We start from the raw sequence: 56799 nt of genomic DNA, 5'->3' as shown, positions 1-56799 counted from the left end.
CATCGCCAGTTCCCCCATCACGGTCGTGGTCGGGTCGTCGGGATTGACGTTGCTTACGCCCATAAAGCCCGACATCGACGCCTGCCCTTCGGGCGCAGTCGCGGTCATGGTCGGGCCGCCGATCCGATCCTGATAATCAGTATAGGTTGCATCGACGTTTTGGGCCTCTGCCGAGGTTAAGGCCCCGGAAGACCCGTTGCTGCTGTTGCAGGCAGCCAGCGCAAGACAGGCGGCTGACGCCGCGAGAGCGAGTTTGAATGTCATGAGAATACCCCGATTTTTTGGTGTTTTGTCACGGCCCAAGCACACGAACCGATCACGCGCATTTCATGTCACGGCACCGAAAGCTCGCAACCTATGAGAACTTATAGGATTCTGCGAAATTGGCGCCCGAGCGCCCTCCGCAGTCCCGAAATCACGAAAACGTGCAAACCTGCGTAAACCTTGGTTTCTCGGAGATGAAGGAACGGGACGGCGCGGCGTTTCGAGACATTCGACCATGTCCGGCATCGCCCGGAACAAACTGCGCACAGCGCACGGGACGGATCGGAGCGCATTGCAAAGAACGCAACGGGCCATCGGCGAAAGGCGCGCTTCGAATGCACCGACAATGGCTGGCCAGGAAAAACGTCATCGGCTCCGTCCCGACCGCTGAATCAAGTCCCGCCAACTGGATCAGCAGAACTGCAGCGCCTTCTGCAGCGAAGCGTTCACCACAAACATCGTCCCGCCCGTCCATGACGCGCGAGTCGACGCTGGCCCCCGCGACGCGAGAGATCGGGCTCCCGCGGCGCAGCGTAAACTGCGGCGCAAAGCCTCGCTAGGCGCTTGAAAACATGGGCTTGAAAGGGGGTAATGGCGGAGCGGAAGGGATTCGAACCCTCGAGACGGTTTCCCGCCTACACACTTTCCAGGCGTGCGCCTTCGACCACTCGGCCACCGCTCCGCCGGCGGGTTTATCCGCAAATCCGGGAGGGATGCAAGAGCCGATCCGGAATAATGCGAAGGACATTAAAAAGCCCTGAAAACACGCAGGTTCGGCGCTTGCGCGCCTGCCCGGTGGCTCCTAGCATAAGAAAATCAGGTTACGCCCCCGTCAGGGGCAGGCACAGGAAGATGATGAAGATGAAGGACACTCCCGATGAGGGCCGCCCCGCCCTGATCGATGGGCGCGCATTCGAGCCGCGCGCGCTCACCAACGTGCTTCTAGGCATCATCGCCTTCGCGCTGGCGCTGTTCCTGATGGTGCAGGCGAAATTCATCCTGATCTCTCTGGCCATCGCGATCATCCTGTTCTCGCTGACCTCCGAGGCGATCAATGCGGTCGGGCGGCTCCGGATCGGGCCGGTCTCGATCCCGCCGCGTCTGGCGTCGCTGGTGGCACTGGCGCTGATCGCGGGCGGGCTGCTCACGCTGAGCGCGGTGCTGATCTCGCAGGTGAACACCGTCGTGACGATGGTGCTGAACTATGCGGGCCCCGCGCAGCAGGCGATCGCGCAACTCTTCGGCTGGATGGGCCCCGAGGTTGAGCAATCGGTGCTGGAATCGATGCAGAGCATTCAGGTCGCAGGGTATCTGACCACCCTGGCGGGTCAGGCCTCGAACCTGCTTTCGGCCACGATCCTGATCATTCTGTTCGTGGGCTTCCTGTTCGCCGAGCGGATCTGGTTCGACGCGAAGCTGAACTCGCTGATGGGGGATCGCGCCAGCGCAGAGCGGATCGCGCGAATGGTCGGCACGATCATGCGCCGGGTGAACCACTATCTGCTGGTCAAAGCCATCGTCAGCGCCGTCACGGCGATTGCGGTCTACGGCGTCTTCACCGTGGGCGGCTTTGACTTGGCGCTCCCGGTCGCGATCATCACCTTCGCACTGAACTTCATCCCCTCGATCGGCTCGATCATCGCGACGGTTATCGCGACGCTCGCGGTCTATGTGCTGACCCAGAACCCCTACACGGCGGGCACGGTGCTCGTCGCGGTCGGCATCCTGCAATTCGTGATCGGCAACGTGATCGACCCGATGCTGATGGGCCATGCGCTGCGGCTGTCGAGCTTCGGGATCATCATCTCGCTCGCCTTCTGGGGCGCGGTCTGGGGGCTTCCGGGGATGTTCCTCGCCGTGCCGATCATGGTGGCGCTGATGATCATCTGTTCGCAAAGCCCGCGTCTGCGTCCGCTCGCGGTGCTGCTGTCGCGCGAAGGTCTGCCGGACATGGAACATTGAAGGCGCTGATAGCCAACGGGGATTGGATTGGAGGGCGCAAGGCTTAGATAGGGAGGTAAGGAGACGCCATGACCATTCCCTTCGACAACAGCTATGCCCGCCTGCCCGACACGTTCTTCGAGCGTCAGCCGCCCCAACCGGTGAAAGCGCCGGAACTGGTGCTGCTGAACCGCGACCTTGCCGACCGTCTGGGCCTGGATGCCGATTGGCTGGAGGGCCCCCAAGGGCTCGAGATGCTGGCCGGCAACACGATGCCCGAGGGCGCGGAGCCGATCGCGCAGGCCTATGCGGGGCACCAGTTCGGTGGCTTCGTGCCGCGTCTGGGCGATGGGCGCGCTGTGCTGCTGGGTGAAGTGGTCGCGCCCGATGGCGTGCGCTTCGATCTGCAACTGAAAGGCGCCGGGCGCACCGCGTTTTCCCGTGGCCGCTCCGACGGGCGGGCGTGGCTCGGTCCGGTATTGCGCGAATATGTCCTGAGCGAAGCGATGGCGAAGCTTGGCGTGCCGACGACGCGCGCGCTCGCCGCCGTGCGCACGGGCGAAACCGTTGTGCGCGATGCCTCGGGGCGTCCCGGGGCGATCCTGACCCGCGTCGCGCGCAGCCATATCCGCGTCGGCACTTTCCAATATTTCGCGGCGCGCAATGATCGCGATGGATTAAGAACGCTTCTCAACACGCTGATAGTTCGCCATTATCCTGAATGTGAGACACCGCTCGAAGTCCTGCGTGCGGTAGCGGCGAAGCAGGGCGAGCTCGTCGCGAAATGGATGGCGCTCGGCTTCATTCATGGCGTGATGAACACCGATAACATGGCGCTGTCGGGCGAGACGATCGACTATGGCCCCTGCGCCTTCATGGACCATTACCATCCGGGGCGGGTCTTCTCCTCCATCGACCAACAGGGCCGCTACGCCTATGCGCGCCAGCCGCAAGTGGCGGTCTGGAACCTTGCGCAATTCGCGACCTGCCTGATGCCGCTGATCGGCGACGACGATGCGGCGATCGAACGGGCGAGTGCCGCCGTCGACAGCTTCATCGGCGTCTATCAGGGCGAATGGCTGCGGCTGATGGGCCGCAAGATCGGCCTCGCTGAGGCGACCGAGGAAGACCTGCCGCTCATCGAGGACCTGTTGAACCGCATGGCGACCGAGAAATCCGATTTCACGCGTGTCTTCAGCGCGTTGCGGCGCGATCCTAAGACGGCGGGTCAAGAGTTCACAGAGCCGATGGCATTCGATCTCTGGCGCGAGGGATGGGAGAAGCGGATCGCGAGCGAAGACGATCCGCGCGCCGTCATGGAGATGGCGAACCCGCTGCGCATTCCGCGCAACCACCGGGTCGAGGAGATGATCGCGGCCGCGATCGATGGTGATGACGGTCCGCTCCACAGGCTTATGGAGGCGCTGGCGGACCCCTATGCGGAAGATCCGCGTTACGCCCCGTATGAAGACGCCCCGAAGCCCGACGAACGGGTCTTCCGGACCTTCTGCGGGACATGAAGATCACCCTGTAAGGCACTCAGAAAATGACACTTCGGATCGCTTCCTACAATCTGCACAAATGCGTGGGGACCGATCGCAAGCATGACCCGGCGCGGATAGTGAACGTCATCAATGCGCTGCACGCCGATGTGATCGCCTTGCAGGAAGTCGACAAGCGCATGGGTGAGCGCCCCGCCGCACTGCCGCAAAAGCTGATCGAGGAAGAGACCGATTTCATCCGCCACGACATGCCCCGCACCACAGCCGCCTCGCTGGGCTGGCATGGGCAGGTCGTGCTGGTCCGGCGTGGCTCCCGGGTGCTGGGGATCGAGCCGGTTACCCTGCCCGGTCTCGAGCCGCGCGGCGCCATCGCGGTGAACATCGCCCCCGACAGCGGCGCGCCCTTCCTGCTCATTGCAGCGCATCTTGGGCTGCGGCGGAGCGACCGGCGCGCACAATGGACCCGGATCGCCGAGATCATGGCCGGGGTGAAGCCGCATCCGGCACTCGCCATCGGCGATTTCAACGAATGGCGCGAACGCCACGGCTTTGAAGCGCTGACCGGCTTTCACATCCATGCGCCGGGCGCGACCTACCCCTCGCGCGCCCCGATCGGCCGGCTCGACCGGATCGTGACCTCGCCGGGAATCCGCGTGGTGCGCAAGGGTGTGCTGGATACGCCACTGGCGCGCGTGGCCTCGGATCACCTGCCGATCTGGGCCGATATCGGCGGTATCGTCACCCGTGCGCATCCCCGCGCCTGACACCCTGCTTGAAGGCCGATCACAGGCGCGCTAGGTGGGCCTTGACCATCCGGTCAGGAGCGCCCCATGACACCCGAACCCACCGAGAACGACAATCTGCGCGGCTCGATGCTGATGATCCTCGCGATGGCGGGGTTCGCGCTCGAGGATATGTTCATCAAGATGCTCGCGGGCGACTGGCCGGTGGGGCAAATTCTCGCCGCCGTGGGGCTTGGCGGCGCGACGATCTTCGCGGTGCTCGCCAAGCTGAAGGGCGAGCGCATCTTCACCCGCTCGCTGCTTTCCTCTGCGCTCTGGCTGCGCAACGCCGGCGAGATCGTCGGCACCGGGTTTTTCGTCTCCGCCGTGGCTTTCACGCCGCTCGCCCAAGCCACCGCGATCCATCAGGCGACGCCGCTTGCGACCACGCTCGGCGCCGCGATCTTTCTGAAGGAACGGGTCGGCTGGCGCAGGCTTTCGGCGATCCTGATCGGGTTTCTCGGCGTGATGATCGTGATCCGGCCCGGCACGGACGAATTCTCGATGCTCTCACTTCTCGCGGTCGGCGCGGTCATCGGCCTGTCGATGCGCGATGTCACCACGCGGCGCGTGCCGCGCGACGTGACCTCGCTGCAGGTGGCGACACTCGGCTTCTTCTGCGTGTTGCCGCTGGGGCTCCTGCTGCTGGCCGTGCTGCCAGAGCCGGTCGTCACACCCGCACCGATGGATTGGCTTTACCTGCTCGGCGCGCTCGCGATCGGGCCGGTGGGCTATTACGCCCTGATCGCCTCGGTGCGGCTGGGCGAAATCGCGGTGATCATGCCGTTTCGCTATTCGCGTCTCGCCTTCGCCGTCGTGATTTCGACCGTCGTCTTCGCCGAGCCCCCGGATCGCTGGACGCTGATCGGCGGGGCGGTGATTGTGGGCTCGGGCCTCTATGCGCTGTGGCGGCAGGCGAAACTGCGCAGGGAAGGTCGCCGTTAGCGGTAACATTTCCTCCAGAAATTGCCCTTACGGCCTTTTCGCAGGCGCAGCACGGGTGTATGCACCTAGCCAAGCATCAACCGGAGCCCGAGGAGAGCGCCCCCATGAGCACCATCATCGACATCCACGCCCGCGAGATTCTCGACAGCCGTGGCAACCCCACCGTCGAAGTCGACGTCATCCTCGAAGACGGAACGATGGGCCGTGCGGCCGTGCCGTCGGGCGCCTCCACCGGCGCGCATGAGGCGGTCGAGCGCCGCGACGGCGACAAGGCCCGCTACATGGGCAAAGGCGTTCTGGAAGCGGTAATGGCCGTGAACGGCGAGATCGCGGAGAACCTCGTCGGCGAGGACGTCACCGAGCAGGTCGAGATCGACCGCGCGATGATCGAACTCGACGGCACCGAGAACAAGGGCCGCCTCGGCGCCAACGCGATCCTCGGCGTCTCGCTCGCCTGCGCGAAAGCCGCCGCCGATTTCTCGACCCTGCCGCTTTACCGTTATGTCGGCGGCACCTCGGCCCGCGTCCTGCCGGTGCCGATGATGAACATCATCAATGGCGGCGAGCATGCCGACAACCCGATCGACATCCAGGAATTCATGATCATGCCGGTCTCGGCGGGCAATATCCGCGACGCGGTGCGCATGGGCTCGGAAGTATTCCACACTCTGAAGAAAGAGCTCTCGGCCAGCGGCATGTCCACGGGTCTGGGCGATGAGGGCGGGTTTGCTCCGGAACTCAGCTCGACCACGGCCGCGCTCGACATCATTCTCAAGTCGATCGAGAAAGCGGGCTACAAGCCGGGCGAGGACATCTACCTCGCGATGGATTGCGCCTCGACCGAATATTACAAGAACGGCAAATACGAGATGAAGGGCGAAGGCCTGTCGCTGACCTCGGAAGAGAATGTCGACTATCTCGAGAAGCTGCTGGGGGCCTATCCGATCATCTCGATCGAAGACGGCATGGCCGAGGACGATTGGGAAGGCTGGAAGCTCCTGACCGAGCGTCTGGGCGACAAGGTGCAGCTGGTGGGCGACGATCTCTTCGTGACCAATCCGACGCGTCTGGCCGATGGCATCAAGCAGGGCGTCGCGAATTCGATGCTGGTGAAGGTCAACCAGATCGGCACCCTTACCGAGACCCTGCAGGCCGTCGATATGGCGCACCGCGCAGGCTACACCAACGTGATGAGCCACCGTTCGGGCGAGACCGAGGACGCGACCATCGCCGATCTCGCGGTCGCCACCAACTGCGGTCAGATCAAGACCGGCTCGCTGGCGCGTTCGGACCGGCTCGCGAAATACAACCAGCTGATCCGCATCGAGGAATCGCTGGGCGAGACCGCGGAATATGCGGGCCGTTCGATCCTGCGCTAAGCGCGTCTTGACGTGAGACACCCAGGCCCCCGGCGGAGCACGCGCTTCGCCGGGGGTTTTCGTTTCGCCTTCGGCGAGGATATTTGGGCCAAGCCGAAGGGGCGATTGCGTTGCGCCCTGATCCGCGTCACTGTCGGGCCATGATCAAGGCTCTGATTTTCGATGTGTTCGGCACCTGTGTCGATTGGAGGAACTCCGTCGCGCATGAGGTGGAAACTGCCTTTCCCGGGATCGATTCCCTTGCTTTCGCCGATGCGTGGCGTGGCGAATACGATCCTGCGATGCGGCGCATTCGCGACGGCGGGCGCGGCTATGTGGCGCTCGACGATCTGCATCGCGAGAACCTGCACCGGGTAGCCAAGCGCTTCGCGGTCTCGGCACCCGATAGCCTGTCGCATGTCTGGGAGCGGCTGAACCCGTGGCCCGACGTGGTCAGCGGCCTTCACGCGCTGAGGCGCCATGCGATCATCGCGCCATGTTCCAACGGGTCCATCGCGCTGATGACGCGGCTTGCGCGCCACGCGGGGCTGCCGTGGGATTGCATCCTCGGCGCGGATATCGCCCGCGACTACAAGCCGAAGCCGGAGGTCTATCTGGCCTCCTGCGCCGCGCTGCGTCTGCCGCCCGAAGAGGTGATGATGGTGGCCGCGCATAATGATGATCTCTCGGCAGCCCGGGCGCTGGGGCTAAAGACCGCTTTCGTACCGCGCCCGACCGAATACGGGCCTGCTCAGGACAAGGACCTTGTGCCGAGCGAGGAATGGGACGCGATCGCGCCCGATTTCGAGACGCTCGCCAAGGAGCTCTTCGCATGAACGAGGCCGACGCGATCATCGAAGCCCTTGGCCTCGTGCCGCATCCCGAAGGCGGGCATTACCGCCAAACCTGGGAGGCCGAAGCCGCAGACGGCGCGCGTCCTTCGGGCACCTGCATCTATTTCCTGCTCAAGGCGGGCGAGCGCAGCCACTGGCACCGGGTGGACGCGACCGAAATCTGGCATTTCCACGCAGGCGCGCCGGTGCAGCTCGATATCGCGCCGCAGGAGGCGGGACCGGTGCTGGAATTGCTGTTGGGCCCCGACGTGATCGGCGGCGATCAACCGCAGGGGATCGTGCCCGCGGGCCAGTGGCAATCCGCGCGCTCGACCGGGGCGTGGAGCCTTGTCAGCTGCACCGTCTCGCCGGGCTTTCGCTTCGAGGGGTTCGAACTGGCCCCGCCCGGTTTCGACATCCCCCGTTGATCACCAGAGACCGATGCTCGCCCAACGCGAAAGTTGATCGAGCCAGCTGACAGGCGGCCACCAGAGCAGCGTCAGCACGATCACCGCGGCCACGAGCCCCACCGCCAGCGCCAATTCGCGCCTGTGACACAGCGTTTGCGCCGCCGCGGACCACAGCAGGTTGCGGATCACCGGCCAGTGTAGCTTGATGTGCCAGACCCCGGCGAAGACGAAGAGCACCCCCATCGCGAGGTGCAAAAGCTCCCAGTCGGCGCGGTCGAGCGCGAGGAGCGACCAGTCGATATCCCGCGCAACCCGGCCCGAGGGCGCAATGCTGACGACGAGGCCGGAGATGACCATGACGACGAAGCTGAGCCCCGCAAGGAAGACCGCGGCGGCCCGGTTCGAGAACGGGGCCTGCTTGCGCGCCTGCGGCGTCGGACAGGGATCGGTTGGAGTTTCAGACATCGGACTACCCTCTTCAATGAGGCCGATCCTAGCGCCGTCCGCCGCGGCGCGGCATGATCAGCGTCAAGTGATGCGAATTTAGCCGGGGCGCGAGACCTTGCCGCCGCCGAGCAGCGCCGACACCCCGGTCGTCGAGGGCCCAGAGGTTGCCATGCCACGCGCCACCCGCACCGCGAGATAGGCGAAGGCCTGCGCCTCCAGCATGTCGCCATCGAGCCCGATATCCTCGATCGGCTGCACTGGCACGTTCATGCGCCGCTGCAAAGCCACCATCAGCGCGGTGTTGAGCCGCCCGCCGCCGCATACATAGATCGCCGAGGGCGCGGTCGGGTAATGCTCCCCCGCCCGCGCGACGGAGGCTGCCGCACAGGCGGTAAGCGTGGCTGCCGCATCCGCGTCTTCCAGCGCGGCCACACGGGACAGGACGTCATGGAAATCGTTCCGGTCGAGCGACTTCGGCGGCATCTTCAGGAAATAGGGATGCGTCAGGAAGGCCTCGACCACTGCCTCGTCAACGCGGCCCGTCAGCGCCAGCTCTCCGCCCGCATCGAACTCCGCCTTGCGCCTGAGCCGCATCAGATCGTTGATCGGTGCGTTGGCGGGGCCGGTGTCAAAGGCCAGAACCGCGCCCGGCACCTCTGCCGAGGGTTGGCGCGGATCGACCCAGGTCACATTGCCGACGCCGCCGAGGTTCAGAAACACCGCCGGCGCATCGAGCTTGGCGTATTTCGCGCAGGCAAAGTGGAAGAAGGGCGCGAGCGGCGCGCCCTGCCCGCCCATCTCGACATCGGTGGAGCGGAAATCCCAGACCACCGGGCGCGACAGCACCTCGGCCAGGACCGAGCCGTCGCCGGCCTGATGGGTGCGGCGCGGGCCCTGCATCCCATAGGGATCGTGGGCGAGCGTCTGGCCGTGAAACCCCACGAGCTGCGCCTCTCCGAAGCCGCTGAGCAGTTCGGCATGGGCGGTTTCGACCACCTCGCAGGCCTCCTCCACCCCGGCCTCGCCGGGCCAGCGCCCGAGGGCTGCATGGAGCGTCGCGCGCTCGGCCTCGGTATAGGGGCGGTAGTCGCTGCGGCCGAAATCGAGAATGCGGGTTCCGTCGGTCAACACGAGCGCCGCGTCCACCCCGTCCAAAGACGTGCCCGACATGGCGCCAACCGCCCAGACCGGCCCGGATTTCAACATGGCTTCCCTCTCGTCGCCTGCCCCGATATACGCACGCTCAGACGAAAGGAACAAGCACGATGACCTACCATCCGAAATCAGACTTCATGCGCGTGATGATCGAGCGGGGCTTTCTGGCCGACTGCACGGATTATCAGGGGCTGGACGAGGCTTTGGCGAAAGGCACCGTGCCGGGTTATATCGGCTTCGACGCGACGGCGAAGTCGCTGCATGTCGGCTCGCTGATCCAGATCATGATGCTGCGCTGGCTACAAAAGACCGGCCACCAGCCGATCACCCTGATGGGCGGCGGCACGACGAAGGTGGGCGACCCCTCCTTCCGCGCCGATGAGCGCCCGCTGCTGACGCCCGACCAGATCGACGACAATATCGCGGGCATCAAGCAGGTGTTTGCGAAATACCTCGATTACGAGGCCGAGACGCCGGCTCTGATGCTCAACAATGCGGAATGGCTCGATGGGCTGAACTACCTCGATTTCCTGCGCGATATCGGGCGGCATTTCTCGGTGAACCGGATGCTGTCGTTCGAGAGCGTGAAATCGCGGCTGGATCGCGAGCAGAGCCTCAGCTTCCTCGAATTCAACTACATGATCCTGCAGGCCTATGACTTCCTCGAGCTGAACCGCCGCTACGGTTGCCTGCTGCAGATGGGCGGCTCGGATCAATGGGGGAATATCGTCAACGGGATCGACCTGACGCGCCGCGTGCTCGATCAGGAGATCTTCGGACTGACCTCGCCGCTTCTGACAACCTCGGACGGCAAGAAGATGGGCAAATCGGCCTCGGGCGCAATCTGGCTGAACTCGGACATGCTGAGCCCTTACGAGTTCTGGCAGTTCTGGCGCAACACGACAGACGCCGATGTTGGCCGCTTCCTTAAGCTTTATACCGAGCTTCCGGTCGAGGAATGCGAGCGTCTGGGCGCGTTGGAAGGCTCCGAGATCAACGCGGCGAAGGTGCGGCTGGCCAACGAGGTCACCGCGCTCTGCCACGGCTGGGAGGCCGCGCATGCTGCCGAGGCGACCGCGCGCGAAGTCTTCGAGAAGGGCGGCGTGGGCGACGACCTGCCAACGCTTACGCTGACGGTCGAGGAACTGGGCGACGGGATCAGCCTCGCGCAGCTCGTGGTGCGCTCGGGCCTCGCGAAATCGGGTAAGGACGGCAAGCGGCTGATCGCGGAAGGCGCGCTAAAGGTCGATGACGAGCCCTGCGCCGATCCGGGCCGCATGTTCACCGCCGCCGATCTGGAGACCCCGGTGAAGCTGAGCGCGGGCAAGAAGCGTCACGCGCTGGTCGAAGTCGAGTAACTCTATCGGGCGCGCCTCATGCGGGCGCGCCCAAGCCCCTTTTCCGATACGATCGGCTGTGGCACTCTTTGCTCATGAGCAAGGTCACCAATCTCAACCAGTTCCGCAAACAGCAGGCGCGCGTGAAGAAGCGCGAGCAAGGCTCTGTGAATGCTGAGAAATTCGGTCGCAGCAAGGCCGAGAAAACGCTACAGGAAAGCCGCGCCACGAAAGAGCGGCGCGATCTCGACGGCCATCAGCGCGAGCACGACGAATGAGCCGACCGAAGAAACGCTCCCTGACGCTGGGCGGGCACCGCACCTCGGTCACGCTGGAGGATGAATTCTGGCGTGCCTTCCGCGATATCGCCCATGAGAAATCATTAGGCCTCAACGAGTTGGCAGCCGAAATTGATGTGGATCGCGGCACCGAGACGGGCCTTGCCACGGCAATCCGCCTCTACGTGCTGGCCTATTACCGGGCGCGTGCGATCTCGTAAGGCAAGCCGCGACGCACGGCGCTTTCCGCAGCCCATGCAAGCTCCTTGCGCGAGCGATAGTCGGAAACCGAGAGCGGCGCGTGGAACACCACTTCGACCGCGCCCTGCCGCGCCTGTGCCAGCACCTTGATCAGATGCGGCCCGAACTCCATATCGCCCCACCAGCCATAGAACCGCACGTCCTCGCCCGCGGGGGGCGTGTAGACCACGGTGACCGGCTGGATCTGCATCACGCGCTCCAGCCCATGGCTGTAGAAGGCCTGAAACAGCGTCGGCTTGAAGGGCAGCACCCGGCGCGCATCGGTCGAGGTGCCCTCGGGGAAGAACAGCAGGTGATGGCCCGCCCGGATGCGATCCTCGAACAGCCCCTGCTGCGTCTTTGCCTCACGCGGATCGCGCTTGATGAAAACCGTGCCCGTGGCCCGCGCGAGCCAGCCGACGAAAGGCCATTTGGCGACCTCGGCCTTGGAGACGAAATAGACCCGCTGGCAGGCGTTGAGCGCAAAGATATCGAGCCACGATCCGTGATTTGCGACCACCGCCCCGATCTTGGTCATCGGACGCCCCGTGACGCGATAGGAGATCCCGAGGATCGGGAAGCTCATCCGGCAGACCGCTTGCGTGATCCACGGCGTCCAGGGCCGCGCCAGCCCGTGAACCGGGCGCTCCACCAGACGCACCAGCAGCAGCACTACAAGCCCGATCAGCAGCATCAGCCCCCAGATCAGACCGCGCAGCCCCGCCCGCATCCAATCGAGCGCGCCGAGCTGCTTTGGATCGGGCTCGTCTTCGATCCAGCTCACGCGCGGCCCTCGAAACGACGGGTGTAGAAGCTGCGATGCTTGTCGCTCATCGCCTTGGTATCCATGAGCAGGAGAACGTCGGTCGTGTTGAACGGATAGTCGATGAAAGCCCCCTCGCCCACGAAGCCGCCGAGCCGCAGATAGGCCTTAATCAGATTGGGCATTTCGGCCAGCGCCGCACGCCGATCCAGCGCCGCCTCAGGCACGAGGTCCATTGACTGGAACGCCTCTGGCCGCGCGCGCGGACGCATGTGCGCGGGCGCTAGGTGATGGTGATGCAACCACGACAGCGGCGCTTTCAGCTTCTCGGCATCGGTGCCGTGGAAGGACGCAACGCCGAAGAGAATCTCGATGTCATGGGCAAGGACGTAATCGGCCAGCGCATTCCACAAAAGCAGCATTGCCGCCCCGCCCCGATAGTCCGGATCGACGCAGGAGCGCCCAAGCTCCAGCAACTTGCGCCCGGTGCCGACCAGCGGCGAGAGGTCGTATTCGCTATCGCAATAGAATTGCCCTGCCCGCTCCAGCCGATCCGAAGGTAGCAGCCGGTAGGCGCCCACCACATGCTCGCCTTCAGCGCGCGCGGGATCGACCAGCAGAAGATGATCGTAGATCGCGTCGAGCCGATCGCTTTCCAGACGATTTTGGTGATCGACCGTCTCGCCGCCGCCGCCGAGTTCTTCGACGAAAACGCGGTAGCGAAGCCGCTGCGACGCCACGAGATCGGCGGCATCGCGGGCCAGCCGGATTTCGAATGCGGCGCTGTCGATCACGGGCGTCCTCCTGCCGATATTCGCTGGCCCGGTTTAGAAAGCCGCGCCCGGATTGGCAATATCGCACGGCGCGGAGCGTGTCATGGACGCATCACGACGGGGGGCGATGCGCCACATCCTCCGGTTGACGGAATTTCTCGCGTGACCTCACGCGCCTGTTAACGTTTCATCAACTTTGTTCAGAGAAAACCAATTCCAACGCGACCCGCCGACCGTCCAGGACAAGCTTGCCTTCATGTTCAAAATTGACCGTCACCTTTTCGCCGATACGCGATTGCACCTGGCCAGTGCCCCAGTCGGGCTGGGCGGGATTCCTGACCAGCATGCCGGGTTCTAGAATTTCATAGATCACATTTCACCTTCTGGAGAGTTTGATGCCATTCGAGACCGCGAATGCGGGTGCGGAGGACGCTGATTTGATCGAACTTGTCGCGTCGCGCCTGTGCCATGACCTTATCAGCCCGATCGGGGCCATCGGCAATGGGGTAGAATTGCTCACCATGACAAGCGAAGCGCCCGGCCCGGAGGTGGAGCTCATTTCGCAAAGCGTGGCGGCGGCGAATGCGCGCGTCAAGTTCTTCCGGCTGGCCTTTGGACGCGCCGGACCCGATCAGCAGTTGAGCGAAGCGGAAATCACCGGGTTGCTGGGCGAAGTCTCCGCTCAGAGCCGCGTGGAATACGATTGGCGGGCGCCGGGAGAGACGCCGCGCGCCGAGGTGAAACTGGCGCTTCTCGCGATGCTTTGCCTCGAAACCGCGCTGCCCTTCGGCGGCGATATCCGCGCGATGCCCTGCGGCGACGGTTGGATGATCACGGCGCGCGCCGAGAAAGCGCGACCCGATTGTGCGGCCTTCGCGGCGCTCGATGGGGAGCCGCTGGACCTGACGCCCGCGCGGGTGCAATTCGCGCTCCTGCCGCGCGAGGCGGCGCGTCAGGGTCGCAGACTCGATTGGTCGGTCGATTCCGAAGGCGGCACGATCGCCTTCTGACAGCGACCGCGTCAGGCTAAAATCGGAGGGTACGGTGCGCTCAGGGACGCACCGTGCCGTGGCCGGTCACCAGGTACTTGAACGAGGTGAGCTGCTCGGCGCCCACCGGCCCGCGCGCATGCATCTTGCCGGTCGCGATACCGATCTCTGCGCCCATGCCGAACTCGCCGCCATCGGCGAATTGGGTGGAGGCGTTGCGCATCAGGATCGCGCTGTCGAGCCGCTCGAAGAAGCGGTCGGCGGCGGCGTCATTCTCGGTCAGGATCGATTCAGTGTGCTGGCTGCCATAGCGGCGGATATGTTCGATCGCGCCATCCACGCCATCGACGATCTTCGCCGCGCAGATCATATCGAGGAATTCGCGCCCGAAATCTTCCGCACTTGCCTCGGTGACACCCTCTATTTTCAGCAAATCGCCCGTGCCGCGCACCTCGACGCCTGCTTTGAGCAGGTCTTCGATCAGCACGCCACCATGTTTCTCCCAGAAGGCGCGGTCGATCAGCAGGCACTCCATCGCGCCGCAAATCCCGGTGCGCCGGGTCTTGGCGTTCACCACGACGGCCCGCGCCTGTTCCAGATCGGCTGCCCCGTCGGCATAGATATGGCAGATGCCCTCGAGATGGGCGAAGACCGGAACACGCGCCTCGGCCTGCACCAGACCGACGAGCCCCTTGCCCCCGCGCGGCACGATCACGTCGATGAATTCGGTCGCGCGCAGCATCTCGGCCACAGCGGCGCGGTCGCGGGTCGGCACGAGCTGGACCGCCGCCTCGGGCAGCCCCACCGCACGCAGCCCTTCGAGCAGGCAGGCATGGATCGCACGGCTGGAATGGAAGCTCTCCGAGCCGCCGCGCAGGATCACCGCATTGCCCGATTTCAGGCACAGCGCGCCGGCGTCCGCCGTCACGTTGGGCCGCGATTCATAGATCACCCCGATCACGCCCAGAGGCGTGCGCACGCGCTTGATATGCAGCCCCGAGGGCATGTCCCATTCCGCGATCGTGTCGCCCACCGGATCGCGTTGCGCTGCCACCGCCCGCAATCCCTTGCCGATCGCCTCGATCCGCGCATCGTCCAGCATCAGCCGGTCCATCATCGCGGGGCTCAGCCCCTTTTCGGCCCCGTAGGCCATGTCCTCGCCATTTGCGGTGATGATGTCATCTTTACGCGCGAGCACCGCATCGGCCGCCACTTCCAGCGCCTTCTGCTTTACCTCGGCGCTGGCGAAGGCCAGTTCCGCCGCGGCCGCCCGCGCGGCAGCGCCCATCGTCTCGATCAGCCCTTTAGCGTCCATGTCGTCTTTCATTACGCCCCCCTACCGGATTTCCCGGTCTGTCCGGTTTTCACCCATTGCGCCAGCTTCACCGCCAGCACGACCCACGGGAGCCCGTGCATCACCAGATCGAACCAATCGACCGTACGCACCAGCGTGCCCGCCGCCAACATCTTCAGCTTTTCCCAAATATGTGGCTCTGGGGTGAATGGCGCGAGACCCAGCAGACCCGCGAACAGGACTGCTTGCAGCAGGGTGATGTGGTCGAAAAACTGCTTGATCCAGCGCATGCGCTCCTCCCGAAACTTCGCCCGGATATAAGCGACAGATGCGCGTTTCACAAACGCAACTTTACCGTAAAAGGGGGGAAAGTGGCGCGGTTGACGGGGCTCGAACCCGCGACCCCCGGCGTGACAGGCCGGTACTCTAACCAACTGAGCTACAACCGCTCGCATCATCTGCCCGGATCGCCGTCCGAGCGTGGGGAGGGTATTACGCGGGCGACCTGCCCCCGTCAAGCGGCCTGAGAGCAAAAATCCGACGAATTTTCACCTGCCGTTCGGGCAAGCAAATCGCGGGCCCTCAGTGCGCATCCGCGGCCCTTATTTATCGCGCCCGCACGCGCCCCGATGAGATGCGCTTTCTGCTTCCCCTTGGCAGAAATATCCCGGGGGAGACCGAAGGTCGGGGGCGGAGCCCCCTCTTCTTTTAGTTTTGTCGCCGTCCGGCGACGGGGGCAGCGCCCCCTTTCTCGGCGGATGCAATCAACGTTCCGGCGCGGGAATGAACTCCGCATCATCCGCGGGCGGCAGTTGGAATCGGCCATGTGCCCAGTCGCCCGCGCGCCATGCCTCTTTGGCCGCGTCGATCTTGTCGCGCGAGGAGGCCACGAAATTCCACCAGATATAGCGCGGACCGGCCATGGTCGCGCCGCCCAGAACGATCAGCCGGGCGCCCTGCCCGCCCGCCTTGAGCGACACCCGGTCGCCGGGGCGGAAAACGAGCATCCGACCTTCCTCGTAGGTTTCGCCCGCGACGGTGACGGAGCCTTGCAGCACATAAACCCCGCGATCCTCGTGATTGTCAGGCAGCGGGATCTGCGCGCCCGGATCGAGCTTCGCATCGGCGTAGAACATCTCGGAGGGCAGATCGATCGGGGCATGCGCGCCCCAGGCATCGCCCAGCACCAGCCGCACGGTCTTGCCCTCGGCCTGCAATTCGGGAAGCGCTTCGGCACCCACATGTTTGAACGCCGCCTGCCCCTCTTCCTGATCCTCCGGCAGCGCAACCCATGTCTGGATACCCGCGAGATGCTGGCCGCTGTCGCGGACCTTGCCGTCAGTGCGCTCGGAATGGGTGATGCCGTAGCCCGCACTCATCCAGTTCACCGCGCCTGGCGTGATCCATTGATCGGTGCCCAGCGAATCGCGGTGATGCAGGCGGCCTTGCAGCAGGTAGGTCACAGTCGCGAGCCCGATATGCGGGTGCGGGCGAATGTCGATACCGCGCTGGCCGGAGAGGAACTCCACCGGGCCGATCTGGTCGAAGAAGATGAACGGGCCGATCATCTGGCGTGCAGCCGAGGGCAAGGCGCGGCGCACCTCGAATCCACCAAGGTCGCGCGCTCGGGGCGCGATAACGGTTTCAATGGCGTCGACGGCATCGCCGATCGGAATTTCGGGGTCGAGGGCGGGGTTCCAGCTCATCGGAGCGCTCCTTTCCTGTGGTTGAGGGAAAGGTAGCATCGCGGCGCGCATATCATAGAGCCATGCGCGAACAGAGTCTGAGCGCGGTCGCGCAACGACACGCAAGCCGTTGATATCCGTACTATTCATGGGGAATGGTGGGCGGTGAGGGACTCGAACCCCCGACATTCTCGGTGTAAACGAGACGCTCTACCAACTGAGCTAACCGCCCCCGACCCCTCCTCTAGCTCCGCCTTGCGCGGGGATCAAGGGCTCAGATGCCTTCGCGCATCCGCGCCTTGCGGGTCGAGGAGAGTTTCATCCCCGGCGCGGACAGCCGCGCTTCCGGCCCGACCCAGGCATAGGCGAGCAGGCAGGGATCGAGATCGGCCGTGGTGATGCGGTGTTCGTGATCGGGTCGGTTCAGGATCAGCGACCCCGGCGCATGCACCGCAGTGTCATTTTCCGACCACGGGCCCGCGACCGAGATATAGCTCTCCTCGATCTCCTTATGGCTGTGCTGCGGATAGGTCGTGCGCGGCGCGAACAGGACGAATCCCAGCACCAGCCGATCCGAGGCCACCGGACCGCGCGGACCCAGCACCTCGCAATAGGCATATTTGCGTGCCAGCGCCTTCGGCACTTTCTCGTAGCCATATTCCCATGTCAGCTGGCTCGCGACACGCGACAGCGCCCGCGCCATGCCCGCCACCGCACCGCGCTCGCCCAGATCGAGTGCCCGCGACAGATGCGCGGTCACCGGTTTCGGCTGCGGCTGGCGCGGCGTCACTGGGGGATTGGTGTCGATGATCTGCGAGAGCGTGTCGCGCACCCGTTTGCGGTGGCTGCGGATGAGGCGACTGCCGCCCGCCGAGCCATGACGGTAGAGCGTGTCGAATTCCCGCAGCAGATAGAGCCAGTCCGGACAATCGGAGACGCGCAGCCCCTCGTCGGGGGACGTTTCGTTCATCGGCATCGTGTCGGTCATCGCATCCTCCGCGTCTCGCGCCTCGGGCGCTTCTCTGGCGTGCTGTCTGGCCCATAATCTGACGCCGCGGGGCGCAGAAAACTAACCGGAAAACGACGAAGGCGCGTCTGTTCAAGACGCGCCTTCGTAGGAAAATGGTGGGCGATGAGGGATTTGAACCCCCGACATCATCGATGTGAACGATGCGCTCTACCGCTGAGCTAATCGCCCTCCGTGGCGGGCTTTTAGCGTCCCGCTTCTGGCTCCGCAAGAGGGTTTTCGACGAAATCTCAGCCCCGGTTTTCGACCTCGCTTTCCAAGGCGTCGTCCTCGGCCTGCGCGGCGCCATCCGCCTCTGCCGCGACGGCCTCGAGCATGCCCGAAGGGCGGCGCAGCTTGACCACGAGGATCTCGTCGCCGTTCTTCTCGAACTGGCGGTTGATCTTCAGCTTGCCGAGCGGCGGGATGCTGAGTTCCTCGCCTTCCGAGAGCGCCTCGCCCAGAACTTTCAGCACGGCCTCCGACATTGCTTTCGCCTCGCCGCGCTTCACGCCAGCCTCGACCATCACCCGATCCACGAAGCTTCGCTTGCGCACGAGCGCCTTCGCCTCGCCCCCCGGATCAGGAGCTGCCGGCGTGAGCGTCGCGGCGGAGGCCGGAGGTGTCGCGGGCGTCGCGACGGGGGGCTTGCGGGTCGATTTCGGCTTCTGGCTCTTGGCCATGGCGGCTCCTTTTTTGACCGGAATAAAAGGAGGTTACGTGCAAATGCCTTCAGATGCAAAAACGCCCGCCGCGATATGCGACGGGCGTTTTCGTTTTCAATCCAAAGCCGATCAGTGCGCGGTTGCGCCCTGTGCGTCCGATTTGGCCGCGGCTGCGGCGGCGGCTGCCGCCTCTTCGGCCTCTTCGTCCCAATCGACCGGCTCGGGCTGACGCACCAGCGCTCGAGCGAGGACTTCGCGAACGTGAGTGACCGGCACGATTTCCAGCCCCTCCTTCACGTTGTCGGGGATATCCGCGAGGTCTTTTTCATTCTCCTCGGGGATGAACACCGTCTTGATCCCACCGCGCAGTGCCGCGAGCAGTTTCTCTTTCAAGCCACCGATCGGCATCGCGTTGCCACGCAAGCTGACCTCGCCGGTCATGGCGATATCCTTGCGCACCGGGATTCCGGTCAACACCGAGACGATGGAGGTCACCATCGCCAGACCCGCAGAGGGCCCGTCTTTCGGCGTCGCGCCATCCGGCACGTGGACGTGGATGTCCCACTTCTCGAAGCGCGGCGGCTTGATGCCGAATTGCGGCGCGACCGAGCGGACGTAACTGGATGCCGCGTCGATCGATTCCTTCATCACGTCGCCCAGCTTACCGGTGGTCTTCATCCGGCCTTTACCCGGCAGGCGCAGAGCTTCGATCTGCAGCAAGTCGCCGCCCACGGAGGTCCAGGCGAGGCCGGTCACGACGCCCACCTGATCTTCCTTCTCGGCCAGACCGTAGCGGTGCTTTTTGACGCCCAGATATTCGCCCACCTTCGCCTCATCGACGGTGATGTGCTTGATCTGACCCTTCGACTTGATGATCTCGGTCACCGCTTTCCGGGCGAGCTTCGCGATATCGCGTTCGAGGTTCCGCACGCCCGCCTCGCGGGTGTAGTAGCGGATCACGTCGGTCAGCGCGCCATCGGTCAGTTCGAACTCGTTCTTCTTGAGCCCGTGACCCTTGATCTGCTTCGGGATCAAGTGCTGCTTGGCGATCTCGGCCTTCTCGTCCTCGGTGTAGCCGGCGAGCGGGATGATCTCCATCCGGTCCAGAAGCGGGCCCGGCATGTTGTAGGAGTTCGCCGTCGTCAGAAACATCACGTTCGAGAGGTCGTATTCCACTTCGAGATAGTGGTCCACGAAGGTCGCGTTCTGCTCGGGGTCGAGCACTTCAAGCATGGCCGAAGCCGGGTCGCCACGGAAGTCCTGACCCATCTTGTCGATCTCGTCGAGCAGGATCAGCGGGTTCGTGGTTTTCGCCTTCTTCAGCGCCTGAATGATCTTACCGGGCATCGAGCCGATATAGGTCCGACGGTGGCCGCGGATCTCGGATTCGTCGCGCACGCCGCCGAGCGAGATGCGGATGAATTCGCGCCCCGTTGCCTTGGCGACAGACCGGCCGAGCGAGGTCTTACCCACGCCGGGGGGACCCACGAGGCACATGATCGGGCCTTTCAGCTTGGCCGAGCGCGCCTGCACGGCGAGATACTCAACGATGCGTTCCTTGACCTTCTCGAGCCCGTAGTGATCGGCATCAAGCACGGCCTCCGCCTTGCTGAGGTCTTTCTTTACGCGGGATTTGGTGCCCCACGGGATCGAAAGCATCCAGTCGAGATAGTTGCGCACGACGGTGGCTTCCGCCGACATCGGCGACATCGACTTGAGCTTCTTGAGCTCGGCCTCGGCCTTTTCCTTGGCCTCTTTGGAAAGCTTCGTGTTCTCGATGCGCTCTTCCAGCTCGAGGATCTCGTTCTGGCCGTCTTCGCCATCGCCGAGTTCCTTCTGAATGGCCTTCATCTGCTCATTCAGGTAGTACTCGCGCTGGGTCTTCTCCATCTGCGTTTTCACACGGGACTTGATCTTCTTCTCCACCTGGAGAACCGAGACCTCACCCTGCATGAGCCCGTAGACCCGCTCCAGCCGCTCGGAGACGTCGAGCGTTTCCAGAAGCTCCTGCTTCTGGGCCACTTCCAGCCCCAGATGGCCCGAGACGAGATCGGCCAGCTTGTCCGCTTCGGTCGCGTCGGCCACGGCCGAGAGCGCCTCTTCGGGGATGTTCTTCTTGATCTTCGCGTAGCGCTCGAATTCCTCGGCGACCGAACGCAGCAGCGCGCGGATCGTCTCCACGTCGCCCTCGGTTTCGATCAGCGGCTCGGCATTCGCTTCAAAGTAGTCGTCATTCTCGACGAACTCGCTGATGCGCACGCGGCTCTTGCCCTCGACCAGAACCTTCACGGTGCCATCGGGCAGTTTCAGCAGTTGCAGCACGTTGGCGAGCACGCCAACGCGGAAAATCCCGTCTGTGTCGGGGTCGTCTTGCGACGGGTCGATCTGGCTCGCGAGCAAGATCTGACGGTCATCCGCCATCACCTCTTCGAGTGCGCGCACGGATTTCTCGCGCCCGACGAAGAGCGGCACGATCATGTGGGGGAAAACCACGATATCGCGCAACGGCAGGACCGGATGGGTGACAGAGCTAAATTCGGTCATCGGCGTTCCTCTCTTGGCAGGAGGGTCCGGCCCCGTTTTCGGCGACCACGTCCCTCCCCTGTTCGACCCAATATCTAGGAGCCGCGAAGCGTCCATTCAACTAGGCCATGTCACTCATCCGTCACAATGCGTGGCCCCGGGACAGGCCGCAAGAGGCGATCTCGCTGCCGTGAGCGGTTCGTGCGCGCGCGTGATCGAACGTGTAGCCGCTCACCGCGGCAGGATCATCTCGGCCATCAAGCCGCCAAGCCGTTCGGATCGCCCGAGTTTCAGCGATCCGCCATGGCGCCGCAGGATGTCAGCGGTGATCGAGAGGCCAAGGCCCACCCCCTGCCCGCGATCCTGATTGCGCGCCGGATCGAGCCGCGTGAAGGGCAGGATCGCCTCTTCGCGGCGTTCGGGCGGGATGCCAGGGCCGTCGTCATGCACCGCGATTCGCCATCCCGTGCGCGCGATCGAGACGGTAATCTCGGCGCGGGTGCCGTAGCGGACCGCATTGCCGATCAGGTTTGCCAGCGCGCGTTTGAGCGCATCGGGACGGAAAGTCGCCTCCTCCTCCGTGTCGCAATCGACGAGCGTCACGTCGCGGCCCATCCGCCGCATGTCTTCCACCACGCCTTCGACGAAGCCGCAGATCGGCAGCGTCTCCGGCTCGCCATGCGAGGCGCCGTCGCGCGAAAAATCGAGGAAGGCATCGACAAGGCGACCCATCTCGTCGACGTCGCGCTCCATTGCGCGGACCTCGTCCGTCTCCTCCATCATCGACAGCCCGAGCCGCAGACGCGTGAGCGGTGTGCGCAGATCGTGGCTGACACCCGAGAGCATCAGCGTGCGCTGCTCGATCTGCCGCTCGATCCGGTTGCGCATGTCGAGAAAGGCGCGGCCCGCGGCGCGCACCTCCGTCGCCCCCGAGACGCGGTAATTCAGGTTGCGCCCCTTGCCGAATTCCTCCGCCGCATGGCTCAGCCTGCGGATCGGGCGCAGCTGATTGCGCAGGAAGATATAGGCGATCAGCGTCATCAGAATGGAAACAAAGACCATCAGAACGAGCAATTGGTGCGGATTCGACGCCGATACCCGACTGCGCGCGAAGGTCACCGCCAGCGGCCCGTTCGGCGTCTCCTGCACCACCCGCACGGAGTTGGTGGTGTTGTCGAGAACGATCGAGCGAATCTGCGACAGATTGGTGCGCAGGGTCGAGATCACCACGATCCCGGTGAGATCGAAGAAGTTGCGCGTATCGCCCCGCTGCGACGCAATATCCGTCGGCGCCGGGAATTGCGAGGTGAAGTTCAGTGTCTTGTCGAGCACGTCGAGCCGTTCGCGCGCAACCTCTGCCGTCGGCGCATTGGTCGCGACCTGATCGAGCAGCGCGATCTCGCGCACCATCCCTTCGGTCATCTGCTGCGTGACACGTTCGAAATGGCGCTGGATGAAGACGACGGATACCACCAGCTGGATCGTGACCACCGGCAGAATCAGGATCAACGCGGCCCGCCCATAAAGCCCGCGCGGCATCATCTGTTTCAGCCAGCGAAAATTCATGCCAGAACCCTAGCGATGGCCGTGACGGAGGGAAAGATGGAAGAATTGCAGCCCGGCTTGCGTCGGATCGTGGCTCCGAATCCGTCCCCCATGACTTATACCGGCACCTGCACCTATGTCATTGGCACAGGCGAGGTCGCGGTGGTCGATCCCGGCCCCGCCGATCCTGCCCATCTTCAGGCGCTGCTCGACGCGCTCGCCTCCGGAGAGCGCGTCAGCCATATCCTCGTGACCCATGCGCATCTCGACCATTCCCCCGGCGCGCGGCTCTTGGCCGAGGCCACGGGCGCGCCGATCCTCGCCTTCGGCCCGCCCGAGGCCGGGCGCGCGCCTGTGATGGCGGAACTCGCAGCGCGTGGACATGCGGGCGGCGGTGAAGGAGTCGATCACGCGTTCGACCCCGACATCCTTGTCGAGGATGGCGAGACGCTGAGCCATGGCGACTGGTCGCTCACGGCGCTGCATACGCCCGGCCATTTCTGCAACCATCTGAGCTTCGCGATGGGCGATGCGCTTCTGACCGGCGATGTGGTTATGGGCTGGTCCTCGACGCTGATCTCACCGCCCGACGGAGATCTGGGCGACTACTATCGCTCCCTCGCGCGCATCGAGGCACTCCGACCGCGCATTCTCTATCCCGGCCATGGCGAGCCGGTGACCGATCCGCAAACGCTGATCGCGAGTCAGCGCACACATCGCGACGCCCGCACCGCGCAGATCCGAAGCGCCTTGGCAGAGCGCCCCGCCACCCCGCAGACGCTCACCCGCGCGATATACACTGACGTGCCCGCAGCCCTCCTGCCAGCCGCCGAACGGAATGTCTTCGCCCATCTCGTTGAAATGTCGGTACAAAACGAAGTCATCGCCGCGCCCGACCTGCGTCCGGAGGCGCTATTTTCGCTGACGTGACGAAAGCCTGAATTTTTTCGCCAGAACCCTCTGGACATCCCAATTCGAGATTCATATACACCCTCACATGTTCCGGCGTAGCTCAGCGGTAGAGCAGTTGACTGTTAATCAATTGGTCGTAGGTTCGATCCCTACCGCCGGAGCCAAATCTCTCGCAAGAGACTGATTTCAAAGAGAAAAGCCCAGAGTTCGCTCTGGGCTTTCTTTTTTCCGGCGTCCCGAAGGCACAAACGCGGCACGCTCCGAGGCACATTTGGGGCACGGACCGACGGAGCCGCGCCCGGGAGACGGAGCGATGAGCAGACGGAGCGGCATTCCATATCTCGAATATCGAAGCGGGGGATTCTTCTGGCGAAGGCGCGTCCCGAGCGCCTGCTACAGGTTTGACCTAACTTTCATACTTCGATTTTCCATGCATACACATGACCCAGCTATCGCGAGACCGCTGGCCCTGCTCATCACACGGCTGACGGATCTCGCATTCGAATTCGCGAGGGTCAGTCCGATGCTTCACACGGACATGGAACAGGTGGTCACGGAGATCGTGCAGTGGAAACTGCGCGACGAAGACCGGCGCCGTGCAATCGGCTTGCCGCGCAGCCCCGCGGATGCGGCGCGCGAGCAACGCGAACTCGCCGCGGCAACGGAGACGCTGCGTGAAGCAATCTTGCTCCGCAATTACGACGTCGTGCGCGACCCGATCCAGCATATGCTCGGGAAGCTTGGCATCGAGGTCCAGGAAGGGACCGAAGCCTGGCAAGAGCTCGCCCACGAGACCACCCGCGCATTGATGGACACCACCGAGGAAATTGCGCGACGCGATCGCGGCGAGTTCAACACACCTTCGATGTTCTTCCGATCCGCCGTGCGGGGCGCCGATGAATCCCCGCACGTCGATCACTCTCCCGAACATTCAGCCGCCCTCGAAAGGCTCCTTGCAGTCCAGCCGAGCGATGGCACCAGCAATCGCATCACGACAGCCGGGCGTGCCGCGAACCCTACCGTCTCAAGCGGTCGGGATACCCAAGACAGAACGGACGAGCCCATGAGCTCAACACCCTCAGTCGAGGAAAAATCCGCTGAGCCGGCAACCACCACCGCGGACAAGGCTTCATCCACCTCAACAGACGCCCGATCGCAAGCGCCGAGCCCGCAGGATAGCTCTGAGAGCCGTCGCGAGCCGCCTTCATCGCGCGACAAGGCGAAGGCCTCCAGAGGCAACTCAGAGAGCAAGCCAGACGACCTCAGCCCCGACCTTTCGGCAACGCAAATCGCAGATCTGTTTCTCGAGCATCGTCAGGCCGGCAAGAGCTTGAACAGACGACGCGATGTTAAGATGAAAAAGGAAGAACGGACTCCGCAGCAGATGGAGAACGAGACCTCCACGGCTCGCCTTTTTTCTGCGTATTTCGGAGAGCGGAAGATTTCGGACATTGATGAGGATGCCTGTATCGACCTCTTCAATCTCGTTGTTCGCCTACCCTCAACATATGGAAAATCGAGCAAACACAAGACAATGCACCCTGTGGAGGTTGCAGAGGATTTCGAGCGAAAGGAAGAAAAGAAGCTTGCACCGCAACGCCGCAAGCTTGAAGCGGAAGGCAAGAATGCGATGCAGATCGAGTTCTACCTGCGGGGGAAACGCGCACGAACTATGTCGGCCAACACTGTCTACCGAAAAATGCAGGAAGTTCAGCGGATATTCGAATTCGCGAGACTCTTTTGCGCGGTCTCCACGAACCCGATGACCGAAGTTATTTGGTCAGCGGAGGAGCACAAATCCGCCGTGCAAAACGACGGCGATCGCACCCGGAAAATCTGGGGGCAGCATCTCCCCGAACTCTTTCGCACGCCGCATTTCCAGAATTTCATCGATCATCCGGAAGATCCGCTAATCTGGGCCTGCTTGATCGGCGTCTTCTCCGGTGCACGACTCGAGGAAATTCTTCAACTCAAAGTCGAAGACTTCTCGAACCGCAACGGCCAACACCTCTTTGCAGTCAACAATGGCGATCAACAGAGCACGAAGACCGCGTCCTCGAAGCGAGAGGTGCCTATCCATGACCGCCTGATCGAACTCGGTCTTATTGACCTCTTGGCAAGACGCCGGGATGCAGGCGCGACATGGCTTTTCGAAGGACTCGAAAGAAGCAGAAGTCGCAACAAGTTCTCTGGCGTATTCACGAAGATGTTCACGGATTTCAGGAAAGAAAACGGGCTCTACAGGGAGCTTATGGACTTCCATTCGTTTCGGAAAGGCTTCAACCAAGCGATGGTCGACGAGGATTTCTCGGGCGAGAAGAGGTGCGCGATCCTCGGGCATGTGAACAATGGCATCAACATGCGCCACTACAGCGACGGTTTCTCCTTGTCCGCCAAAGCAGCTGCCGTCAATTCCGTCGACTTTGATACCAGCATGCTGAGAAATCCGTTTCTGGACGCAAAGAACGCGAAAGTCAGCAATTTGACTGCGGAGCGTCAGAGACGCGAATTCGAAGCCCGTGGATGAAATCGACAAACATCGCACCAACGACCAGTCGCGATACAATTTTGCTCAAACGCAAATCTGGGGCCCATAGAAGAGAAGGCCCTCTACCAATTCGCCCATCGAAACCGTAATGCAAAGACCGATCGGATCACCGCGAACGTTGGAGACGCAAAAAACTTGCTCTGACGCCAACCTTCGGTAGGCTGCTGCCAAACTGTTTTGAGTTGGTTGAGCCGATTTTGCTTTCCGAAAGAGATATTTGCAGCAAGTTCATCACACCCGCTTTGCAGCGGGCCGGATGGGACCTTCAGAGCCAGATCTTCGAAGAGAAAACGCTGACGGCTGGGCGCATCATTGTGCGCGGCAAGGTCGTCGGACGACGTAAAGGAAAACGGGCCGATTACGTTCTCTACTTGAAGCCCAATATCCCGATCGCAGTTGTCGAAGCAAAGGACAACAGCCATGCGCTCGGCGACGGAATGCAGCAGGCCCTGACCTATGCGCAGCTGCTGAACGTGCCGTTTGCGTTTTCCTCGAATGGCGATGGCTTCGTGTTCCACGACATGACGGGCCAAGCCGCGCAAGTCGAGACCAACCTGACGCTCGATGAATTCCCTTCGCCAGGAGAACTCGAAAAGAAATACCGGCTTTGGAAAGGTCTGAGCGACGTCGCAGCCGAGATCGCGTTTCAGGGGTATTTCGACGACGGCAAGACGCCACGCTACTATCAGATGACCGCCGTGAATGCTGCGGTCGAAGCAATCGCCAAAGGTCAGGACCGCGTTCTTCTTGTCATGGCCACGGGGACCGGAAAGGCCTTCACGGCCTTCCAGATCATCTGGCGTCTTTGGAAATCGGGCGCGAAGAAACGCATTCTGTTCCTCGCAGATCGCAACGTGTTGGTCGATCAGACCATGGTCAACGATTTCCGACCCTTCGGCGGGGCGATGGCCAAGCTCTCGGCAAACTCGAAAACGATCGAACGCGCAGATGGGAGCGAGATCGACCTTCCGCTGGCGATGGATCGCAAGCGCCGGATCAACACGGCCTACGAGATCTATCTTGGCCTTTACCAATCGCTGACGGGCCCGGAAGAGCATCAGAAGATCTATCGCGAGCTATCACCCGACTTCTTCGACCTGATCATCATTGATGAATGTCATCGAGGCAGCGCGGCCGATGACTCCGCGTGGCGCGAAATCCTGGAGTATTTCTCGGGCGCCACGCAGATCGGCCTGACCGCGACCCCGAAGGAGACTGAATACGTCTCCAACATCAACTACTTCGGCGAGCCTGTTTACACCTACTCGCTCAAGCAGGGCATCGATGACGGGTTCCTCGCCCCCTACAAGGTGATCAAAGCACATATCGACCGCGACATCGAAGGCTACCGCCCCGAAAAAGGGCAACTGGACCGGGACGGCAATGAGGTCGAGGACCGGATCTACAACACGAAGGATTTCGACCGAAACCTCGTGCTCGACGATCGCACCAAAATCGTCGCGAAACGCCTCACCGAGTTCCTCAAGGAGAGTGGCGATCGGATGCAAAAGACGATCGTGTTCTGCGTCGATCAGGAACATGCCGCCCGCATGCGCCAGGCGCTGATCAACGAGAACCAGGATCTTGTGCAGAAAAACGCGAAATACGTCATGCGCATCACGGGCGGAGACAAGGAAGGCTTGGCGGAGCTGAGCAACTTCATCGACCCCGAGGCGGACTATCCGGTCATCGTCACGACCTCGCGCCTTCTCAGCACAGGCGTCGACGCCCAGACTTGCCGCCTCATCGTGCTCGATCGCGAGGTTGGATCGATGACCGAGTTCAAACAGATCGTCGGCCGTGGCACGCGGGTCCATCAGGACACTGGCAAGCTGTATTTCACGTTGATGGATTTCCGGGGCGCGACCAATCACTTCGCGGATCCCGATTTCGATGGCGATCCGGTGCAGATCTACGAACCTGGCGCCGACGAGCCGATCACCCCTCCCGAGGAGGACAGCGCTCCCGAAGACACTCCCGCGGAAGATGGAAGCAGGGAAGAGATCGAAATTCTGATCGAGCGGCCAGGGTGCGACGATCCCGCCGGCCCAGAGGGCGGCGATGGTCCGAAGGGACCACAAAAGAAAATCTATGTGGATGGGGTTAGCGCCGCGATCGTGAAAGAGCGCGTCGAATATCTCGATGCTGACGGCAAGCTGATCACGGAAAGCCTGCGCGATTTCACCCGCAAGCATCTAACCCGCCGTTATGCACGGCTCGACGACTTCCTGCGTCGATGGAATGCGGAAGAGCGCAAACAAGTCATTCTCGACGAATTGGCCGAAGAGGGCCTTGATCTGTCACTTATCGGCGCAGAGCTTGACCGGGACCTCGATCCGTTCGACCTGGTCCTTCATATTGCTTTCGATGCCAAGCCCCTCACCCGCAAAGAGCGCGCGGACAACGTGCGCAAACGCGACCTTTTCAACCGCTTCGGAGATCAGGCACGCGCCGTCCTCGAGGCGCTCCTCGACAAATACGCCGATGAGGGCGTGATGAACTTCGACGACTCTAATATTCTTCAGATCAACCCGTTTTCCCACATGGGGACCCCGGTTGAACTCATGCGCGCCTTTGGCAAGAAAACCGACTACTTGCGGGCAGTTCATGATCTGCAAAACGAACTCTACAGGGACAGTGCCTGAACATGCCAATTTTAGTCCACGACGGCAGCCTCAGTTTGGTAAAGCTCGAGCTTCAGCCCCAAGAAATCCCCGCGCTATTGCAGGCTCATCGAACGAAGTGGGAGCCCCCTCAGCGCCTCGAGGCACGCGGAGAAGCGTTGATTGCCGCGGACTTCCCATCTGACGAGGCCGTGCAGTTCGCCTACGACGTCATTCGCTGGGGCAAAGGCCATCGGTTTGTCGATCGTTTCAAGACGCAGAACAGCCCGGCCTCCGTAGCGCGAGCGCTGCGTCAGTCCGTCAAGCTCGCCGACAGCGGCAATGTGCCCGAGGGCGTCGAAGAGATCCGGAAGTTAAACCGGATCGGCCAGTCCTTCGCATCAAAGATCGTTCGCTTCCTGAGGCCAAACGCAGCCGTCATTCTCGACAGCATAATCCGCAACGCCTTGGGCTACGCGGAGACGAAGGACGGTTACAACGCCTTCCTTCGCGATTGCGAAGAGATGCTTGCGGCAGTAGCAGACGACTATCCGCAACTCCGAGTGTGCGATATCGAGGCCGCGATTTTCGCCAAGCTGCAAGGTTACTGACTTCATGTCCACGAGAAACGTCGTAAAATCCATTCAGGACATCATGCGCAAGGACGTCGGCGTCGACGGCGACGCGCAGCGCCTGTCGCAGCTGGTCTGGACGTTCTTCCTCAAGATCATCGACGACCAGGACGAGGCGCTCGAATTTACCCGCGACGACTACGCCTCGCCGATCCCGGAACAGCTCCAGTGGCGTTCCTGGGCTGCCGACCCAGAGGGCATCACCGGCGATGCGCTCCTCGACTTCGTCAACACCGAGCTCTTCCCGGCGCTCAAAGAGCTTCCCGCGACTACGCCGCGCGCCAAGGTGATCCGGTCGGTCTTCGAGGACGCCTACAACTACATGAAATCCGGCCACCTGATGCGCCAGGTGATCAACAAGATCAACGAGGTCGATTTCAACTCCCTGACCGAGCGGCAGCATTTCGGCGACATATACGAACAGCTCCTGAACGACCTGCAGAACGCTGGCAATGCGGGGGAATACTACACCCCCCGCGCCGTCACTGCCTTCATGGTCCAACAGATCGACCCGCATCCGGGCGAAATCCTGATGGATCCGGCCTGCGGCACCGGCGGTTTTCTGACCTGCGCAATGCGTCACATGCGCGAGCGCTACGTCAAGCGCCCCGAAGACGAGGCTTCCATGCAAGCCTCGCTGCGCGCAGTCGAGAAGAAGCCCCTGCCCCACATGCTCTGCACGACCAATATGCTCCTGCACAATGTCGAGGAGCCGTCCTGGGTGAAGCATGACAATACCCTCGCCCGCCCGCTCATCAGCTGGAGCAAGGACGAGCGTGTCGACATCATCCTCACCAACCCGCCCTTCGGCGGCAAGGAAGAGGACGGGATCGAGAACAACTTCCCCGCCTTCAAGACGCGCGAGACGGCGGATCTCTTCCTCGCCCTCATCATTCGCCTGCTCAAGGACAAGGGCCGCGCGGCCGTGGTGTTGCCCGATGGCTCGCTCTTTGGCGAAGGCGTCAAGACACGCCTCAAGGAGCATCTGCTGACCGAGTGCAACCTGCACACCATCGTGCGGCTGCCCAACTCGGTCTTCAAACCCTATGCCTCGATCGGCACCAACCTGCTTTTCTTCGAGAAAGGCACGCCCACTCAGGACATCTGGTATTGGGAACACCGCGTGCCCGAGACGCAGAAGGCCTATTCCATGACCAAACCGATCCGGCTGGAGCATCTGGACGACTGCGCCGCATGGTGGGGCGGCGAAAGCCGCGAAGGGCGCAAGGAACGCGATCGCGCCTGGAAGGTGTCGATCAACGAGATCCGCGAACGCGGCTTCAACCTCGACATCAAGAACCCGCATGTGGAGGAAGAGGACTGGGGCGACCCAGAGACCCTACTCAACGACCTGACGAAGGCAGAAGCCTCGGTCGAAAGCCTGCGGGCCGAGCTGAAGGCCATCCTGACCGAGGCGCTGGCCCGATGAACGCACAACGGTTGCTGGACGTTTACGAGCAGATCAGCGAGGCGCCGGATGCCATCGCGCGGCTGCGGCGGTTCGTGCTGGATTTGGCGGTGCGCGGGAAGCTGGTAAAGCAGGAGTTATCCGACGAGCCGGCGTCGGACTTATTGAAGAGGATTGCAGAGCATAAGGAACGTCTGACCAACGCAGGGGAGATCAGGAAATCGAAAAAACCTCGCCCACTTTCCGACGATGACAGATGCATCTCGATTCCGTTTTCTTGGGATTGGGCACAGCTTGGCCAGCTTGTCACAAAGTTGACTGACGGATCGCACAATCCGCCACAGAACGCGGGCGAAGGCTTTCCCATGCTGAGCAGCAAGAACGTCTCAGATGGCCGAATTGATTTCGATAACCCGACCCGTTTTGTGAGCTCTGACCAGTTTGACGAGGAAGATCGCCGAACCAAAGCGCGACCGGGTGACGTTCTCTTGACGATAGTTGGCACAATCGGGCGTAGCGCCGTCGTCCCGGCAGGCGCTCCTAAATTCGCACTTCAACGCAGCGTCGCAGTGATGGCACCGGCAATCGACGCAGGCTATCTCGCGGTGTTCTTGCGCAGCCCTTTGGCGCATGATTACTTCGCGGAGCACGGCAAGGGCACCGCACAGAAGGGCATATATCTCGCCAAACTGGGAAATCTGCCATTCCCTCTCCCCCCTCTCGCCGAGCAACACCGGATCCTCGCCAAGGTCGATGAACTTATGGCGCTTTGTGATCGGCTGGAGGAGGCCCGAAAGACGCGGGAGAAGGTGCGAGACAAGCTCACCGCCGCCAGCCTCGCCCGCCTGACCGCACCCGACACGACCTCGGAGGACTTTCCCACCCACGCCGCCTTCGCCCTCGAGGCGCTCCCCGCCCTCACCACGCGCCCCGACCAGATCAAGACCCTCCGCCAAACCATCCTCAACCTCGCCGTCCGTGGCAAACTGGTGGAACAGGACCCGGCGGATGAACCGGCGTCGGAATTGCTGGCAGCCATAGCGGTGGAACAGAAAGAACTGGCAAAGGCCGGAAAGATCAAAAGGCCGAAGCCGCTTCCAGCTGTAGATACGACATTGGCACCTTTCGATCTGCCATTAGGTTGGTCGTGGGCCAGATTTCCCGAGCTTGGGACTTTCGGTCGTGGCAAATCCAAACATAGGCCACGAAATGACCCTGCACTTTACCGGGATGGAAAGGTTCCATTCATTCAAACCGGAGACGTCGCAAGGTCAGGTGGTCGGATCACGTCCAATACTGGCTTTTACAACGAAGTCGGCCTGGCCCAGAGCATGCTCTGGCCGCGTGGCACCATGTGTATCACGATTGCTGCGAATATCGCCGACAGTGGGATTCTGGACTTCGATGCCTGTTTCCCCGACAGTGTGGTTGGCCTCGTTCCGGCATCGATGTTCGATAGCGCTCGCTACTTCGAATATTTCATCAGGACCGCTAAGGCGAACCTTTTGGAGTTTGCGCCAGCAACGGCACAGAAGAACATCAATTTGGGTATACTTGAGACGGTCTTAATCCCCCTGCCACCCCTCACCGAACAACACCGCATCGTGGCCAAGGTCGACGCTCTCATGGCCCTCTGCGACCGGCTGGAGACCGCCCTGGCCGAGGCCGACACCACCCGCACCCGCCTCCTCGAAGCCCTTCTCCACGAGGCGCTTGAGCCAGCCACCCAAACGCTGGAGGCCGCGCAGTGAGCGAGGATGTGGACTGGACGGAGGTCGCGCTTCATCTCGATGATCTCTACACCGCATCGGACGCATTGGAGCGCCTCTTCCCAAGACGAAAATTCACGCTCGACGGTCATCTCGTCGGAAGCATAGGCGAAGTCGCCGCGGCCTACATCTTCGGCCTCGACCTGAACCCGGCCTCCACGATGGGCCATGACGCCAAAGCGCCGGACGGCCGGAATGTCGAGATCAAGCTTACCCAAGGTCGAAGCGTCGCCATCCGTCATGAGCCCGACCATCTGATCGTTCTGCACCGCCCGATGGGTGGGCCGATCCGAGTGGTGTTCAACGGCCCCGGGACGATCGCTTGGGAAGCTGCGGGCAAGATGCAGAAGAACGGTCAGCGCCCAATCTCGCTCCCTCGTCTTACGGCCCTATCGAACGGCGTTGCCGAAGGTGACCGCCTCCCCGCATTGCGAGAGGCGCCAGTCTGATACCGGTGGACAAGGATAACTTCACGTGTGGGGATCCGACGATCTCAATTTCTGCACGTGCTGCCGAAGCCTTCGAGCAAAATTCCAAAAACTAATTCCTGAAATTTTCTCGGAAATTTCGGCGGCACGTTTATCTGGGCGGCGGGGGACGCCCAGACGGTGATTGCGAAAGTGCCTGGATTGTCGAGGTGTTACTGAGTCCTTGCGCGACGGCTGTCCGCAGTGGATTTGCCGGTGATCCCCATCCGCTCAAGCAAATCACGCTGCTCGCGGAGCGAATGGCACTCCATTTCGAGTTTGCGCAGGCCTTCTTCCATAGCCGTGCGACGGGCGTCCCACTCGCGCTCCTTCTCCTCGAAGGCAGCGACCCTTTCGTCCTTTCCAGCAACCTCATCCTCGAGCGCATTGATCCTCGCTTCCAGGCTCTCGACCCGTGCGCGATTTTCCTGGATTTCTTCCTGCGTGCGCTTTTTGTGCCGCTCGCGCGATCGACCGACGTAGATCCTCAACTCACGCCGGATCGCGCCCACCACGTGATCGATCTGCTTGTCGTCAGACTCCTCTACATGCGAGAGGTAGGCATCCTCGCGCTCCGTTTTGATCTGCTGAAGCATCAAGGCGATTTTGCCGCGCAGGCTTGCAGCGTTAGGCTCGCCCTCGATGCCATTTTTCTTGAGCTCCTTGGTGACGCGCGACGCGGTGAGGTCTTCTTCCGCAATGCCAGCGGCAAGAAGGGCCTCGAGGGCATCGCGAAGTTGCGCGTCGAGGTAGTTTGGGGGACGCCCGCCGGGATTCTTGGCCATATCTGCCTCCAGTTTGTCATTCATGAGTTTGTCTTTGAATTTGATAAACAGCGCCGATCAGGCGACACGTTTGCGATCGGGCTCGGCGAGGAGCCAGCGATTGATGGTTCCATCCTTCGAGTTACGCACGGCGCCTTGGGTCTCGAGTTGCTGAAGCGCGCGCTGCACGGCCCGCCTACGGCTGTCTTCCTTGAGGGATTCTTTGAAGACACGTTGAGGCAGAAGCGCGAGCAACTCGGTCGTGGTGAAGCCCGTAGCCGGCTTTGAGATGCCAAGTGCGGTTTCCAGGGCAAGCTCAACCGGATCGATTTTCACCGGCTTCGTCTCGACCTTTTGCGTCGCCTCGGTAATCGTCGCGACGACGGCCGTGATCGGTCGCCCTTTACGATCCCGTCCGATTTCATGAGCGTCGAGCCGGTAGCCAAACGGGGCCCCTTTCTCGATGCTGCGCTGTTTGCCTTGCGCCACCTCGCCAGCTTCGCGGTCAGTGACATTGCACAGGAGCACCGTATCGACGTTGGCAGTGAGTGAAGATGCACCGCGCGCGCCGCGATCTGAATCTTTGCCGGTGTGGTGCACGAGCAAGACGTGGGCGTTCAGCGCCTCCGCAATCCTGCGCGCGCCACGGATAACGCGTGCCATTTGTTCGTTGGAACTCTCCTCGGCGTCTCCTACCGACAGAATAAGCGTATCAAAAACCACAAGTGACACGCCGAGCGAATATCGCTTCATGAGTTTATGGGCTTGCTCGATCACGGTGGTTTCGAACAGCTTGTCGCGCAGATCAGGCTCCACCTCGACAGGCTTGAAATGTTCAGCCCCCTCGCCATCGCGGAAGACCGCATAAGCGCGGCTCAGCACCGACCGCAGGCCTTCTGCAGCGACATAGATCACCAGGCCGGGCCGCACCTCGTTACCCAACACGGGCGTGCCTGTCACGACGTGATGCGCCAGCCGGATCGCCACAGCAGACTTGCCAGTGTTGCTCGGCCCGACCAGCATCGACACTTCGCCCGCAAGCATGAGATTTTCGACGATCGGCTCCGGAAGGTCGCACGGATCGAAATCCGCCATATCGTAGATTTTCATCTCGTAGCTCGATCGGTTTTGCATTTTTCTTCCTTTTGAATGGCGCCGACGCGGACAGTCTGTCCGGCGGTCTTCAGGGAGCTGGGTCGCAAAGAACGAGAACCAAAGAAATAGCGGCGAGGTGGTTTGACCTCTTTTCTGGGTCGAGTGCTCGAGGGGCGGACCGGAGGAAAGGACCTAAAGGTCCCCTTTCCTCCGGTCCGCCCTGGTGCCCCAGAATTTTGAATCCCGATGCGACGACCCATCTCCCTTTCAAAGGAGAAAACAATGCATCAGAAACCGGAAAACCTACTGTCGCAAACTCAACTCGCCGCCAGCCTCGGCGTCAGCTCTCGCACCGTTCAACGATATGTTCGCCTTGGAAAAATTCCTGTTCACAGGATTGGCCCGGTGCCCGTTTTTCGTTGGTCTGAAGTCGCCGCCGCCTTGAGCCTCGGAGAGGGACCGGGACGATCGCAGACGCCGTGACGGGCGAGCCGGAGACCCCGGCTCGCCTGTGAGCGCTCAGAGACGCTGGCGCTCGATGGCCATGAGATTCAAGCGAAACAGCAGCCGCTCGGCGTCCATGTAGTCGAGCAGGCGTTGACGCAGCGCGCGGAACGCATCGAGCCGTGCCCAAACCCTGCGCGTCGCTTCAGCCAAACCGTCAGAAAACTGATAGCCGTCCGTGTCGTAGGCGAGCGCAATCTCCCGGTATCCCGGCGCCAGTTCTTCGAGCATCTCGAGCACCAGTTCAGCGAGCGCATCGAGTTCTCCCGAATTCGGTTCGAGAAGGATTTCACCCGCCTCGAACGTCGGGATCAGTTCATGCCGCGAGAGTTTCTCGAACGGCGCCATCTTCATGGCGTCGGCCAAATCCCGCGCCGCGCCGATCGCGGCCACCGCAACTTCCTGGGTATTCAAAGTTTTTTCAAACATACGCATGGTTTGGACCTCCACTTGCGTATGAGCGGAGATAACCTCCGCTCCTCAAGACCGCGCCGCCACAATTTGCTAGCAGCGGCACGGGGTTAGCAGTCAAGCAGCCAGAGCCGGCGGCGCTTGAAACGCGACGGGGTCCGCGTCGCGAAGAGCGTCGAGATAGTCGCTGAACTGGTCAGTCAGCCAGCAAATCTCGGGAACGATCGGGTCCTCGGGATCGATCAAGGCAAAATGTTCCGCTTCGGCGATCTCGAAGTCATCGACATGCTCGAGGGTCAGCAAGTCGCGCAGCCCCTGGAGCTTGCGGGCCAGGCGCCGGGAGAGCGTTTTCTGTCCGGGAAGGTCCCGGATCAATTCTGCGACGTGGCTGATGGCCCGTGCGCCACCAAGCAGACCAGCCGCATTGAGCAGCGGCTCCGCGTGCTCGGTCAGGAACGACGACATTGCGATCAGTTGAGGATGGATAGGCGTAAAATGTTTCATGACAGAACTCCCTGCCATGCGCGGGAAGAATTTCCCGGGCTTCAAGATCGGCGTTTTTTCTCCTTTCTCCCGCCGCGGGATTGAGTTGAGGGGGTGACCTGACGGTCGGCGAGCTTCATAAGGAAGGCTCGCTGACCATCAGGGCGCGCCAGACCGAATCAGCTCTCGAATGTCGAGCCAGGCGCGTGCCGCGGCATCACTTTCCGCGAGTGCCCGGTATTCCTCGCCGCTCTCGCGAGACCGGTGACCGAGATGCGCCGCGATGACATTGCCCGCGCTCGCGGGATCATGGTGACGCAGATAATCCGCCGCGAGCGTGCGCAGATCATGCGATGGCACGCCGATATGGCGCTTGATGATCTCGCTGGGATATTTGCTCGGGGGCACCGTCGTCGAAAGGGTCAACCAATTCTGGTCCAGCAATTCGCGATAGCGCAGATGCACAAACCGATCGGGCCGTCCGCCGAGAATCCACGCATCCAGAAGCTCGCAGATTTCGGGCCAGAGCGCTCCAGCTCCGGTTCCGATATCCGTTTTCTGCTGCTCCCAGCTCAACTCCCAAACCCCGTCCGGCGCCCGCGTCAGCTCTCGGCCGATCTGCCAGGAGGCAACGTCCCCGGTGCGACCAGGTTTATTGACGTGTATCCCGATCAGGACTGCAGCTCTGAGCGAGGCCTCATGGCGCGACGAATGTCGCTGTGACTTGGCGGCCTGGTCCGAGAGCTCCGCGACGGTGCGGATGATCTCTTCGAACCCGCCTCGTTCCATGAGATCTCGAATGCGGTCCGTTTTGCGCTTCCCCTGCATCTTGGCGCGCTGCTTGCACAGGTCGCGCATGCGACGTAGCCCGTTCAGTCCTTTCGCCGGAGCCCCACCGTGCTTTGCGAGCGCGATGAGAGCGTCGAGATACCCGGTGATAGATCGTTGCCGCACGCCATCCGCCTCGAGCGCCTCCGCCAAGCTGAACGCGAGGTAGAAACCTGGATCCGGCGGGAGCTCGCGCGCCTGCTGGATCCGCGCAAGGCGGCTCAGTGACGCGCAATAGCGCCGCTTGGAGCTCTCGCTGAGTTTGGCCGTCAGGAGACCCGGCATCATGGATTGCCAGAGCGGCGGCCATTTACCGATGTCGGGAAGCAGTGGCACAGCGGATTGCGGCGCGTCCCCCCTGCCCTTGCCGGACCGTTCGGCATAGCGTTCAGCCCGGACCTCTCGCCCGGCCGCTGTAGAGAGCCGGGGCGCATAGCGTTCGAGCGTTACCAGAAGAGTCCGCAAACTCGCTTCCGAGTGCGCCGCTCGCCGGAACGTCTTCGCAGACGGATAGTCATCAGGCTCCTGCCTCGCCTTCATCTCTGCAAAGAAACGCCCTGTCACGGCAGCCGCGCCGCGTAACAGGTTTTGCCGATCCGCGAGCATTGCGCGTCGCACCGACGGCGGCGCGGACGCGAGATGCTCTTCGAGGGTTAGTCGGGTCATTGAGCAATCCTCTTCTTCAGTTGCCGGAAAATCGCCGGGTGTTTCGCAAGCAGCACGTTGCGCATTTGGACTGCAGCCTGTTCGCCGCTGTCGCGACCGTAGTGCTTGCGCACGGTTTCCTCGGTGTCGCCCAGGATCGCGGCCACGAGGGCGAAATTGCCTGGGTAAATAGCCAGCACCAACGTTGCGACTGCATGTCGGGCTTGGTGCGGATTGAGATCGAGTCCGACGACCGCGGTGCCCATCCGCCAGAGGTCTGCAAACGAACTTGGAGCGAGACACCCGTCCGGAAGGGTCAGTCCCTTGCGGACGAGCCGCGGTTTGGCTGTTCCCGGAATGACGTAAGGCGTATCGGGAATGCCTCGCAGTTCCAGGAAACGGGCCCGATACTCCGTCATCCAACGCCACAGGATCGCGGCATCCGCGCCCATGACGTGCACGGTCACGGTCCGATCATTTTTGACCTCGCCGACGGGAAAGCGGAGTTCTGCGTGGGACTTTTTCTTGACCCAGGTCAGGTGCCCCGACGCGCCTTCGCTGCCGCGATAGCGCAGGCGAATGAGGTTTTCTGGCCGCACCGGTCGCGAGAGCTGAATGGCCGCGAGCACGGCCGCCTCATAGCGGCGAAGCGCGGAGATTTCGCGCGCCTTGGACCCGCTCGCGCGTGCCACCGAAATTTCTGTTTCGGCATGCTCGGCGATCAGGCTCGGCGCGTTCACAAACCGCGCCGCGGCCTCCGGCGAGCGCTGGAGTATTTTGCAGACACGTTCGGCTTCGGGATCTCTCTGCTTGCCCGGCTCCACGACGTGTTCCGCGTGTAATTTTCGCACCACGTCGACCGTCGCTAGGATCGAGGGATCACGCAGCCCGTGCGCGGCCAGTGTTCGCAGGGATGTAAGCCGAGCTTTGAGCGTCTGCGAGGACTTCGGATCGCGCAACGCGTCGCTCGCCTCCGATCTTGCAATCTGCTGCCGACAGGCGGCATCGAGAAACGGATACGTCATCAGCGAAGCAAGGTCCGTCAGGTCGTCTCGGGAGAGCCCCTCTTCTTCCGCCGCGCGGACCAGCCAAGCGATCGCGCTCTGGTATCCGCTCTCGGCTGCCGACAGGTTGGTCGGAAGCCTGCGGCCAGACTGGCCGGTTACCTCCTCGAGTTCCGCGAGCACTTTCACCGCGTCTTCGCCTGCGGCCATGCGGTCCCTCGCGTCGGCAACGAGGTCTTCGGGCTGCGCCAGACAGGTGAGGATCGCGCTGGCGACAGAGTTCCGAAACGCCAGCGGAAGGCTGTCCCAGACAATTCTCGTTGCACGTCCGGAAGGCCTTGGGTTCCTTAGCGCATCCGCAGGCAGCAGATCGCGAAGGTCAGGGTCGTCCAACATCTCGACACGAAGCTCCGCGAGCAGCCTCAAGGCCTTACGAAGGGACTTTCTTGTGCTCGCCGAAATCTCGCCGCTGATGCGCTCGATCTCCGCCTGATCGAGATCTTGCGGCGCACAGTTCGCCCTCGCGCGTAGCACGAAGAGCGACCGGTGCCTCCCGTGCGCGAACCGCGCACCTTCCTCGGCAAATCCTTCATGCGCTTGGACAAGCTCGATCAGCCGGTCCCAGTCCGACCGACCCGCCCGCTCGGGACCGGCGCCGGCCTGAGCCTCGTGAAACCGACGCAGGAGTGCGCGCACCCGCGAATTCCCGGTTGCCCGGCTCTTTTCGAGATCTTTGGCTCGGCGCGCCACAGGCCCATAGGAACTCGGTGCGATGTGCCGGTCGAAATACCCGAGCTCGGCGGGGATCAGACCGATGTCGTCATCGATCATCGCCAAGCGCGCAGGTATCTTCTCGAGCTCGCGGATCGCATCGTAGGACTGATCGGTTTCCTTCGCCCAAGCGAGCACATCGGCGAGGGACGCATCTTGAGTTTCGGGGAAATCGTCGTGGGATTGTTTGCTCATCGCTTTGCCTTTTCGCTGCGCCCCGGATCAGGGCCCTCGCGAGATGGGGCCCGGATTTCGGGGCGGTGCGGAAAGGCGCGAAATTTGTTCTGTTTGGACCCGGTTACGCGTTTCGGAGGCGTTTCAGTTTTCGGTCAGCGGACACAATTTCGGAAGAACGGGGCGGATTTCCGTCGTCCGCTGCAGGAACAAGTTGAAATACCAGCGCTACAAAAGCTGGCATTATTTTGCCAGTAGTCCCAAAGCGCGACCCCCTTTGCGCACCCTGTTTTTTTGAAAGATTTACCTGGCAGTCAAACTAAACTAGCCTCACTTTAGCATTGTATTTTCGGGTCTAAAAATTGAACAACTTTTGGGATGGCGAGCCGGTTGGCAAAAAAGAATTGCTGCGCCTGTTGACGCGCGACGGAAAATGGCTGCGCTGGGAGGGCGAGAAGGAGGATTCTGAAGACCCCAGCAAGAAACCCAAGGCAGGATGCAAGGATCAGGTTGAGGAAGCCCTACTGGCCGCGCTGCATTCGACCAATGTCGTGGTGCTCCTGGGCTCTGGAGCGTCTTTCTCGGCCAAGAACGATGGCGGGCCGAGTGCTCCCGGGATGGGCGACCTTTGGCATGCCGTGCGTGACGCTGTTTCAGAAGACAATTTGGATGATCACAAAGAGTTCGACGATCTGGCGACGAAAGTAATGGGCAGCCTGCCGCAGAATGACAGTGACGGGAAGCAGAAGGCCGGAGACATCGAAAGCCTTTTAAGCCTCTGTAAAATGCAAATCGAGCTGCTCAGTATTCGGTCGAGGAACGATCCTGATTTCGCTGATCGGCCCTGGCTGGAAGAGCTGATTGAGTTCGTTCGCGTTGCTGAGAGCACAATCCTCGACAAAGTGGGTTTCGTTGGTGCGGAAACTGATTTGCCAGCACACTGGGCGTTCTTGAAGAAGTTCGCCCGCCGATCACCGGAAAAGCCCAGAGTGAAGCTGTTCACCACGAATTACGATCTTTGCATCGAAATGGCGGGCTTGCGCCTCGGCGTCGTGCTGATAGACGGATTTTCCCATAGCGCAGAGCAACGGTTCAACCGTGATCACTTCGACCATGATATCGTGCGGCGGGCGGCTTCCAGCACGAAGGCTGACTACCTCGACGGTGTGTTCCACCTCTACAAGCTGCACGGGTCGGTGGATTGGCGGCGACGGTCAGATGAAGTCGTCATTCGAAGCGTTGATAAACCCGCCGACGACCGTAAGCCAGTCCTGATCTATCCTCGATCTTCGAAGTATCAGGAGGCGTTCGAAAGCCCCTATCTCGACATGTTCGCAGCTTTGCAGGCAGCCTTGCGGGAACCCGACACAACCTTGATTGTTTCCGGCTTCGGTTTCGCGGATGATCACATCAGCGCGCCGATCTGGTCAGCCATCGAAACAAACCTGTCGCTGCGCCTCGTGCTTTGTGATCGCGGGTTCGTGGAGCATCACAAGCTCTTCGACGAACACGCGCAGGAAATCGACCTCGATCTTGGTGGGAAACGCCCCTACCAGCGCAAGATCGCTCGTCTTGTCCAGCAGGGCGATACCCGCATCACTATGCTGAATGGCCGTTTCGAAGACCTTGCAGACGCCTTGCCGATGATATCGGGCAAAACCGATCGCCAGCTCTTGCAGGATCGGCTTGAAAAGCTGCGCGAGGGCGACGGCGCATGAGCGATCTTGCCTCCCTGATCGACCCGTCCAAGCGTATCGGAACGGTTACACGGGTGACTGCAAGCGCCTTGGAACTAACCTTGCCGAATGCTCTTGCAGCCCTTGGTCGGCGCGGGCTGGCCAAAGGTTCGGTTGGTGATTTCGTGTTTGTCGATTGTGACCGATCAGCGATCTTGGGGCGCGTGACGGAACTTGGCATTCCAGACAGGCAGCGAAATCTCCTTGAACACCAGATCGAAACCGATCCTACGGTTGAACCGCAGGGACGTGTCCAGTTGCTGGCAACTGTCAGCAAGACAACTCGGAAAGTGACGCGCGGTATCAACACGCAGCCAAGGGTCGGTGATGGGGTCTACCTCGCGGAAGGAGGGGCGCTGTCAAATTCCATCAAGGATGCCTTGGAAGGCGACGTGAAGGGGAAAAGTGCAACGTTGCTCGTCGAACTTGGGCATCTCTCCGGGCTGGATGATGCCACCCTCAGCATTCCGCCAGAGAAACTGTTCGGTCGTCATTGCGGAGTATTCGGCGCGACTGGCGGGGGAAAGAGCTGGACGGTTTCCCGCCTCGTCAATGAGATCGTGCGTATTGGTGGGAAATGTATCCTGTTTGATCCCACCGGAGAATTCACAGGGAAAGTAGCGACAGCCCGGCAACTAGCCTTCGGTCCGGTCGATACAACTGGAGCGGAACAAGTCCATTTTCCACACAAGAACCTGTCGGAGATTGACCTTTATTCGTTGCTGACGCCCTCTCCACAAGTTCAAGGCCCCACGCTGAGAAGCGCGATCAAAAGCCTACGCTTGGCGAAGGCACTTTTGGCCGGGCGTTGCGGATACGCTTACGAAGAAGACAACGGGCGAAAAAAGTTCGATATCGACGGGAAAGGACATGTAGAAGTTTTGGAGAATGGCGCAATCAAGAAAGCAGGCAATAGCCGTCATGCATTTTCGATTGCACAGATTTCTTTGGCAGATGAAATTAACAGCGACCTCTGCGACTTTGATTTGTCGCTACTTGCGGAACAAATCCGATATGAATGTGTCAAGCAAGGCAGCAACAGCGACCATAGTGTCCTGGGGAATTTTGGTAAGCCAGATGACTTTGCGCTTGGAGCTTGCAATCATCTAAATGTGCGCATTGAGACGTATCTGGGCGCCCCCGAGCTCGCATGCATATTCAAATCTGACGGCAAAGACATTGCGAGTGTCGTCGAAGACTTCATCGTCGATGATACGCAAAGAGCATTGGTTCTTTCCTTCCGAGACGTCTCCTTCAAATATAATGCGCGTGAGATTCTTTTGAACGCACTGGGACGGCACTTACTTGAAAGGGCGCGGCGAAATCAGTTTATTGAAAGCCCGCTGGTTTGTGTCTTGGATGAAGCGCATCAATTCATCGGGCACTCAATTGGCGACGAACAGAATAGCATTACGCTCGATGCCTTTGGCCTCATAGCCAAGGAGGGTAGGAAATACGGCCTGACCACCGTTATCGCGACGCAGCGCCCCAGAGATGTGCCGCAGGATGTTCTCAGCCAGCTTGGAACCCTTTTTGTGCATCGCCTTACTAACGACCGCGACCGAGAAACCATCGAAAGGGCATGCGGTGATTTGGATCGCAGCGCCGCGGCTTTCATTCCATCGCTGTCACAGGGCGAAGCGATCATCGTTGGCCCCGACCTGCCCGCACCTTTGCCGATCATGATGCGCAAACCCGAAAAAGGTCAGCAGCCGGAAAGCCATGGTCCGAACTATCAAGCGTATTGGGGAAGTGAACAATATGGCCATCTGGTTGATGAGTGATTTCGAGAACGCGTGCCGAGGGTAGTGCTGTGACCTCCGACATTCATCCAGATGATGCCGGAGTCCGCGGTTGAGTGCTCCGCTCCCCAGAAATGGATAGCGGATGGTGGGCACGTTTGGTCAGCTCCGTGCGTCACAAGCAGCGCAGAGCGGCGAGTCCAAGGTTACCGGAGCGCCGCAATGCAGACAGCCATCCTTGAGGTCATTGTTGCGTGCGCGATCTTTCTCCTGCTGCTCCTCGGCCCATTTTTTGGTGTTTTCATTCGACATACGCCGTTCCTCTTTTTGATCAAAATATCAGATACGCGTCAGCGCAGCGGGCCAGCCGATTTGGTAGAGATCAATGCCCTCAATGTCGGCCAGCTTCCGTGCCGACTTCTGAAACCGCTCAGCAATGACCACGCCTTCCAACCGGCCTTGATTGAATTCGTCTCGTTGAGCCAGCGCTCGAAGGTAGTCCGCCGCTTGACGCACCGCATCGGGTGTTGCTTCGGCACGTTTAAGTTCAACTATGAGCCAGTCGCCGGTTTTGCGATTACGGGCGAGTATGTCGATACGCCGGGAATTTCGCCCCCCGTCAACGGGAAATTCATCTTGCACGATCTCATAATCACTGCCCCAAGGTGTTTCTCTCCAGCTTGTAAGAAGTTGCCTTTGAATGACATATTCCGTAGTAAAACCGGTCTCCGAGTGCGCAATACGGTTAAGGGTGAGAACGGAATGGTCAAATGCGGCGAGCGCATTGATCGTCTGCAACACGTGCTCCCGGGCAACGACAAGGTGGCCTGAGGTTCGATTTCGCGCCTCGAATGCGAAAGGAATACCGGCTTCCTGAAATTGTTCATGATACTTGCCGTTGAAGACGGCGAAGCCGTAGTCATCACGACGCGGATTAAATGTATCAATTGCGAGAGACCAGTGCGACGTTTCATCTGGAGAGAAGGCAAGATAGACGACGCCTCGCGGATTCGGCCACCGAGCATTCCGGCGAGGATGTGAATCTCGGATCATACAGCCTAAGCCGGCTGCGATAGCGGCCTCGATCAACTGTTCAGTCGCAGAGCATAGTCGCCAATTCCGCGCGACGTAACCCTCTCCTCCTTGGCAGATGAGCAGGCCTTCGGCGACCTCCTCGACGTTAATATCACCCTGGAAAAATCTTTGGTTCATCTTCTTGCTCAGCAAGGTCCGGAAAAATATCGTCATTCGACCGGTAATAGGTAACCACGGCGAAAGTTGGGCGAGCGCACACGGTGTGGCAGCGTGTGGGCCCATCCGCCAGAACAGGAGAGCATAACATGGGCGCCCGCGTCTTCATCTCATACAGCCACGTCGACGAGGCGCTTCGCGACGAACTCGAGGTTCATCTTTCGATGTTGAAACGGCAGGGTCTCGTGGATGTGTGGCACGACAGGCGCTTGCTTGCGGGTGAACATCTCGATTGGACGATCTCGAAGGAGCTCGATGAGGCAGATGTTATCCTGCTTCTGGTAAGCCCGAATTTCCTTGCGTCGGACTACTGCTACAAGATCGAGAAAGGGCGTGCCCTCGAGAGACACCGGGCGGGCACGGCTCGACTGATCTCGGTAATCCTCCGGCCTTGCGACTGGACGCATACCGACTTGGCCAAGTTCTTGGTCACGCCCAAAGACGGCAAGCCGATCACCCAATGGCCGGATCGTGACGAGGCGTTTCTGGATGTCACGCAGCAGATACGGCGCGCGATCGAAGCTCTGGACGTCGCCGGCGAACCGAATGATGTTCACAATTATATCGAAGCCACAGCTGTTGAGGCGGTGCCTGAAGCGCCGACCATGCCAAGGTCGTCAAATCTACGTCTCAAGAAGGAGTTTACGCAAGCCGATCGAGACAACTTCCTGTTCGAGACATTCGACTATCTCGCCAAGTTCTTCCAAGGCTCGCTGGAAGAACTCCAAACCCGCAACGAAGGCATTACGACTCGCTTTCGTCGCATCGATGGCGACTGCTTCACCGCTACGATCTACCGCAATGGCGACAAGGTTGCTGGAGCAACTATTCGTGTGGGCGGAACATTCAGCGCGAACATCACATGGCTCGGCAACGACAGCGGAGAGGCAAATACTCACAATGAAAGCCTCTCTGTCGACAACGACGCCCAGAAGCTATTTCTTTCGCCGATGGGTATGACCTTCGGCGGTCCGGGTCGCGATGCAAGCCTGACCCAAGAGGGTGCAGCTGAGTATTTCTGGGGCCTCCTGATCAACCCACTTCAGGGACAGCGATAGTTGGGCGCAGGTCAAGCTAACTGTCGGGGTTTCGCACCTTTCGTCGTCATTTGACGGATTTTCGCAGATGCGCTCTCGAACATGACCCCGATACATGTTCGGATGCGTATGTGCGAATGTTGCACCGTGCTATCCGCTGTCGGTATTTGCCGCAGTGCGAGTTGCAAAACGTGATCATTCCGTAGGTTCTCAAGGTTCGCCCCACTCGAGTTCGAAGCCATACTTTTGCGCAAGCCAGTCGTCTACATCGTGTTGGTTCAAGCGAACCGACCCGAAAACGCAGCGGGTTGGCAGACCATCCTCAATCCATCGCTCTACCGTTCGCGTGCAGACTGTTGCGGCGCACGCGACGTCGGCCTTAGTCTTCAAATCAGTCTTATACCGCTCTCGTAATCTACCTCGGGGACGCGGACCGCGCTCGCAGGTCCAGACATCCTCCCAGGTCAAACGAAGCATCCGATTGAACCGGCGTGCATGAAGTTCCCCGGACTTGATACGGCGCTCGACGGTGGAATTCGAGAGGCTGTAATGTCGGGCGACTTGATCGATCGTGAGCATCTGTCTCTCCCTTTTTCGACAAAAGGGAGATAGCCCCGCGACCAGCCTCACTGGAAAAAGTCTATGCTGCACCGGTCACCAGCTTGACGAGCGGAGCTCCACGACCCGGCGCCTTGCGCGGATCAACATTCCCTCCCCCTGGAAGAAGAGCCCCTCCAAAGCCTCATCGGCTTAAACAGCAAAGGGCCGACGCGCCGCGCATTCAACAAGACGGAACGATAACAGTCGGCCCGAAGGCCGACTGCCTTCCTAAGCTACACCACGGGGCCCGAGCACCCTTTCAGCCACGCCCCTTCTACTTCCCCATGCTGCCGTCGCGCGGGTCGGGAACAAACCCATTGGCGTTAGGCATTTCCACCTCAGCCAAACTCTGCGCGTCGAGCGATGCCTCCGCGTCATCCGGGGTTATCCCAGCCCGCCCCAGGATGTAAGCGCTGACCGCGTAGACCTCGTCCGCGGACAATGACCCGGGCGCGTTCATAGGCATCGCCCGATGAACGTAATCGAACAGCGTCGAGGCATAGGGCCAATAGCTCTCCACCGTCTTGACTGGCTTGTCATCGGCCAGCGTTCCGCGCCCACCGATCAGCCGCGGCGCCCCGACATCCGCGATCCCTCCGAGGTCCTCCCCGTGACAGGCCGCGCAAGTCTGCGCATAGATCTCCTCGCCTTGCGCGTAGGTGCCACTTCCTTCGGGAAGCCCCCTCCCGTCTGGCATCGCATCGATGTTGACGGCTGCGATCTCTTCTTCCGTAGCAGGCCGGCCTATGCCGAACTGGAATTGGTCAGGCGCGATATTCGCGACGTCCTCGGCACTCGAGGTCGGGACCGGCTCGGGCGCTCTCTCTCCTTTGCCGTCCAGTATCTTCGGCAACTCCGCCGAGGTGCGCTCGGTCGACTGCGTTTGCGCCACGGCCATGGAAGCCGAGACCATGAGCGTCGAAACAAGAAGAATTTTACGCGTGAACATTGGTCACCTCCCCGCTCGGCGCGACATGCCAGCTCTGGATCGCATTCAGGTGATAGACGGAATGCGTGCCGCGCACTTTCACCAGGTCCTGAAGGGTCGGTTGCGTGTAGCCGGTATCATCCACAGCACGGCTTTGCAGAACCGCCTCGTCTCCCGTCCATGTCCAGGGAAGCCTGAACCGCGCATGACACTTCGGCAGAACGGGTCCGTCGAGGGTCGCTTCCTGCCAGGTCTGCCCCCCATCAACCGACACCTCGACGCGCTTGATCGCACCGCGTCCTGACCACGCAAGCCCAGTGATCTCGTAATAGCCGGCACGGGGAAGCTTCATCGCCCCGGAGGGGAACGTGATGACGGATTTGGCATCCATCTCCAGCGTGAACTGACGCGCGGTGCCGTCAGGCATGAGGTCGGTATATTTGGAGGTCTCCTCCCGCGTCATGAAAGGCTTGTCACTGACCTCGAGCCTGCGCAGCCACTTGATATTCGTATTGCCCTCGTAGCCGGGCAACAGAAGCCGAAGCGGATATCCCTGCTCCGGGCGCAACGCTTCGCCGTTCTGGGCATAGGCAAGAATGGCGTCGTCCATCGCCTTATCGATCGGCACGGAGCGCGTCATCACGGCCGCATCGGATCCTTCGGCAAGGATCCAGGCCGCGCTGTCCTGAACACCGGCCATTTCGAGCACGGTCGACAAGCGAACGCCGGTCCACTCCGAAGTTGACGTCAAACCATGGGTGCCCTGAACGGTTTTCAGCGTCGGCTCGACCCACTCGGTCAGGCCGTTCCCCGAGCATTCGATGAAGTGCATCCGGCTGACTGCGGGCAGTCGCTTGAGATCGTCCATCGTGAACCGCATCGGCTGATCGACCATGCCATGCAGGATCAGCGTATGATTTTGCGGGTCGATTGTCGGAATGCCGCCGTGATGCCGCTCGAAATGCAGCCCGGACGGCGTGATGATCCCGTGACCGGACGCCAGTGGCGTCATCGACCAGCTGGAATCGAGACTCGCCGTCGGATACCGCCAGCGCACCTCATTCTCGAACTGCGACCGCGAACCATACCCGCCATCGTCGAGAATGGTTCGCCCCTGTTCCTTCGTGGGATCGGGCTGAACGTCGTATTCAATCGCGCCCGGAGGCGCCTCTGCCGCTGCGCGTCCAGCGGCAAAAGCCGCACCACCCGCCGCAAGGCCACCTGCCAGAAGACGGCGTCGCGACAAGCCGTTGAACATGCCCTCCTTGCACTCGCAATCCTCTGCGCTCTCTTCCGCGAGGATGCGGTTCTCCAATTCGACCAAGCCTTCGGCCATGCGGCGCTCGGCCGGCCCATACCGGAACCGCGGAAAACGTCCATCGTGTGACATAATGTCCCTCCCTAAACATGATGCTCGACGGGCGAAAAAAATCACCATATGAGAACGCTACCCCGGAAAATGAGATTCTGTAAATGGACGATCGCAGCCTGACACTCCTCGAAGCCGTTGCGTATCTGGCGGAAGGAGCGACCGCCCGCGCGATCGCGACACATACCGGCTTGCCCCAGGCAACCGCTTATCGACGCCTTGGCGAACTCGAAACTCTCGGGGTTCTCGAACTCTCTGGACGCAGTTACCGCTTGGGTCCGAGGCTCTATCGATTGCTGGCCTCCGGCCTGCCTCACGAGACCCTGAAGCAACAACTGGCGCCAGCCGCATCGAGGATCGCGGAAGCGACCGGAGAGGTCTGTTTCGCAGGGCGACTTGTTGACAAGCGGATAGAGATTTTCCTGACGCAGAAGCCGAACACCGTGAAGGGCCCAATGGTCGTTCCCCCGCATGGGTTACGTCCAGTCACGGTCTGTTCGGCCGCAAAAGCCATATTGGCATTCGTTCCGAAAGGGCTGCGCGACGACGTAGTCCGGCAAAACCGCGTCGCGTTGCCCGAAGCTCCGCAACGCCCCCTCCCCGACTTCGAAGCCGACCTTGCCACGGTGCGAGACACCGGCGTCGCGCACTGCATCGGCGACGAAGATCCCGACTGCGCAAGCATCGCGGTCCCGCTGAAGGTGTTCGGAGGATACGGACAGCTCTGTCTTGGCCTGTCCGGAACGCGCAATCGCATTCAGAGCAAACTCGATCAAACGCTCACGCGCGATTTTCAGGCTGAAGCAAATGCACTCGATGTGACCGAGTTGCTGAATGTCGCGTAGCGCAACCTAAGGTTTGCCCACGCGCCGAGCTGTCGACAACCATGCAGGCCGGACGCAGCGGCTATCGCGTCACAGAGCAGCCATACGTCGGCGGAAAGTTTTCTGCGATGGGCGCCGAAGTTCCGAAACCAAAGCAGTGTCAAACGAGATGCTCGCTTGCTAGGGCTTCAGGACGCCATTCAACGAGCAGTCCACCGCCCAGATCAAGGCCTACTGAAGTTGACATGCCGCCCAGGAGAACCGTGATCGCGACAACTTGTCTTTTCCGGGGCGTCCGTGAAGCGGCTCTGCTTACCTAAAAGCTATGCAGGCACCGCCACTGATGCGGCGGCGCGAACGCAGTGCTGAAAGGAGGAAAGTCACCATCGAAAGCCGGTTTCCACACGCTTTAGCGCTCCCGATCAAAAAGTTTCCATTTGACACCCGTTCTTTCAGTATACAACTTAAACCAAACGATAAAAATAGGGTTTCCCGAATGGCATATCACCCAAATCACATCACACGAATTCTCGCCTGCGCCGCTATGAATGAAAAAACGATAACCTACTCGGAACTTGGCGAAAAATTAGGCAAGTCAGGACCGACGCCAGGGCTCGGTCTCGGAAAGGACCTCTACAAATGCCAAGAATGGCTTAAAGAACACGACCTGCCTCCTCTCACTCTTCTCGTTCAGAGCAAGCAAACCGGCCTCCCCTCCAGCGAAGGAAGTTACGATGGTCGAAAATTTGGCGAGATGAACGAGCAGGAAATCAGAGACCTTCAGCAAAGCTGCTTTTCTTACAAATGGAGTGCATCGCAGCTAAAGGCACTTGGAATAAGCTCCCCGGATAAGGGCTGCACCTGAAATTAGGGACCTTTAGGACTCAAATTGGTATTTCCGAATTCCAATTCGAAAACCTTTCAGGGACGGATTGAAGTTCGCTCGGGTAATGTCTTTGAAACTTCCCGATAAACATCACTTCATTTCGCTAGAGAGCCGACAAAATCATTTTGAGGCCAATGCCACTTCGGGCGCGTGACATAGCTCAAAGTTACCACTGGAGAATGAGCGTTCGCCCCTTGAATCATCACAGCGAGAAAGAAGCGACAAAACCTTTCCCAGGTCTGGCTTGAACTCGCGACACACTCCCAGCGCGAATACTGCATTTATTGGAAAGAGATTGGATGGATGTCCGAAATACTCGAAGCGATCTCGCTACCAACCGAAGATATCGATCTCCTTCAAGCCTGCGTTTCGGGCGACCTGCAGCGGAAGCCAAAGCCCCTCTCAGGCATCAATCGGACGCGTCTGCCGGATCGATTGGCGACAAGGGCGGCGCAGCCAGCCCGCCATCGTGATCAGAGCCGGAAAATTCCAGCTTCCGGTGATCCAACCTTGGGGAGCGGAGCAGGCGCAGAGAAGCATCTCGTATAGAGTGGTGTGAATGAGGGCAACCTGACGTCGCCGAATACAATAGTTTGCTTCCTCGAGCCTGCACTCTGTCACCCCACCCGGATGAAGAAGTTGAAGTAACTTCCGTATTGAAGAGCTGCGCCGCAGCAATTGCAGTGGTCGATGAGCGACAGTTCCGGACCGTGATCAACCTCAAGTTCGAGGGGCGTGAAGCCAACCTGCGTCGCGCGGCTTCCCTAAGGCCGTTCCGAAATCTCACGAAAACGCGATTATTTTCTTGCTCTTAATTACAGGCCGAATAGGATTTCAAACATTGACTTGTAAGGAAGGAATTCGAGTGAAGGTTCTTTTTAGCTTTGTGACGGCTATGTTCACTCTATCGATGCCGTTGCATGCCATGCCAACCGCAGCAGGACTAAGCCAAGTAGAAACCGCCCATGGCGGAGGTTGCCGGAAAAGTTCGCCCCCGGGCGAGTGTTGTCACATGGACAACAGCCTGGGCCGGGTCCATTGCCACTGAGATTTGCTCTCAGCCTGATAATTGCGGCGGCTCTCTGTGAGCCGCTGCAAGCGCAGACCATAAGTGGCACGGCTTCGGTCATTGATGGCGATACAATTGATATTCATGGCGAGCGGATCCGACTTCAGGCCATTGACGCCATCGAAAGCCGACAGCGTTGTAGGCTGCCGAGCGGGAAGCTGTGGAACTGCGGCAAGGATGCAGCCTTCGCACTTGCTGATAAGATTGGACGTGCCCCGGTGGCGTGCAAAGTTAGCGGGATTGACCGATACGGACGCTACGTCGCGGTATGCAGCCAGCACGGCGAAGACCTGAACAGTTGGCTCGTCCGCAACGGGTGGGCGGTCGCGTATCGCCGCTACGGGCGTGACTACGTGCAAGATGAAGACGTCGCGCGAAAACTGCGCGCAGGGATCTGGGCGAGCGAGTTTTTGATGCCGTGGGATTGGCGGCGAAAAAATTAGCGCGCAGAAGACATTTTGAAATTATCCGCCGCGCCTGCTGACGAACTGGAGCTCGTCGCCTCGGCAAAATGCGAAGTTGCTCCGCGGCCACGATGAGGCAGGGATCGAGGGAGGCGGAGCTTGCAGCGATTTCCGTAACGAGCGCATGCGCTCATCATGCTCGCGAGGCTGATCTTCCAAGACCGCAAATCTTAGAGCGAGCTCACGCTCAATGCTTTCGCAAGACAGATGGCCGTAGGTCCGGCTCACCGTGTCAGTGTTCGCGTGGCCGAGCTGACGCGCGACTATGGCAAGCGGTGTGCCAGCCTGCACAAGCTGACTGGCATAGGTATACCGCAATCCGTGGAACACGAATGCATGCGGCAGCCCGGCCTTCTCGACAGCTGCTTTGAAGAGATGCTTGTGACGGGTTTTCCAGATCTGGCCCGCGCCGGTGCGAAAGACGAATTCGTCATCTGCTTTCCCGGCGCATTTGGCCAAGAAAAATCGCATCCCTTCCTCCGGGAGATACACATAGCGTGGTCGCCAGCCTTTGGGGGAGGAGACGTAAATGCCAAAGATGTCTTTTCCGACGTCACACACGCGTAGCGCCGAAAGCTCAGAGACGCCGCAGCCCGTGTAAAGAGCCCGCACCAAGTCAGCGAGATCTGGGCGGCATGCGGCGATCAGTTCACGACACTGCGCGCGGGTAAGGAAGATCTGACGAGGCATTTCCAAATTCGGGACGCGGTGAATGCAGCGCCAAGAGCGTTCCGAGGCGGTGTGGCCGTTCTCCCATGCCATCTGCATGGCAATTCGTAAGATCCCCAGCAGCGTGTTCAACGTTCCCTTCCTGCGCCGCAAGGCATTCGGGTCGAGGCTTTCAATCTTCACCTTTGTCCCGAGAGCCTGGTTTCCCCGCTTGGGTGGCGTCTCAAGGATGGCGCGACAGAACTTGGTGATTGTGTTGCCGGTCAGCTCGTCGAGCTGAACCGCTCCGAGGCGAGGCAGGATATGAAAGTTGATCAATGCGACCAGAGTCTCAAAGGTGGTCTTGGTGGCTGCGATCCGTTTCCACTCCACATAGTCGATCAGGGCGTCGCCGACAGTGAAGCCAACGTCACTCTTCGAATATCGCAGATGCTGTGTGGTCCCGACCGGGAAACTTGCTGAGGCAATACCCTGCAATTCCTGCTCGGCGAACCAGGCGCGCGCGAGCGTGATCGCCGCTTCGTAGGAAAGGCCCGTTGAGTTTTCCGAAGCTGCGGGTCCGAGCCGCCGCTGCCTATAGCGGCCATCCGTTTTGCGTATCCGAGCGACCCAGTGAAGGGGCTTGGCCGGTCTCTTCTCGAGGCCAATGTGGCGGCAATACTCGAGAATGTTCCAGTAGGGCTCCCGTCTTTCAGGAAGAGCTTTGATCGTCTTTTGGGTGTCGAGCTTCGGCGCGTGATCCATCGGATGCTCCCTCTTGGCCAAGGTTGAGGAAGTATCTTCGCGCTCTCTCCGTTAGGCCATACCGCTCGACGTAGTCGAGCAGAACGGCTTCTGCCGTGTCGGCTTGTGCCGGTTGTTTCAAATACCTCTCCTCTTGGGCGATGAGGCGACCGTGCCGGACTGATTATAGAATAAAGATTGAGGACTTGCTCACAAGTAGTGACTACGCACGCGCCTAAGCCAGCAGCCACCTCACCAAGCCTCGGTCCAGGAGCTGACTTCGGCTAATCAAGAGCGGCGCGTTGAAAGTCGCTGCAACGCAGCGTTCTCGCAGAAATAGATGTCCGCTTAGGGCCGGACGCTACCCGCTTGGGGGTCCCCGCCTATCGTCGGACCCGTTCGCGCGCTTTCCGCGTTTGCTGCCAGGCTGACATGATAGGCTGATCAAGAGGAAAAGATGGAGTGGCTCGTCGGCCACCACCGAGTGGTGAGCATCGCCGTGCAGCTCGTTACAAGATTTGTGTGAGGGGCATATCTACAGCGCATGCTTCAGAATTTCCGGCGCGAGCGGCGCTCGAAACTGCTAATGACGCGGCCGCATTTGTCTGCTCCTTCAGAGTCGGCACAGACCCTGCACTACTTGAGGGATTTGCAACAGGGCAGGTCACCGGATCAAGACACTTTGGCGGAATACCGACCGGTCCGCTCGTGAATATGCAGCCTTCCTATTCTTTCCCTGTATCCGGCGCACTAAGTCATGGCGAAACATCTTCTTAGGCGAGCACAACTTTGGGACAGAAATAGAAATGTTGCATGACCTCCTCCTCGTGGCTGCCGGCCTTGTTCTTCTTTTTGTCGGCGGCGAAGGGCTCGTGCGCGGCTCCGTCGCAATTGCCGAGCGCCTCGGCATCTCGAAGCTTTTAATCGGTCTGATCATCGTCGGTTTCGGCACGTCGACACCGGAACTGCTTGTTTCCGTGAACGCAGCCATAGACGGCGCGCCTGAGATTGCTTTGGGTAACGTCGTAGGCTCGAACATCGCGAACATTCTGCTCATTGTCGGCGTGGCAGCAATTATCACACCGATCCTCGGCTGGGCGCGAACAGCTGTGCGCGAGGCGCTGGTCGCAACACTTGTTTCGCTGGCGACCTACGCTCTCATTCAGGGTGAAATCATCACTCGGATCGAAGGCATCACAATGCTTCTGGTCCTCACGGGTTACCTCTTTTCCAGCTACTGGCTGGAAAAACGCAACCGCCAGGCAACGGCATTTCAACATGAAGCTGTGGAGTTCGAAGACATTCCGCTACCGCGACCTTGGCTTGCGGCGCTATTGGTCATTGTTGGCATTGCCGCTCTGGTGTTCGGTGCAGACTTACTGGTCGAAGGGGCAGTAAACATCGCCCGCGAGTTCGGGGTGCCCGACGCGGTAATCGGTCTGTCGCTCGTGGCCATCGGAACGTCGCTTCCCGAGCTAGCCACGAGTATAGTCGCGGCGATCCGGCGTCACCCCGATGTGGTGCTCGGCAATGTCATCGGCTCCAACATCTTCAACATCCTCGCGATCCTCGGCGTCACGGTCGTGATCCAGCCGATCGAAGTCAGCACGCACTTTCGCGAGATCGACACGCCAGTCATGCTGGCATCGTCTCTCATACTGCTGGGCTTGCTGTTAGCAACTAAGAAGATTGGACGCCTGTGGGGTGCGCTTATGTTGGCCGCCTATGCAGCATATATGGTGCTCTTGTTTTCCAACGGGATTGCCAGCTAACTTCTCTAACAGTGGGACGTTCGTTCGTCCACGACATTGGAATAGAGATCGCCCGGTCAACGGCCGCGGCTCTAAGCGGAGACCACGGTGCTCGCCGTAGACAAGCCATTGCGTCTCTTCGTCAGCTTCTATGCGGTCGACGCGGAGGGCGACGTCTGCGATCCGGAGCTCGCCCGGCTGGCCCGGCCGCTCGCCCTGCTGCATTTCGAGCGCGCCCTCGACACCGGCGTCCCGGCCCCGCATACGGTGCTTAGCTACCGCAAGCTCGTCTGTCTTGGTATCCTCTCTGGCCGCAAATCCGAGGGCATCGCGCCGGAGCTCGGCATCCCCCACTCCAGCGTGATTACCTACCGCAAGCGCGCGTATGGCAAGCTGGGTATCTCCTCCCCCACAGGCCTGTTCGCAATTCGGGCGGGATAGAACTGGACGTTCAGTCCGAAACAGCATGGCTGCCCGCGCAGCGTGGCGGGCCGCGGTGCCGCAAGGCTGATTGCGTGACGATTGTCGCGCGCTGACCATCGATACTGGATCGCCGGAACCGAGGATCGCACCTGAATAGGACTGACTTGACACGAAGATCATTGCGCGATCGCGGCCGAACCTATAACAAGCATTTCTGATGCTTGTTTGTTGGAGGCACCATATGCGCCTGACCAGTTTCACAGATTTCGGACTCCGAGCGCTGATGCGGATGGCCAGCGCGCCGGAGCGTGCCTTCTCGACAGCCGAGATCGCCGAAGAGTTCGGTATCTCTCGCCACCACCTGAATAAAGTCATTCAGCGCCTGGCCCGGCACGGCTTCGTGACCACGCGGCGCGGGACCGGTGGCGGCGCAATGCTCGGCCGTCCCGCCCACGAGATCGTTCTGGGAGACCTCGTGCGGCTTCTCGAGCAGGACCAGGCCATTGTCGAATGTTTCTCTCCTGACGGCGCGTGCTGCATTACCCCCGTCTGCGGCCTGAAGGGCAGACTCCGCGCCGCAGAGACCGCGTTTTTGGCAGAACTCGATCGTTCGACGCTGGCAGACATCGCCTTGCCGGCCACTGTTCCATCTGCGGTCTGAAAGGAGATAGCGATGCGTAACGTGTCTTTCACCACTGACGGTTTCACGGTCGACGCAGAACTCGTTGGACGCGCTTTCGGCCTCCCACCAGCCGATGTTCTCGCGAAACTCCGCGACGGCGAGGTCACAAGCAGATGCGAGGCCGGTGTCGACGACGATGCCGGCCGATGGCGGCTGACCTTCTACTTTGGCGGTCGCGCTCTACGCCTCGTTGTCGATAAGAACGGCACGATCCTGTCACGCGGCACCTTTCCCTCACACGCACCCGTTGCGGCTCCGCGCGACCTCGCAACGACACATTCGAAGTCCTGATCAGCAATTTCCCGCGGGAAAGAAGCACGACGATCTGCCCCTCCCTCCCCCGCAAGCTCCGCTTCTTGTTGCCGGCGGCGAGTTGTCTAGCGTGACACCCTGCTGAAGGCGCGCTCCGCCATCAGACGCGCCTTGTTCAGGACGCGCGCGAATAGCGCACCCCCTCGGGCACGTGCTGATCGAAAACCGAAGCGATTATCCGTGTTAACGGGCGACCTTCCGGTGCAATGGCGATGCGCTTTCCCGTCAGCCTTGCGAATGGCGCGAAGCGCGTGGCCATTTCCGTCAGGCACGGTAGCAGCTTCTGGGCATCGGTGCCGAACTCTTGGCTCAAATCGTCAAGATCTACTGCGAACCGACACATCAACTCCTCGATCGCCCGAGCGCGCAGCTGGTCTTCGGGGCTTAACTGGTAGCCACGAGCGCCCGGAAAAACACCGGTTGCAATCCGCTGCTGATAAGCCGCGGTTGCGGGCGCATTCTGGATATAACCTTCCGAAAAGCGCGAAATCGACGATGCCCCAAGCCCTATGAGAGTGCTGCATGTGTCGGTCGTGTATCCTTGGAAATTGCGACGCAGCCGTCCGGCTTCGAGCGCCGC

The 56799-nt window shown here is 60.9% G+C and carries 52 protein-coding genes, 5 tRNA genes and 1 pseudogene (1 of these 58 only partly in view); 30 read left to right on the top strand and 28 right to left on the bottom strand.

Annotated elements, in window-relative coordinates; translation table 11 throughout:
* A protein-coding gene (locus B6V74_RS09810) for a hypothetical protein (RefSeq protein ID WP_088722683.1) crosses the window boundary here: on the bottom strand, window positions 1-264 show its start. 330 nt of this gene lie to the left of the window's left edge; only the first 264 of its 594 coding nucleotides appear in the window; it begins with the start codon at window positions 262-264; its stop codon lies off the left edge, out of view.
* A gap of 592 nt (window positions 265-856) precedes the next feature.
* A tRNA-Ser gene (locus tag B6V74_RS09805) sits at window positions 857-946 on the bottom strand.
* 179 nt (window positions 947-1125) lie between these two features.
* Between B6V74_RS09805 and B6V74_RS09800 the strand changes: the two genes are divergently transcribed.
* The 7 genes from B6V74_RS09800 (at window position 1126) to B6V74_RS09770 (ending at window position 8053) form a co-directional block, all read left to right on the top strand.
* Window positions 1126-2226, top strand: coding sequence for an AI-2E family transporter (locus B6V74_RS09800; RefSeq protein ID WP_077701375.1), 1101 nt, complete (start codon window positions 1126-1128; stop codon window positions 2224-2226).
* Window positions 2227-2294: 68 nt separating this feature from the next.
* Window positions 2295-3725, top strand: coding sequence for a protein adenylyltransferase SelO (locus B6V74_RS09795; protein ID WP_088722682.1), 1431 nt, complete (start codon window positions 2295-2297; stop codon window positions 3723-3725).
* Between the two features lie 26 nt (window positions 3726-3751).
* Entirely contained in the window at window positions 3752-4471 is a 720-nt protein-coding gene (locus tag B6V74_RS09790) for an endonuclease/exonuclease/phosphatase family protein (protein WP_088718728.1), read from the top strand.
* Between the two features lie 66 nt (window positions 4472-4537).
* Window positions 4538-5434 carry a DMT family transporter gene (locus B6V74_RS09785; RefSeq protein ID WP_075776598.1) on the top strand — a complete coding sequence of 299 codons (897 nt, stop codon included), beginning with the start codon at window positions 4538-4540 and terminating at the stop codon, window positions 5432-5434.
* 104 nt (window positions 5435-5538) lie between these two features.
* Window positions 5539-6813, top strand: a complete 1275-nt coding sequence (eno, locus tag B6V74_RS09780) for a phosphopyruvate hydratase (RefSeq protein ID WP_075776599.1) — start codon at window positions 5539-5541, stop codon at window positions 6811-6813.
* A gap of 140 nt (window positions 6814-6953) precedes the next feature.
* Window positions 6954-7628 (top strand): haloacid dehalogenase type II, encoded by a 675-nt coding sequence (locus B6V74_RS09775; protein ID WP_088722681.1) that lies wholly within the window; start codon window positions 6954-6956, stop codon window positions 7626-7628.
* Window positions 7625-8053, top strand: a complete 429-nt coding sequence (locus tag B6V74_RS09770; protein WP_088722680.1) for a cupin domain-containing protein — start codon at window positions 7625-7627, stop codon at window positions 8051-8053. Before B6V74_RS09775 ends, B6V74_RS09770 begins: the two co-directional genes overlap by 4 nt.
* Here the strand turns inward: B6V74_RS09770 and B6V74_RS09765 are convergent, their stop codons facing one another.
* Window positions 8054-8500, bottom strand: coding sequence for a DUF4405 domain-containing protein (locus B6V74_RS09765; RefSeq protein WP_075776602.1), 447 nt, complete (start codon window positions 8498-8500; stop codon window positions 8054-8056). It lies immediately after the preceding gene.
* A 78-nt stretch (window positions 8501-8578) separates the two neighbouring features.
* A complete protein-coding gene (locus tag B6V74_RS09760; protein ID WP_088722679.1) occupies window positions 8579-9688 on the bottom strand; it encodes an anhydro-N-acetylmuramic acid kinase in 1110 nt (369 codons plus the stop codon).
* 59 nt (window positions 9689-9747) lie between these two features.
* Here B6V74_RS09760 and tyrS point away from each other — a divergent pair, with 59 nt between their 5' ends.
* From tyrS to B6V74_RS09745, 3 genes are all read left to right on the top strand, one after another.
* Window positions 9748-10995, top strand: coding sequence for a tyrosine--tRNA ligase (gene tyrS / locus B6V74_RS09755; protein ID WP_088722678.1), 1248 nt, complete (start codon window positions 9748-9750; stop codon window positions 10993-10995).
* Window positions 10996-11069: 74 nt separating this feature from the next.
* Window positions 11070-11252, top strand: a complete 183-nt coding sequence (locus tag B6V74_RS09750) for a DUF4169 family protein (protein ID WP_078523133.1) — start codon at window positions 11070-11072, stop codon at window positions 11250-11252.
* Window positions 11249-11473: a ribbon-helix-helix domain-containing protein gene (locus B6V74_RS09745; protein ID WP_075776606.1), complete on the top strand. Its 225-nt coding sequence runs from the start codon at window positions 11249-11251 to the stop codon at window positions 11471-11473. Before B6V74_RS09750 ends, B6V74_RS09745 begins: the two co-directional genes overlap by 4 nt.
* Here B6V74_RS09745 and B6V74_RS09740 read toward each other — a convergent pair.
* From B6V74_RS09740 to B6V74_RS09730, 3 genes are all read right to left on the bottom strand, one after another.
* Window positions 11449-12222, bottom strand: coding sequence for a lysophospholipid acyltransferase family protein (locus B6V74_RS09740; protein ID WP_075776631.1), 774 nt, complete (start codon window positions 12220-12222; stop codon window positions 11449-11451). The genes B6V74_RS09745 and B6V74_RS09740 overlap by 25 nt on opposite strands.
* A gap of 50 nt (window positions 12223-12272) precedes the next feature.
* Window positions 12273-13049 (bottom strand): GNAT family N-acyltransferase, encoded by a 777-nt coding sequence (locus B6V74_RS09735; RefSeq protein ID WP_240497088.1) that lies wholly within the window; start codon window positions 13047-13049, stop codon window positions 12273-12275.
* 169 nt (window positions 13050-13218) lie between these two features.
* Window positions 13219-13398 carry a DUF3553 domain-containing protein gene (locus B6V74_RS09730; protein WP_233243185.1) on the bottom strand — a complete coding sequence of 60 codons (180 nt, stop codon included), beginning with the start codon at window positions 13396-13398 and terminating at the stop codon, window positions 13219-13221.
* A 25-nt stretch (window positions 13399-13423) separates the two neighbouring features.
* Between B6V74_RS09730 and B6V74_RS09725 the strand changes: the two genes are divergently transcribed.
* Window positions 13424-14038 (top strand): histidine phosphotransferase family protein, encoded by a 615-nt coding sequence (locus B6V74_RS09725; RefSeq protein WP_088722677.1) that lies wholly within the window; start codon window positions 13424-13426, stop codon window positions 14036-14038.
* A gap of 40 nt (window positions 14039-14078) precedes the next feature.
* Here B6V74_RS09725 and B6V74_RS09720 read toward each other — a convergent pair whose 3' ends face one another.
* The 10 genes from B6V74_RS09720 to B6V74_RS09675 form a co-directional block, all read right to left on the bottom strand.
* The gene (locus B6V74_RS09720) at window positions 14079-15344 is read right to left on the bottom strand and encodes a glutamate-5-semialdehyde dehydrogenase (protein ID WP_168184207.1); all 1266 of its coding nucleotides are present in this window, start codon (window positions 15342-15344) and stop codon (window positions 14079-14081) included.
* Window positions 15344-15601, bottom strand: a complete 258-nt coding sequence (locus B6V74_RS09715) for an RND transporter (RefSeq protein WP_088718736.1) — start codon at window positions 15599-15601, stop codon at window positions 15344-15346. The genes B6V74_RS09720 and B6V74_RS09715 overlap by 1 nt, the downstream gene beginning before the upstream one ends.
* An 82-nt stretch (window positions 15602-15683) precedes the next feature.
* Window positions 15684-15760: transfer RNA gene (locus B6V74_RS09710), tRNA-Asp, on the bottom strand.
* Between the two features lie 315 nt (window positions 15761-16075).
* Window positions 16076-17017 (bottom strand): pirin family protein, encoded by a 942-nt coding sequence (locus B6V74_RS09705; RefSeq protein WP_088722676.1) that lies wholly within the window; start codon window positions 17015-17017, stop codon window positions 16076-16078.
* A gap of 135 nt (window positions 17018-17152) precedes the next feature.
* Window positions 17153-17228 (bottom strand) — tRNA-Val (locus B6V74_RS09700).
* Between the two features lie 42 nt (window positions 17229-17270).
* The gene (locus B6V74_RS09695) at window positions 17271-17984 is read right to left on the bottom strand and encodes a dimethylsulfonioproprionate lyase family protein (protein WP_168184206.1); all 714 of its coding nucleotides are present in this window, start codon (window positions 17982-17984) and stop codon (window positions 17271-17273) included.
* Between the two features lie 135 nt (window positions 17985-18119).
* Window positions 18120-18194, bottom strand: a tRNA-Val gene (locus tag B6V74_RS09690).
* A 59-nt stretch (window positions 18195-18253) separates the two neighbouring features.
* Window positions 18254-18685 (bottom strand): HU family DNA-binding protein, encoded by a 432-nt coding sequence (locus B6V74_RS09685; RefSeq protein ID WP_088722675.1) that lies wholly within the window; start codon window positions 18683-18685, stop codon window positions 18254-18256.
* Between the two features lie 111 nt (window positions 18686-18796).
* A complete protein-coding gene (gene lon / locus B6V74_RS09680) occupies window positions 18797-21211 on the bottom strand; it encodes an endopeptidase La (RefSeq protein ID WP_075774719.1) in 2415 nt (804 codons plus the stop codon).
* A 210-nt stretch (window positions 21212-21421) separates the two neighbouring features.
* On the bottom strand, window positions 21422-22756 hold the full coding sequence (locus B6V74_RS09675; protein ID WP_075774718.1) for an ATP-binding protein: 1335 nt from the start codon (window positions 22754-22756) through the stop codon (window positions 21422-21424).
* Window positions 22757-22792: 36 nt separating this feature from the next.
* Between B6V74_RS09675 and B6V74_RS09670 the strand changes: the two genes are divergently transcribed.
* From B6V74_RS09670 to B6V74_RS09635, 8 genes are all read left to right on the top strand, one after another.
* On the top strand, window positions 22793-23665 hold the full coding sequence (locus B6V74_RS09670) for an MBL fold metallo-hydrolase (RefSeq protein WP_240497087.1): 873 nt from the start codon (window positions 22793-22795) through the stop codon (window positions 23663-23665).
* A 71-nt stretch (window positions 23666-23736) separates the two neighbouring features.
* Window positions 23737-23811 (top strand) — tRNA-Asn (locus B6V74_RS09665).
* A 359-nt stretch (window positions 23812-24170) separates the two neighbouring features.
* Window positions 24171-26174 (top strand): site-specific integrase, encoded by a 2004-nt coding sequence (locus B6V74_RS09660; RefSeq protein ID WP_168184205.1) that lies wholly within the window; start codon window positions 24171-24173, stop codon window positions 26172-26174.
* Between the two features lie 335 nt (window positions 26175-26509).
* The gene (locus B6V74_RS09655; RefSeq protein WP_240497096.1) at window positions 26510-28840 is read left to right on the top strand and encodes a DEAD/DEAH box helicase family protein; all 2331 of its coding nucleotides are present in this window, start codon (window positions 26510-26512) and stop codon (window positions 28838-28840) included.
* A gap of 2 nt (window positions 28841-28842) precedes the next feature.
* Window positions 28843-29409, top strand: a complete 567-nt coding sequence (locus B6V74_RS09650; protein WP_088722671.1) for a hypothetical protein — start codon at window positions 28843-28845, stop codon at window positions 29407-29409.
* A gap of 4 nt (window positions 29410-29413) precedes the next feature.
* Window positions 29414-30859, top strand: a complete 1446-nt coding sequence (locus B6V74_RS09645; protein ID WP_088722670.1) for a class I SAM-dependent DNA methyltransferase — start codon at window positions 29414-29416, stop codon at window positions 30857-30859.
* Window positions 30856-32589, top strand: a complete 1734-nt coding sequence (locus B6V74_RS09640) for a restriction endonuclease subunit S (RefSeq protein ID WP_088722669.1) — start codon at window positions 30856-30858, stop codon at window positions 32587-32589. The genes B6V74_RS09645 and B6V74_RS09640 overlap by 4 nt, the downstream gene beginning before the upstream one ends.
* On the top strand, window positions 32586-33056 hold the full coding sequence (locus B6V74_RS09635; RefSeq protein WP_206185197.1) for a hypothetical protein: 471 nt from the start codon (window positions 32586-32588) through the stop codon (window positions 33054-33056). The genes B6V74_RS09640 and B6V74_RS09635 overlap by 4 nt, the downstream gene beginning before the upstream one ends.
* Window positions 33057-33247: 191 nt before the next feature.
* On the opposite strand, the gene B6V74_RS09630 is transcribed toward B6V74_RS09635, so the two are convergent.
* Together B6V74_RS09630 and B6V74_RS09625 are read right to left on the bottom strand one after the other, a co-directional pair.
* Window positions 33248-33883 carry a hypothetical protein gene (locus tag B6V74_RS09630; RefSeq protein WP_088722668.1) on the bottom strand — a complete coding sequence of 212 codons (636 nt, stop codon included), beginning with the start codon at window positions 33881-33883 and terminating at the stop codon, window positions 33248-33250.
* A 33-nt stretch (window positions 33884-33916) separates the two neighbouring features.
* Window positions 33917-34948, bottom strand: a complete 1032-nt coding sequence (locus B6V74_RS09625) for an AAA family ATPase (RefSeq protein ID WP_168184204.1) — start codon at window positions 34946-34948, stop codon at window positions 33917-33919.
* 267 nt (window positions 34949-35215) lie between these two features.
* Between B6V74_RS09625 and B6V74_RS18770 the strand changes: the two genes are divergently transcribed.
* Entirely contained in the window at window positions 35216-35416 is a 201-nt protein-coding gene (locus B6V74_RS18770) for a helix-turn-helix domain-containing protein (protein WP_146694541.1), read from the top strand.
* A gap of 36 nt (window positions 35417-35452) precedes the next feature.
* Here B6V74_RS18770 and B6V74_RS09620 read toward each other — a convergent pair whose 3' ends face one another.
* From B6V74_RS09620 to B6V74_RS09605, 4 genes are all read right to left on the bottom strand, one after another.
* Window positions 35453-35872: a hypothetical protein gene (locus B6V74_RS09620; RefSeq protein WP_088722666.1), complete on the bottom strand. Its 420-nt coding sequence runs from the start codon at window positions 35870-35872 to the stop codon at window positions 35453-35455.
* Window positions 35873-35965: 93 nt separating this feature from the next.
* Window positions 35966-36352 (bottom strand): hypothetical protein, encoded by a 387-nt coding sequence (locus tag B6V74_RS09615; RefSeq protein ID WP_146694540.1) that lies wholly within the window; start codon window positions 36350-36352, stop codon window positions 35966-35968.
* A gap of 138 nt (window positions 36353-36490) precedes the next feature.
* Window positions 36491-37825, bottom strand: a complete 1335-nt coding sequence (locus tag B6V74_RS09610; protein WP_146694539.1) for a hypothetical protein — start codon at window positions 37823-37825, stop codon at window positions 36491-36493.
* Window positions 37822-39774: a hypothetical protein gene (locus B6V74_RS09605; protein WP_088722663.1), complete on the bottom strand. Its 1953-nt coding sequence runs from the start codon at window positions 39772-39774 to the stop codon at window positions 37822-37824. The genes B6V74_RS09610 and B6V74_RS09605 overlap by 4 nt, the downstream gene beginning before the upstream one ends.
* 341 nt (window positions 39775-40115) lie before the next feature.
* On the opposite strand from B6V74_RS09605, the gene B6V74_RS09600 reads away from it, so the two are divergent.
* Window positions 40116-41471, top strand: coding sequence for an SIR2 family protein (locus tag B6V74_RS09600; RefSeq protein WP_088722662.1), 1356 nt, complete (start codon window positions 40116-40118; stop codon window positions 41469-41471).
* A complete protein-coding gene (locus B6V74_RS19155) occupies window positions 41468-43273 on the top strand; it encodes an ATP-binding protein (RefSeq protein WP_088722661.1) in 1806 nt (601 codons plus the stop codon). The genes B6V74_RS09600 and B6V74_RS19155 overlap by 4 nt, the downstream gene beginning before the upstream one ends.
* Window positions 43274-43570: 297 nt before the next feature.
* Here B6V74_RS19155 and B6V74_RS09590 read toward each other — a convergent pair whose 3' ends face one another.
* Complete coding sequence (locus tag B6V74_RS09590; protein WP_168184203.1) at window positions 43571-44443, bottom strand: endonuclease NucS domain-containing protein; 873 nt, start codon at window positions 44441-44443, stop codon at window positions 43571-43573.
* Window positions 44444-44571: 128 nt separating this feature from the next.
* Here B6V74_RS09590 and B6V74_RS09585 point away from each other — a divergent pair, with 128 nt between their 5' ends.
* Window positions 44572-45540, top strand: coding sequence for a toll/interleukin-1 receptor domain-containing protein (locus tag B6V74_RS09585; RefSeq protein ID WP_088722659.1), 969 nt, complete (start codon window positions 44572-44574; stop codon window positions 45538-45540).
* A gap of 853 nt (window positions 45541-46393) precedes the next feature.
* On the opposite strand, the gene B6V74_RS09575 is transcribed toward B6V74_RS09585, so the two are convergent.
* Window positions 46394-47068: a cytochrome c gene (locus B6V74_RS09575; RefSeq protein WP_206185196.1), complete on the bottom strand. Its 675-nt coding sequence runs from the start codon at window positions 47066-47068 to the stop codon at window positions 46394-46396.
* Window positions 47055-48437 (bottom strand): sulfite dehydrogenase, encoded by a 1383-nt coding sequence (gene soxC, locus B6V74_RS09570; protein ID WP_088722657.1) that lies wholly within the window; start codon window positions 48435-48437, stop codon window positions 47055-47057. The genes B6V74_RS09575 and soxC overlap by 14 nt, the downstream gene beginning before the upstream one ends.
* Before the next feature lie 83 nt (window positions 48438-48520).
* On the opposite strand from soxC, the gene B6V74_RS09565 reads away from it, so the two are divergent.
* The 3 genes from B6V74_RS09565 (at window position 48521) to B6V74_RS09550 (ending at window position 51638) form a co-directional block, all read left to right on the top strand.
* Window positions 48521-49261, top strand: coding sequence for a helix-turn-helix domain-containing protein (locus tag B6V74_RS09565; protein ID WP_088722656.1), 741 nt, complete (start codon window positions 48521-48523; stop codon window positions 49259-49261).
* A 322-nt stretch (window positions 49262-49583) separates the two neighbouring features.
* On the top strand, window positions 49584-50105 hold the full coding sequence (locus B6V74_RS18765) for a hypothetical protein (RefSeq protein ID WP_146694538.1): 522 nt from the start codon (window positions 49584-49586) through the stop codon (window positions 50103-50105).
* A gap of 1059 nt (window positions 50106-51164) precedes the next feature.
* On the top strand, window positions 51165-51638 hold the full coding sequence (locus B6V74_RS09550; RefSeq protein WP_088722653.1) for a thermonuclease family protein: 474 nt from the start codon (window positions 51165-51167) through the stop codon (window positions 51636-51638).
* Between the two features lie 21 nt (window positions 51639-51659).
* Here B6V74_RS09550 and B6V74_RS09545 read toward each other — a convergent pair whose 3' ends face one another.
* A complete protein-coding gene (locus tag B6V74_RS09545; RefSeq protein WP_088722652.1) occupies window positions 51660-53072 on the bottom strand; it encodes a site-specific integrase in 1413 nt (470 codons plus the stop codon).
* A 785-nt stretch (window positions 53073-53857) separates the two neighbouring features.
* Here B6V74_RS09545 and B6V74_RS09540 point away from each other — a divergent pair.
* From B6V74_RS09540 to B6V74_RS09525, 4 genes are all read left to right on the top strand, one after another.
* The gene (locus B6V74_RS09540) at window positions 53858-54823 is read left to right on the top strand and encodes a calcium/sodium antiporter (RefSeq protein ID WP_088722651.1); all 966 of its coding nucleotides are present in this window, start codon (window positions 53858-53860) and stop codon (window positions 54821-54823) included.
* A gap of 87 nt (window positions 54824-54910) precedes the next feature.
* Entirely contained in the window at window positions 54911-55243 is a 333-nt protein-coding gene (locus B6V74_RS09535) for a hypothetical protein (RefSeq protein ID WP_088722650.1), read from the top strand.
* Window positions 55244-55466: 223 nt separating this feature from the next.
* Window positions 55467-55886 (top strand): Rrf2 family transcriptional regulator, encoded by a 420-nt coding sequence (locus tag B6V74_RS09530; protein ID WP_078523320.1) that lies wholly within the window; start codon window positions 55467-55469, stop codon window positions 55884-55886.
* A gap of 12 nt (window positions 55887-55898) precedes the next feature.
* Window positions 55899-56198 carry a DUF6522 family protein gene (locus B6V74_RS09525; protein ID WP_078604905.1) on the top strand — a complete coding sequence of 100 codons (300 nt, stop codon included), beginning with the start codon at window positions 55899-55901 and terminating at the stop codon, window positions 56196-56198.
* A 136-nt stretch (window positions 56199-56334) separates the two neighbouring features.
* On the opposite strand, the pseudogene B6V74_RS09520 reads toward B6V74_RS09525, so the two are convergent.
* Window positions 56335-56799: pseudogene (locus tag B6V74_RS09520) on the bottom strand (coproporphyrinogen III oxidase); the annotation flags it as partial.

The sequence above is a fragment of the Thioclava sp. F42-5 genome (genome assembly GCF_002213195.1).
Taxonomy (GTDB): domain Bacteria; phylum Pseudomonadota; class Alphaproteobacteria; order Rhodobacterales; family Rhodobacteraceae; genus Thioclava; species Thioclava nitratireducens.
Note: the sequence above shows the minus strand (reverse complement) of the source record. Positions and strands in the feature narration are given on the sequence as shown.

Coding starts and splice junctions, on each gene's coding strand:
- B6V74_RS09800 (WP_077701375.1), top strand. CDS start 1,126: ATGAAGGACACTCCCGATGAGGGCCGCCCCGCCCTGATCGATGGGCGC.
- B6V74_RS09795 (WP_088722682.1), top strand. CDS start 2,295: ATGACCATTCCCTTCGACAACAGCTATGCCCGCCTGCCCGACACGTTC.
- B6V74_RS09790 (WP_088718728.1), top strand. CDS start 3,752: ATGACACTTCGGATCGCTTCCTACAATCTGCACAAATGCGTGGGGACC.
- B6V74_RS09785 (WP_075776598.1), top strand. CDS start 4,538: ATGACACCCGAACCCACCGAGAACGACAATCTGCGCGGCTCGATGCTG.
- eno (WP_075776599.1), top strand. CDS start 5,539: ATGAGCACCATCATCGACATCCACGCCCGCGAGATTCTCGACAGCCGT.
- B6V74_RS09775 (WP_088722681.1), top strand. CDS start 6,954: ATGATCAAGGCTCTGATTTTCGATGTGTTCGGCACCTGTGTCGATTGG.
- B6V74_RS09770 (WP_088722680.1), top strand. CDS start 7,625: ATGAACGAGGCCGACGCGATCATCGAAGCCCTTGGCCTCGTGCCGCAT.
- B6V74_RS09765 (WP_075776602.1), bottom strand. CDS start 8,500: ATGTCTGAAACTCCAACCGATCCCTGTCCGACGCCGCAGGCGCGCAAG.
- B6V74_RS09760 (WP_088722679.1), bottom strand. CDS start 9,688: ATGTTGAAATCCGGGCCGGTCTGGGCGGTTGGCGCCATGTCGGGCACG.
- tyrS (WP_088722678.1), top strand. CDS start 9,748: ATGACCTACCATCCGAAATCAGACTTCATGCGCGTGATGATCGAGCGG.
- B6V74_RS09750 (WP_078523133.1), top strand. CDS start 11,070: ATGAGCAAGGTCACCAATCTCAACCAGTTCCGCAAACAGCAGGCGCGC.
- B6V74_RS09745 (WP_075776606.1), top strand. CDS start 11,249: ATGAGCCGACCGAAGAAACGCTCCCTGACGCTGGGCGGGCACCGCACC.
- B6V74_RS09740 (WP_075776631.1), bottom strand. CDS start 12,222: ATGCGGGCGGGGCTGCGCGGTCTGATCTGGGGGCTGATGCTGCTGATC.
- B6V74_RS09725 (WP_088722677.1), top strand. CDS start 13,424: ATGCCATTCGAGACCGCGAATGCGGGTGCGGAGGACGCTGATTTGATC.
- B6V74_RS09720 (WP_168184207.1), bottom strand. CDS start 15,344: ATGAAAGACGACATGGACGCTAAAGGGCTGATCGAGACGATGGGCGCT.
- B6V74_RS09715 (WP_088718736.1), bottom strand. CDS start 15,601: ATGCGCTGGATCAAGCAGTTTTTCGACCACATCACCCTGCTGCAAGCA.
- B6V74_RS09705 (WP_088722676.1), bottom strand. CDS start 17,017: ATGAGCTGGAACCCCGCCCTCGACCCCGAAATTCCGATCGGCGATGCC.
- B6V74_RS09695 (WP_168184206.1), bottom strand. CDS start 17,984: ATGACCGACACGATGCCGATGAACGAAACGTCCCCCGACGAGGGGCTG.
- B6V74_RS09685 (WP_088722675.1), bottom strand. CDS start 18,685: ATGGCCAAGAGCCAGAAGCCGAAATCGACCCGCAAGCCCCCCGTCGCG.
- lon (WP_075774719.1), bottom strand. CDS start 21,211: ATGACCGAATTTAGCTCTGTCACCCATCCGGTCCTGCCGTTGCGCGAT.
- B6V74_RS09675 (WP_075774718.1), bottom strand. CDS start 22,756: ATGAATTTTCGCTGGCTGAAACAGATGATGCCGCGCGGGCTTTATGGG.
- B6V74_RS09670 (WP_240497087.1), top strand. CDS start 22,793: ATGGAAGAATTGCAGCCCGGCTTGCGTCGGATCGTGGCTCCGAATCCG.
- B6V74_RS09660 (WP_168184205.1), top strand. CDS start 24,171: ATGCTTCACACGGACATGGAACAGGTGGTCACGGAGATCGTGCAGTGG.
- B6V74_RS09650 (WP_088722671.1), top strand. CDS start 28,843: ATGCCAATTTTAGTCCACGACGGCAGCCTCAGTTTGGTAAAGCTCGAG.
- B6V74_RS09645 (WP_088722670.1), top strand. CDS start 29,414: ATGTCCACGAGAAACGTCGTAAAATCCATTCAGGACATCATGCGCAAG.
- B6V74_RS09640 (WP_088722669.1), top strand. CDS start 30,856: ATGAACGCACAACGGTTGCTGGACGTTTACGAGCAGATCAGCGAGGCG.
- B6V74_RS09630 (WP_088722668.1), bottom strand. CDS start 33,883: ATGAATGACAAACTGGAGGCAGATATGGCCAAGAATCCCGGCGGGCGT.
- B6V74_RS09625 (WP_168184204.1), bottom strand. CDS start 34,948: ATGAAAATCTACGATATGGCGGATTTCGATCCGTGCGACCTTCCGGAG.
- B6V74_RS18770 (WP_146694541.1), top strand. CDS start 35,216: ATGCATCAGAAACCGGAAAACCTACTGTCGCAAACTCAACTCGCCGCC.
- B6V74_RS09620 (WP_088722666.1), bottom strand. CDS start 35,872: ATGCGTATGTTTGAAAAAACTTTGAATACCCAGGAAGTTGCGGTGGCC.
- B6V74_RS09615 (WP_146694540.1), bottom strand. CDS start 36,352: ATGAAACATTTTACGCCTATCCATCCTCAACTGATCGCAATGTCGTCG.
- B6V74_RS09610 (WP_146694539.1), bottom strand. CDS start 37,825: ATGACCCGACTAACCCTCGAAGAGCATCTCGCGTCCGCGCCGCCGTCG.
- B6V74_RS09605 (WP_088722663.1), bottom strand. CDS start 39,774: ATGAGCAAACAATCCCACGACGATTTCCCCGAAACTCAAGATGCGTCC.
- B6V74_RS19155 (WP_088722661.1), top strand. CDS start 41,468: ATGAGCGATCTTGCCTCCCTGATCGACCCGTCCAAGCGTATCGGAACG.
- B6V74_RS09590 (WP_168184203.1), bottom strand. CDS start 44,443: ATGAACCAAAGATTTTTCCAGGGTGATATTAACGTCGAGGAGGTCGCC.
- B6V74_RS09585 (WP_088722659.1), top strand. CDS start 44,572: ATGGGCGCCCGCGTCTTCATCTCATACAGCCACGTCGACGAGGCGCTT.
- B6V74_RS09575 (WP_206185196.1), bottom strand. CDS start 47,068: ATGTTCACGCGTAAAATTCTTCTTGTTTCGACGCTCATGGTCTCGGCT.
- soxC (WP_088722657.1), bottom strand. CDS start 48,437: ATGTCACACGATGGACGTTTTCCGCGGTTCCGGTATGGGCCGGCCGAG.
- B6V74_RS09565 (WP_088722656.1), top strand. CDS start 48,521: ATGGACGATCGCAGCCTGACACTCCTCGAAGCCGTTGCGTATCTGGCG.
- B6V74_RS18765 (WP_146694538.1), top strand. CDS start 49,584: ATGCGGCGGCGCGAACGCAGTGCTGAAAGGAGGAAAGTCACCATCGAA.
- B6V74_RS09545 (WP_088722652.1), bottom strand. CDS start 53,072: ATGGATCACGCGCCGAAGCTCGACACCCAAAAGACGATCAAAGCTCTT.
- B6V74_RS09540 (WP_088722651.1), top strand. CDS start 53,858: ATGTTGCATGACCTCCTCCTCGTGGCTGCCGGCCTTGTTCTTCTTTTT.
- B6V74_RS09530 (WP_078523320.1), top strand. CDS start 55,467: ATGCGCCTGACCAGTTTCACAGATTTCGGACTCCGAGCGCTGATGCGG.
- B6V74_RS09525 (WP_078604905.1), top strand. CDS start 55,899: ATGCGTAACGTGTCTTTCACCACTGACGGTTTCACGGTCGACGCAGAA.